The 47845-nt window shown below is 62.4% G+C and carries 43 protein-coding genes; 13 read left to right on the top strand and 30 right to left on the bottom strand.

Annotated features, from left to right (window positions below; all coding sequences use genetic code 11):
• Nucleotides 1–271 precede the first annotated feature (271 nt).
• From AC3ZU9_RS25675 to AC3ZU9_RS25620, 12 genes are all read right to left on the bottom strand, one after another.
• Entirely contained in the window at nt 272–1678 is a 1407-nt protein-coding gene (locus tag AC3ZU9_RS25675; protein ID WP_490091517.1) for an amidase, read from the bottom strand.
• The gene (locus AC3ZU9_RS25670; RefSeq protein ID WP_490091516.1) at nt 1675–2943 is read right to left on the bottom strand and encodes a Zn-dependent hydrolase; all 1269 of its coding nucleotides are present in this window, start codon (nt 2941–2943) and stop codon (nt 1675–1677) included. The genes AC3ZU9_RS25675 and AC3ZU9_RS25670 overlap by 4 nt, the downstream gene beginning before the upstream one ends.
• Before the next feature lie 13 nt (nt 2944–2956).
• On the bottom strand, nt 2957–3652 hold the full coding sequence (locus AC3ZU9_RS25665) for an ABC transporter ATP-binding protein (protein ID WP_015884779.1): 696 nt from the start codon (nt 3650–3652) through the stop codon (nt 2957–2959).
• Nucleotides 3652–4401: an ABC transporter ATP-binding protein gene (locus tag AC3ZU9_RS25660; protein WP_015884778.1), complete on the bottom strand. Its 750-nt coding sequence runs from the start codon at nt 4399–4401 to the stop codon at nt 3652–3654. Before AC3ZU9_RS25660 ends, AC3ZU9_RS25665 begins: the two co-directional genes overlap by 1 nt.
• Nucleotides 4398–5408, bottom strand: coding sequence for a branched-chain amino acid ABC transporter permease (locus AC3ZU9_RS25655; RefSeq protein WP_093541333.1), 1011 nt, complete (start codon nt 5406–5408; stop codon nt 4398–4400). Before AC3ZU9_RS25655 ends, AC3ZU9_RS25660 begins: the two co-directional genes overlap by 4 nt.
• A gap of 1 nt (nt 5409) precedes the next feature.
• On the bottom strand, nt 5410–6270 hold the full coding sequence (locus tag AC3ZU9_RS25650; RefSeq protein WP_015884776.1) for a branched-chain amino acid ABC transporter permease: 861 nt from the start codon (nt 6268–6270) through the stop codon (nt 5410–5412).
• Nucleotides 6271–6327: 57 nt separating this feature from the next.
• Nucleotides 6328–7530 carry an ABC transporter substrate-binding protein gene (locus tag AC3ZU9_RS25645; RefSeq protein ID WP_064055283.1) on the bottom strand — a complete coding sequence of 401 codons (1203 nt, stop codon included), beginning with the start codon at nt 7528–7530 and terminating at the stop codon, nt 6328–6330.
• 245 nt (nt 7531–7775) lie between these two features.
• The gene (locus AC3ZU9_RS25640; RefSeq protein WP_046036495.1) at nt 7776–8546 is read right to left on the bottom strand and encodes a FadR/GntR family transcriptional regulator; all 771 of its coding nucleotides are present in this window, start codon (nt 8544–8546) and stop codon (nt 7776–7778) included.
• A 107-nt stretch (nt 8547–8653) separates the two neighbouring features.
• Nucleotides 8654–9403, bottom strand: coding sequence for an alpha/beta fold hydrolase (locus tag AC3ZU9_RS25635; protein ID WP_490091515.1), 750 nt, complete (start codon nt 9401–9403; stop codon nt 8654–8656).
• Nucleotides 9404–9507: 104 nt separating this feature from the next.
• Complete coding sequence (locus AC3ZU9_RS25630; RefSeq protein WP_093541337.1) at nt 9508–10911, bottom strand: efflux transporter outer membrane subunit; 1404 nt, start codon at nt 10909–10911, stop codon at nt 9508–9510.
• Nucleotides 10904–12874 (bottom strand): MacB family efflux pump subunit, encoded by a 1971-nt coding sequence (locus tag AC3ZU9_RS25625; protein WP_490091514.1) that lies wholly within the window; start codon nt 12872–12874, stop codon nt 10904–10906. The genes AC3ZU9_RS25630 and AC3ZU9_RS25625 overlap by 8 nt, the downstream gene beginning before the upstream one ends.
• Nucleotide 12875: 1 nt before the next feature.
• Nucleotides 12876–14045 (bottom strand): efflux RND transporter periplasmic adaptor subunit, encoded by a 1170-nt coding sequence (locus AC3ZU9_RS25620; RefSeq protein ID WP_015884770.1) that lies wholly within the window; start codon nt 14043–14045, stop codon nt 12876–12878.
• Nucleotides 14046–14302: 257 nt separating this feature from the next.
• On the opposite strand from AC3ZU9_RS25620, the gene AC3ZU9_RS25615 reads away from it, so the two are divergent.
• The 4 genes from AC3ZU9_RS25615 to AC3ZU9_RS25600 all read left to right on the top strand — a co-directional run bounded on the left by AC3ZU9_RS25615 (nt 14303) and on the right by AC3ZU9_RS25600 (nt 18473).
• On the top strand, nt 14303–14785 hold the full coding sequence (locus tag AC3ZU9_RS25615) for a sigma-70 family RNA polymerase sigma factor (RefSeq protein ID WP_064055287.1): 483 nt from the start codon (nt 14303–14305) through the stop codon (nt 14783–14785).
• A gap of 119 nt (nt 14786–14904) precedes the next feature.
• A complete protein-coding gene (locus tag AC3ZU9_RS25610; RefSeq protein ID WP_015884768.1) occupies nt 14905–16242 on the top strand; it encodes a lysine N(6)-hydroxylase/L-ornithine N(5)-oxygenase family protein in 1338 nt (445 codons plus the stop codon).
• Between the two features lie 180 nt (nt 16243–16422).
• Complete coding sequence (locus AC3ZU9_RS25605) at nt 16423–17643, top strand: putative DNA modification/repair radical SAM protein (protein ID WP_015884767.1); 1221 nt, start codon at nt 16423–16425, stop codon at nt 17641–17643.
• On the top strand, nt 17640–18473 hold the full coding sequence (locus tag AC3ZU9_RS25600) for a TIGR03915 family putative DNA repair protein (protein ID WP_122811618.1): 834 nt from the start codon (nt 17640–17642) through the stop codon (nt 18471–18473). Before AC3ZU9_RS25605 ends, AC3ZU9_RS25600 begins: the two co-directional genes overlap by 4 nt.
• Before the next feature lie 76 nt (nt 18474–18549).
• Here the strand turns inward: AC3ZU9_RS25600 and AC3ZU9_RS25595 are convergent, their stop codons facing one another.
• Complete coding sequence (locus tag AC3ZU9_RS25595) at nt 18550–19047, bottom strand: Lrp/AsnC family transcriptional regulator (RefSeq protein WP_043205579.1); 498 nt, start codon at nt 19045–19047, stop codon at nt 18550–18552.
• A 121-nt stretch (nt 19048–19168) separates the two neighbouring features.
• Complete coding sequence (gene ocd / locus AC3ZU9_RS25590; protein ID WP_015884763.1) at nt 19169–20215, bottom strand: ornithine cyclodeaminase; 1047 nt, start codon at nt 20213–20215, stop codon at nt 19169–19171.
• Nucleotides 20216–20485: 270 nt separating this feature from the next.
• Here ocd and AC3ZU9_RS25585 point away from each other — a divergent pair, with 270 nt between their 5' ends.
• Complete coding sequence (locus AC3ZU9_RS25585) at nt 20486–21379, top strand: GNAT family acetyltransferase (protein ID WP_250947912.1); 894 nt, start codon at nt 20486–20488, stop codon at nt 21377–21379.
• A gap of 72 nt (nt 21380–21451) precedes the next feature.
• Here the strand turns inward: AC3ZU9_RS25585 and AC3ZU9_RS25580 are convergent, their stop codons facing one another.
• The 5 genes from AC3ZU9_RS25580 to AC3ZU9_RS25560 form a co-directional block, all read right to left on the bottom strand.
• Nucleotides 21452–22471 carry a branched-chain amino acid aminotransferase gene (locus AC3ZU9_RS25580; RefSeq protein WP_015884761.1) on the bottom strand — a complete coding sequence of 340 codons (1020 nt, stop codon included), beginning with the start codon at nt 22469–22471 and terminating at the stop codon, nt 21452–21454.
• A 204-nt stretch (nt 22472–22675) separates the two neighbouring features.
• On the bottom strand, nt 22676–24055 hold the full coding sequence (gene lpdA, locus AC3ZU9_RS25575) for a dihydrolipoyl dehydrogenase (RefSeq protein ID WP_122811617.1): 1380 nt from the start codon (nt 24053–24055) through the stop codon (nt 22676–22678).
• 3 nt (nt 24056–24058) lie between these two features.
• The gene (locus tag AC3ZU9_RS25570) at nt 24059–25318 is read right to left on the bottom strand and encodes a dihydrolipoamide acetyltransferase family protein (protein ID WP_490091513.1); all 1260 of its coding nucleotides are present in this window, start codon (nt 25316–25318) and stop codon (nt 24059–24061) included.
• A complete protein-coding gene (locus AC3ZU9_RS25565) occupies nt 25319–26377 on the bottom strand; it encodes an alpha-ketoacid dehydrogenase subunit beta (protein WP_043205577.1) in 1059 nt (352 codons plus the stop codon).
• Between the two features lies 1 nt (nt 26378).
• The gene (locus AC3ZU9_RS25560; protein WP_046035783.1) at nt 26379–27614 is read right to left on the bottom strand and encodes a 3-methyl-2-oxobutanoate dehydrogenase (2-methylpropanoyl-transferring) subunit alpha; all 1236 of its coding nucleotides are present in this window, start codon (nt 27612–27614) and stop codon (nt 26379–26381) included.
• Between the two features lie 194 nt (nt 27615–27808).
• Between AC3ZU9_RS25560 and AC3ZU9_RS25555 the strand changes: the two genes are divergently transcribed.
• Both AC3ZU9_RS25555 and AC3ZU9_RS25550 read left to right on the top strand, forming a co-directional pair.
• Nucleotides 27809–28291 carry an Lrp/AsnC family transcriptional regulator gene (locus AC3ZU9_RS25555; protein WP_015884756.1) on the top strand — a complete coding sequence of 161 codons (483 nt, stop codon included), beginning with the start codon at nt 27809–27811 and terminating at the stop codon, nt 28289–28291.
• 180 nt (nt 28292–28471) lie between these two features.
• Entirely contained in the window at nt 28472–30097 is a 1626-nt protein-coding gene (locus tag AC3ZU9_RS25550; protein WP_490091512.1) for a methyl-accepting chemotaxis protein, read from the top strand.
• Between the two features lie 48 nt (nt 30098–30145).
• On the opposite strand, the gene AC3ZU9_RS25545 is transcribed toward AC3ZU9_RS25550, so the two are convergent.
• Nucleotides 30146–31009, bottom strand: a complete 864-nt coding sequence (locus AC3ZU9_RS25545) for an MBL fold metallo-hydrolase (RefSeq protein WP_490091511.1) — start codon at nt 31007–31009, stop codon at nt 30146–30148.
• 167 nt (nt 31010–31176) lie between these two features.
• On the opposite strand from AC3ZU9_RS25545, the gene AC3ZU9_RS25540 reads away from it, so the two are divergent.
• From AC3ZU9_RS25540 to AC3ZU9_RS25520, 5 genes are all read left to right on the top strand, one after another.
• Nucleotides 31177–32421, top strand: coding sequence for an NAD(P)/FAD-dependent oxidoreductase (locus tag AC3ZU9_RS25540; RefSeq protein ID WP_015884753.1), 1245 nt, complete (start codon nt 31177–31179; stop codon nt 32419–32421).
• On the top strand, nt 32422–33228 hold the full coding sequence (locus AC3ZU9_RS25535; RefSeq protein ID WP_015884752.1) for a sulfite exporter TauE/SafE family protein: 807 nt from the start codon (nt 32422–32424) through the stop codon (nt 33226–33228).
• Between the two features lie 184 nt (nt 33229–33412).
• Nucleotides 33413–34891 (top strand): DASS family sodium-coupled anion symporter, encoded by a 1479-nt coding sequence (locus AC3ZU9_RS25530; protein WP_490091510.1) that lies wholly within the window; start codon nt 33413–33415, stop codon nt 34889–34891.
• 185 nt (nt 34892–35076) lie between these two features.
• Nucleotides 35077–36723 (top strand): MFS transporter, encoded by a 1647-nt coding sequence (locus AC3ZU9_RS25525; RefSeq protein WP_015884750.1) that lies wholly within the window; start codon nt 35077–35079, stop codon nt 36721–36723.
• A complete protein-coding gene (locus tag AC3ZU9_RS25520) occupies nt 36720–37871 on the top strand; it encodes an HlyD family secretion protein (RefSeq protein WP_046035780.1) in 1152 nt (383 codons plus the stop codon). Before AC3ZU9_RS25525 ends, AC3ZU9_RS25520 begins: the two co-directional genes overlap by 4 nt.
• Nucleotides 37872–37947: 76 nt before the next feature.
• Here the strand turns inward: AC3ZU9_RS25520 and AC3ZU9_RS25515 are convergent, their stop codons facing one another.
• The 9 genes from AC3ZU9_RS25515 to copC form a co-directional block, all read right to left on the bottom strand.
• Complete coding sequence (locus tag AC3ZU9_RS25515; RefSeq protein ID WP_102060169.1) at nt 37948–38841, bottom strand: aldose 1-epimerase; 894 nt, start codon at nt 38839–38841, stop codon at nt 37948–37950.
• Between the two features lie 2 nt (nt 38842–38843).
• On the bottom strand, nt 38844–40124 hold the full coding sequence (locus AC3ZU9_RS25510) for a TRAP transporter large permease (protein WP_015884747.1): 1281 nt from the start codon (nt 40122–40124) through the stop codon (nt 38844–38846).
• 1 nt (nt 40125) lies between these two features.
• Complete coding sequence (locus AC3ZU9_RS25505) at nt 40126–40653, bottom strand: TRAP transporter small permease (RefSeq protein WP_046035779.1); 528 nt, start codon at nt 40651–40653, stop codon at nt 40126–40128.
• 63 nt (nt 40654–40716) lie between these two features.
• Nucleotides 40717–41679, bottom strand: coding sequence for a TRAP transporter substrate-binding protein (locus AC3ZU9_RS25500; RefSeq protein ID WP_490091509.1), 963 nt, complete (start codon nt 41677–41679; stop codon nt 40717–40719).
• A 51-nt stretch (nt 41680–41730) separates the two neighbouring features.
• Nucleotides 41731–42606 carry an SMP-30/gluconolactonase/LRE family protein gene (locus AC3ZU9_RS25495; protein WP_490091508.1) on the bottom strand — a complete coding sequence of 292 codons (876 nt, stop codon included), beginning with the start codon at nt 42604–42606 and terminating at the stop codon, nt 41731–41733.
• A 30-nt stretch (nt 42607–42636) separates the two neighbouring features.
• Nucleotides 42637–43455: an NAD-dependent epimerase/dehydratase family protein gene (locus tag AC3ZU9_RS25490; protein WP_102060087.1), complete on the bottom strand. Its 819-nt coding sequence runs from the start codon at nt 43453–43455 to the stop codon at nt 42637–42639.
• A 230-nt stretch (nt 43456–43685) separates the two neighbouring features.
• Nucleotides 43686–44948 (bottom strand): OprD family porin, encoded by a 1263-nt coding sequence (locus AC3ZU9_RS25485; RefSeq protein WP_490091507.1) that lies wholly within the window; start codon nt 44946–44948, stop codon nt 43686–43688.
• A 163-nt stretch (nt 44949–45111) separates the two neighbouring features.
• Nucleotides 45112–45969 carry a copper homeostasis membrane protein CopD gene (gene copD / locus AC3ZU9_RS25480; protein ID WP_320399340.1) on the bottom strand — a complete coding sequence of 286 codons (858 nt, stop codon included), beginning with the start codon at nt 45967–45969 and terminating at the stop codon, nt 45112–45114.
• 3 nt (nt 45970–45972) lie between these two features.
• A complete protein-coding gene (copC, locus tag AC3ZU9_RS25475; protein WP_015884740.1) occupies nt 45973–46338 on the bottom strand; it encodes a copper homeostasis periplasmic binding protein CopC in 366 nt (121 codons plus the stop codon).
• A 116-nt stretch (nt 46339–46454) separates the two neighbouring features.
• On the opposite strand from copC, the gene AC3ZU9_RS25470 reads away from it, so the two are divergent.
• Nucleotides 46455–47075 (top strand): TetR/AcrR family transcriptional regulator, encoded by a 621-nt coding sequence (locus AC3ZU9_RS25470; RefSeq protein WP_043205574.1) that lies wholly within the window; start codon nt 46455–46457, stop codon nt 47073–47075.
• 120 nt (nt 47076–47195) lie between these two features.
• Here AC3ZU9_RS25470 and AC3ZU9_RS25465 read toward each other — a convergent pair.
• On the bottom strand, nt 47196–47845 hold a 650-nt coding region (locus AC3ZU9_RS25465), incomplete at its 5' end, for a 4Fe-4S dicluster-binding protein (protein ID WP_490091506.1).

Below are 47845 nucleotides of genomic sequence, written 5' to 3'. Positions count from 1 at the left end.
CGGGTTACCCACGGATTCAAGCCTGCGTTCGGCCAGCGTGTTTGACGGGGCGCCTAAGATCAAGATCAAAAGCCAGAGCACAGCGGCCTGACAGCCGGCTTGAGTGGTGTAGAGCAAAGGCAAACGCGGCGGCCTTAAAGCCGACCGGAGTTGCGTCTGTCGATCGCGGTCCAAATGTGGGAGGGGGCTTGCTCCCGATGGCGGTGGGTCAGTTACAGATGTATTAACTGACACACTGCTATTGGGAGCAAGCCCCCTCCCACATTGGGTTCTACCGTGTTCTGGTGATTGGGGCTTGCAAGTGCTCGGTGGGGAATGCCTTTGCATACACCTGGCACACCCTCAGCACCTGTTCATCGGCAAACCGCGCGCCCACTACATGCAGGCCCACCGGCAAGCCATTCGCCGCCAATCCACACGGCACCGAGGCCGCGGGCTGTTGGGTCAGGTTGAAGGGGTAGGTGAACGGCGTCCACTGTGTCCATTCCTGCAAGCCGGAACCCGGTGGCACGTCATGCCCGGCCTCGAACGCGGTGATCGGCATCATCGGTGACACCAGTACATCGTAGTGCTCATGGAACGCGGCCATGCGTGCCACCAGTGCGGCGCGGGCTTCGAGGGCTGAGTTGAAGTCATTCAGGCTCAGCCGCTCGCCGCGTTGGGCGATGCGCAGCAGGCCAGGGTCCAGCAGTTGTTTTTGCGCTTCGCTCATGGGCCCGGTCAGGCGGGCCGCGCCGGCTGCCCATAAAGTGCTGAACACCTCCAGGGGGTCGCTGAAGCCCGGGTCGATTTGCTCGACATGCGCGCCCAGCTGCTCCAGGCCTCGAACCGCTTGGGCGACCACCTTGGCCACCTGCGGGTCGACATCCACGTAACCGAAGTTGGGACTGTAGGCCACGCGCAACCCTTTCAAATCCGCTGCGCCCGACAACCACGGTGTGGTCCGTGGCGCACCGATCAAGCCATCCCGCGTGTCCGGCTGGGCGATGGTTTGCAGCATCAACACGCTGTCTTCCACCGTGCGGGTCATCGGCCCCAGGTGCGAGAGGAGGGTCATGGCGCTGGCCGGCCATTGGGGCACATAACCGAAGGTCGGCTTGATCCCGAAGGTGCCGGTAAACGCACAGGGAATCCGGATCGAACCGCCCGCATCGCTGCCCTGGTGCAACACGCCGAGGTTCAAGGCGGCCGCTGCCCCTGCGCCGCCGGAGGATCCGCCCGCCGTGGTGCGTGTGTCCCAGGGGTTGCGGGTGATGCCGTACAGCGGGTTGTCGGTAACGCCTTTCCAGCCGAATTCCGGTGTGGTGGTCTTGCCCAGCAGCACCGCGCCGGCCTTGCGCATAAAGGCGGTGAAGGGCGCGTCGATGTCCCATGGACCCTCGGCCGATGTGGTGTGCGAGCCCTTGCGGGTGGGCATGCCGACGGTCAGCGTCAGGTCTTTGATCGACGCCGGCACACCGTCCAGCGCGCCGCAGGGTTGGCCGTTGAGCCAGCGTTGCTCCGAGGCGCGCGCGGCCTTCAGCGCGCCTTCCGGGTCCACGTGGCAGTAGGCGTTCACCACCGGGTTATAGCGTTCGATACGCAGCAAGGCGTCTTCGGTGACGTCCACCGGCGACAAGGTCTTGTTGCGAAAATGCTGCAGCAGTTGCACTGCCGTCAGTTGCCCGATCTCGCTCATGCGATTTCCCCCTGGGCGGCATTGACCATGGCCCGCAGCAATACCGCGCAGCCCGCCGCCAGGTCGTCCGGCGCGGCGTTTTCGATTTCGTTATGGCTGATGCCGCCTTCGCACGGCACGAAGATCATCCCGGCGGGGCCCAGTTCGGCGACGAAAATCGCGTCGTGCCCGGCACCGCTGACGATGTCCATATGGCTCAAGCCCAAGGCCTCGGCGCCTTCACGCACGGCGTTGACGCAGGCCGGGGCGAAGTCCAGGGGTGGGAAGTCGGCGGTGGGGGTCAATTCAAACGTCAACCCGTGCCGGGTGGCAGTGGCTTCGATCACGCCGCGCACTTCATCGACCATGGCTTGCAGCGTGTCCGCATGCAGGTGACGCAGGTCGAGGGTCATGTGCACCTGACCGGGAATCACGTTGCGTGAGCCGGGGTGCAGGCTCAGGCAACCGACCGTGCCACACGCGTGGGGTTGTTGTTGATGGGCGATGCGGTTGACCGCGCTGACCACCTCGGCGGCGCCGACCAGGGCGTCCGTGCGCAGGTGCATCGGCGTCGGGCCGGCGTGGGCTTCGACGCCGGTGAACGTCAGGTCGAACCACTTCTGGCCCAGGCAACCCATCACCACGCCAATCGTCGTGGCCTGGTCTTCCAGAACGGGGCCCTGTTCGATATGCGCTTCGAAATACGCACCCACCGGGTGGCCGAGGACTGCGCGGGAGCCGGCATACCCGATGCGTTGCAATTCGGCGCCCACCGACAGGCCCTGGTCATCGACTTTGTCGAGGGTGTCCTGCAAGTCGAACTTACCGGCAAACACCCCGGAGCCCATCATGCAGGGCGGAAAACGCGAGCCCTCTTCGTTGGTCCACACCACCACTTCAATCGGCGCTTCGGTCTCGATGTTCAGGTCATTCAGGGTGCGGATCACTTCCAGACCGGCCATCACTCCGTAGCAACCGTCGAACTTACCGCCGGTGGGCTGGGTGTCGATATGGCTGCCGGTCATCACCGGGGGCAGGGCGGGGTTGCGCCCGGCACGGCGCGCAAAGATATTGCCGATGGCGTCGACACTGACGCTGCAGCCGGCGGCCTCGCACCATTGCACAAACAGGTCGCGGGCCTGGCGGTCGAGGTCGGTCAGCGCCAGGCGACACACGCCGCCCTTGGCGGTGGCGCCGAGTCGGGCCAGGTCCATCAGCGATTGCCACAGGCGGTCGCGGTTGATCAGCGGGGCGTTGCTCTTGAGCGGTTGCGCGAAACTATTCATCTGCAATCTCCGGTCAGGCACTCAGGGCCAGATAGCGGTTTTTGATGGTCGGGTCGGCGCGGAAGGCTTCGGCGCTGCCTTCGTACACCACGCGGCCTTGTTCGAGCACGTAGTGGCGGTCGGCAAGCTTGTCGCAGACCATCAGGTTCTGTTCCACCAGCAGCACGGGCAGGCCGTCGTCCTTGACCTTGCGCAGGATCTTCACCAGTTCGTCGACGATCACCGGGGCCAAGCCTTCAGTGGGTTCATCGAGGATCAGCAGCTTGGGGTCGTTGAGCAGGGCGCGGGCGATGGCGAGCATCTGTTGCTCGCCGCCGGACAGCGCGTGTCCGGCGTTTTTGCGCCGTTCCTTGAGGCGCGGGAACATCGTGTAGACGTCTTCAAGCTGCCAGCGGCTGGTTTTGCGCGCGGCGATGCGCAGGTTTTCCTCGACGGTGAGCAGGCGGAAAATGCCGCGATTCTCCGGCACCAATGCCAGGCCCTGGCGGGCGATTTCGAAGATCTTCTGGCCCACCAGCGCCTGGCCGTTGAAGTGGATCTGGCCCTGGCGCGGGCAGATGATGCCGAGGATGCTGCGCAGGGTGGTGGTCTTGCCGGCGCCGTTACGGCCGAGCAGCGTGACCAGTTCGCCGGGGTTGACGGTCAGCGACACGCCTTCCAGCACGTGGCTCTTGTCGTAGTAGGAGTGGATATTCTCGACGATCAGCATCAGGCAGCCTCCCCAAGGTATGCAGTGCGCACACGTTCATCGGCGCGCACGAATTCCGGCGTGCCTTCCACCAGGATCTGCCCGTGGCTCATCACCGTGATGCGTTGGCTGATGGACATGACAATGCTCATGTTGTGTTCGATCAGCAGCACCGTGTGGTCGCGGCCGAGGTCGCTGATCAGTTGGGTCATGATCGGGATGTCGTCGATGCCCATGCCCGAGGTGGGCTCGTCGAGCATCAACAGTTTCGGTTTGGAGCAGATCGACATGCCCACCTCCAGCACCCGTTGCTGGCCGTGGGACAACTCGCCGGCCAGGGTGTCGGCGCGGGCGCTGAGTTGCAGGCGCTCCAGCACTTGGTCGGCCATCTCCAGGTGTTCGCGCTTGCTGTCCACGCGGCGCCAGAAATTCAGTGCGCGGGCACCGTCACGGCCTTGGGCGGCCAGGCGCAGGTTCTCGCGTACGCTGAGGTTCTGGAACAGGCTGGTGAGTTGGAACGAGCGCGCCATGCCCAGGCCGACACGGCCGTGGGCCGGCTTGCGCATCAGGTTCTTGCCGTCGAAATGAATCGCCCCGGCGGTGGCCTGGCGTTCGCCGGTGAGGCAGTGGAACAGGCTGGTCTTGCCGGCGCCGTTGGGGCCGATGATGGTGTGGATGGTGCCAGCCTCGACCTTGAGGTTCACGCCATTCACCGCGTGGAACGCGCCATAGGCCAGTTCCAGGTCTTTGGTTTCCAGCAGGATGCTCATAGCCCTTCCTCCTTGGCGACGACGGCGGGTTTGCGGCTGCCGCGCACCTTTTCGAACAGCGACGCCAGGCCGCCCCACAAACCACCGCGCATGAAGATCACCACCAGGATCAGGATCACTCCCAGCAGCATCAGCCAGCGTGGCCACAGGTCGGAGAGGAAATCGCCGAGCAACACGATGGAACCAGCGCCCAGCAGCGAGCCGAACAGCGAGCCGGTGCCGCCGACGATGGTCATGATCAGGATGTTCTCGGACATCGCCAGGTCGATATTCGACAGCGGCACAAAGTGCAGCAGCATCGCGTACAACGCCCCAGCGATGCCGGTGACGGCGCCGGACAATACAAACACCAGGATCTTGAAGTGGCGTGTGTCGTAGCCGATGGCCGAAGCGCGGGTTTCGTTTTCGCGGATCGCCATCAAGGTACTGCCGAACGGCGAGGCGATGACCCGGCGGGCGCCGATGAAAATCAGCAGGAACAACACCGCGACAAAACCGTAGAAGACGCGGGCGTCGGCCAGGGACAGCAGCACCGTGTCACCCAGGCGAATCTCCGGGCGCGGCACGCTGAGCAGGCCGTTGTCGCCGCCGGTCCAGTCGCTGAGGGTGTAGGCGACGAAGTAAGCCATCTGGCTGAACGCCAGGGTCAACATCACGAAGTAGATGCCGGTGCGGCGGATCGCCAGGGCGCCGACCAGCAAGGCCAGGAAACCACCCGCGATGGCGGCGCCGAGCAACGCGGTGAACAGGCCCAGTTGCAGGTGGATCATCAGCAACGCCGCGCAGTAAGCGCCGGCCCCGAAGAAGATGCCTTGGCCGAACGATAGCAGCCCGGTGTAGCCCAGCAACAGGTTGCAGGCCAGGGCCGCCATGGCAAAGATCAGGATCTCGGTGGCCAGGGTCGCCGAGGGCAGTATCAACGGCAGGCCGATCAGCACCGCCAGCACCCACAGCAACATCGCGCGCGATTGCGTCTTGGCAAACGGCAGGGGATTTTTCTCGCTCATGTCAGGCTCTCCCAAACAGGCCGTAAGGACGTACCAGAATCACCACGGCCATGGCGCCATAGATCATCAGGCTCGCCCCCTGGGGCCAGAGTGTGGTCATCAGGCTTTGCACCACGCCCACCAGCAAACCGCCGACCAGCGCACCGCTGAACGAGCCCATGCCGCCGATTACCACCACCACGAAGGCCACGCCGAGAATCTCCGGGCCGACAAACGGCTGGGCGCCGCGCAACGGTGCAAACAGCACGCCCGCGACGCCGGCCAGGGCCACGCCGAGGGCGAAGGTCATGGAGAACAGGCGGAAAATATTGGTGCCCAGCAGCGACACGGTCTCGGTGCTTTCACTGCCGGCCCGCACCAGGGCGCCGAAGCGCGTGCGTTCCAGCAGCAACCACAGGCCCAGGCCGACCAGCCCGGAGAACACGATGAGGAACAGGCGGTAGTAGGGGTAGACGAAGTCACCCACCACCAGCACGCCGCGCAGCAGTTCCGGCACGGCCACGCTCTTGCCCACCGGGCCCCAGATCATCACGCTGGCTTCCTGGATGATCAGCGCGATGCCGAGGGTCACCAGGATCTGGAACATGTGCGGCAAGTGATAGATCCGCTGGATCAATAATCGCTCGATGACCCAGGCCAACGCAGCCACCACCAGCGGCGCGATCAGCAGCGCCAGCCAGAAGTTGCCGGTGAGGCTCACGGCGGTGTAGCAGATGTAGGCGCCGAGCAAAAAGAACGCGCCGTGGGCGAAGTTGACGAAGTTGAGCAGGCCGAAAATGATCGTCAGCCCGACCGCGATCAGAAAGTAGATCATCCCCAGCCCAAGGCCGTTGAGGATCTGGAACAGGTAAAGATTAAGCATGCAGGAACCCTCTGCAGGACGCCGCTCGCGCGGCCCTGCGCTACCTATTTCAGGGGATCAGCCGAGTGTGCAGCCCGTGGCTTCCACTGGCGGGAACGACTGGCCGGCGCTGAGCACTTTGGCCAGGTCATCCTTGTCGGCCATCTCGCTGCTGGCTTTGCCGATCAGCAGGTAGTAATCCTTGATCACCTGGTGGTCGCCGGCGCGGATCGATTCCTTGCCGGTGGGGCCTTCGAAACTCAGGCCCTGCATGGCCTTGGCCACGGTCGGCCCGTCGAAGCTGCCGGTGGCAATGATGGTGTCGAGCATGACCTTGGTGCTGATGTAATCGGCGGCCAGCGGGTAGGTCGGGTTGATGCCGTATTTGGCCTGGGTGAGCTTGACCAGCTCACGGTTGAGTGGGGTGTCGACCTGGTGCCAGTACTGTGCGCCGAGGTACACGCCCGCGAGAATGTCGCTGCCCAGTTCCTGGAACTGGTCGAGTCCGGCGGACCACACCAGCAGCACCTTCATGCGCTCCTTGATGCCGAAGTTGACCGCCTGGCGCAGGGTGTTGGACGACTGGCTGCCGAAGTTGAGCAGCACCAGCACATCGGGCTTGGCGGCGATGGCGTTGGTCAGGTAGCCGGAGAATTCCTGTTCCTGCAACGAGTGGTAGCTGTTGCCGATGTGTTCCAGGCCGTTGTCCTTGAGCACGGTCTTCGCACCTTCCAACAGCGCTTCGCCGAACACGTATTGCGGGGTGATGGTGTACCAGCGCTTGGCGTCCGGCAGCAACTTGATCAGCGGCACCAGGGTTTCGCGTATCGCGCCGTAGGTGGGCACCGACCAGCGGAAGGTCGCGGGGTTGCAGTCCTTGCCGGTGACTTCATCGGCGCCCACCGGGGTCATGAACACGCCACCGACCTTGTCCACTTCCTTGGCCACCGCCAATGCTGACGAAGACAAGGTGCAGCCCTGGAAGAACCGCGCGCCGTCCTGCTGGATAGCCTCCTGCACCTTGCGCACGGCCTTGCCGGCGTTGCCTTCGGTGTCGATGACCTTGTAGTTCAGCGGGCGGCCGAGCAGTTCGGGGTGTTGCTCCACCGCCAGGCGCGAACCCATGTCGGCAAACTTGCCATAGCTGGCAAAGGCGCCGGACATGGACTTGAGGCCGTAAAAGGTAAAGGGCTCGGCGGCGAATGCCGACCGTATGCTCAGCGGTAGGCTGAGGGCGGCGGCTGCGGTGAGGCTGGCTTTCAACAACGTACGACGCTGCATGGGGGTGACTCCCTGGTTTAGTTATTGGCAGGAGTGGCAATGGCGATACGATGGAGCAAGGGCCTGTGGGCAGGCCTGTTATTGAATTGGGTGAAACGGTCTGAGGGTTGGAACCCGGTCAACTGTGGGAGCTGGCTTGCCTGCGATGGCATCGACTCGGTGTAACGGGAATACCGAGGTGCCTGCATCGCAGGCAAGCCAGCTCCCACATTGATTGGGTTTCCACCTCCAGGTTTGGGGCGTCTTCAGGGGCGGTGATCGAACTCCAATAGAAAATGCGGGCTGACTTCACCTTCCAGCGCGGTCATGTGGTGCTCGGCATCGCACATGTGTTCGTGCATCAGGCTGCGCACGGCGCTTTCATCCCCGGCCCGAAAGGCGATCAGCAACTGCTTGTGATAGTCCAGGTTGGCGGCATCGAACTGCTTGCGCTTGGGCTTGTAGGCTTTTTTCAGCACCACCAGGTCGCGCAACAGGTCGTTGAGGAACTGCGCCATGAAACTCAGCAGCGGGTTGGGGCAGGCCTTGGCCAGCAGGTTATGGAACTCCAGTTCCGCCAGGCGTTGCTCGCGTTGGCCGGCTTCGCTGTCTTCCGGGGCGCTGCAAAAATCCACGTTGTCTTGCAGGGCCTGGTAGTCGTCCTCGCTGAGGCGCCCGAGCACCGACACCGCCAGTTCCACTTCGATGACTTTGCGCAGTTGGTACACCTGCTCGCCGTCCAGATGCTGGAAGTGCAGGTAGTTGCGCAAGGCGCGGCTGGCCGGCTCGGTGCCGGCCTGGTTCAGGTAGGCACCGCCGCTGGGGCCCGTGCGCGTGCTCACCAGGCCTTCTACTTCCAGCGCCTTGAGCGCTTCGCGGGCCGAGCCCTTGGAGCATTGGAAGCTTTCCATCAGCTCGCGTTCGGTGGGCAAGCGGTCGCCGGGCTTCAAGGCGTCGGTGACGATGGAGCGCTTGACCGACTCGACAATCACGTCGGACAGCTTCTGGCGTTTGCGTCGTAGCGGGCGGCTTAGCATGGGTTCGATTTATCGTATTAATGCGGATAAATAGCACTTAATAACGATCAAGGAGCAGCGTCAACGCCGGGTGTCGTTTTCGGGGGCAACAGGTCGCAAACGGCTCGCTACTGCGCGTTGACGGAATCCAGGCAGCGAGTGGACTGCGGTGGTTGTTTGCCGTAGACCAGGAAGTCACCGACCCAGCGGTTGATACACCCGCTGTCGTCCTGCTTGGCGGGGTCTTTGAGGCGCAGTTGTTCGACCTGGGGCGCGGCCGTCTCGGCCTGTTGCGCATTGACCAGCACCATGCGCGCCACCCGCTCGGGGAACAGCGCTGCGTAACGGTTGCCCAGGCGGGCTGCATCGGCGTTGCCCAGGTAGAGCAGTTGGGCATCGCCGAGTTGGGTGCGCACGTACTCCAGGTCTTGAGCGGCCTGTTCGACGCCGTTTTCATTGCTGAGGTCGCGGGGGCTGAGTTCGATGACGTCGTAACGGTTGATCAGCGTGCGATAGGCCGGGTTGGCGTAGGTTCCCCAGAGACTCGTGAGGTGAATGACGAAGGTGCCGCCCTGATCACTGCGGGGCGCATCGCCGGCCAGCGCAAACAGCACGCCTTCACGGTTCAGCGGATCGCGTGCGCCGACGCGGGTGAGGTAAAGGCGCAGGTTGCCTTGCCGGGGGGACGCGTAGTTGCGCGGTACGGTCACGATGCCGCATTGGGTGCGTTGCATCACCTCGGGGTCCAGGCGTTCAACGGTGGGGAGCGGGCAGTCCAGCAGCCAGTCGATGGCGGTGGGAGGGATCAGCGGTTGAGCGTGGGCCAGGCCCGCTATCAGCCACAGGCAGGCGCACGTCAGGTGTTTTGCAGCAGTCATCGAGAGATCCCGGGCAACCGTGTGATAACGGCTTTTTTACCAAGGACCTTGGGTCGAGGAATGTAGGGTGAAAAGACGGAATGTGTACGAATTCGGAGTTTTGTTTATCGGATCTCCGTATGCCAGCCGCCGCCCAGTGCTTTGTATAGCGCGATGCTGGCCTGCAGGCGCGCCAGCCGCAGTTGCACGTTCTGGTCCTGGGCCGCGTACAGGGTGCGCTGGGTTTCCAGGACCGTGAGCAAATCCTCGGCGCCTGCCTGGTAGCGGCTTTCAGCGATCTGGAACGCGCTCTGCGCCTGTTGCAGTTCTTCACTTTGCCATTGGCGCTGCTGGTCGAGGCGGGTGATGCTGCTGAGGGCTTTTTCCACGTCGGCAAAGCCGTTGATGATCGCGCCGCGATAGGTGTGCAGCAGTTCATCCTGGCGGGCGCGGGCCTTGTCGCGTTCAGCGCTTAAACGGCCGTTGTTGAAGATCGGGCCGACCAGGCCGGCGGTCAGTGTGTAGTAGGGGCTGCGCAGGATATCCATGGCCTTGTAGGCATCTGAGCCCAGGGTTGCGCCGAGGGTGACGGCGGGCAGCATGGCGGCGCGGGCCACGGTGACGTCGGCTTGCGCCGCGGCCAATTGCGCCTCGGCCTTGGCGATATCGGGCCTGCGGCTGAGCAATTGGCTGGGCATGCCGGCACCGATGGTTGGCCAGGTCAGCGCCTGGAAGGGCTCGGCCCGCAGATTCAGGGCCTGCACCGGCTGGCCGAGCAGGGCGGCCAGGGTGATGCGGGATTCTTCGGCCAGTTGCTGGATCAGGGGCAACTGGCGTTGCTGGCTGGCCACCAGGCTTTTTTGCTGGGCCAGTTCGAGGGCGGTGGCGGAGCCGGCATCGTAGCGGGTCTGCACCAGGTCGAGCACGTTGCGGGCGTTGGCCAGGTTAAGCGCGGCGATTTGCTCGCGCTGGTGGGCGGCGAGGGTCTGGGCGTAGCGGTCGGCCACGCTGCTGAGCAGGGTCAGTTCCACGGTAGCCTGGTCAAACTCGCTGGCGCGCAGGCTGTGCAGGGCGCTGTCACGGGCGGCGGCGCGGCCACCCCAGAAGTCCACTTCGTAACTGGCCGTGAGGTTGGCGCCGAAGTTGTCGACGGCGTCATCGCTTTGTGACACGTCCAGGTCCGGCCCGCCCTGGCCACGCAGCAATTTCTGATGGCTGGTGGCGAGGTTGAACTTCACCTCCGGCAACAACGGTGCCCCGGCGATCACTGCACTGGCCTGGGCCTGGCGCACGCGGGCTGTGGCGGCGGCCACGTCGAAACTGTCACGGCGGGCTTGCTCGACCAGACGGTTCAACTGCGCACTGCCGAACTGTGTCCACCAGTGCTGGTTGGTGGCCTGCGCCGCGTCACGCTCGGCATATTGCCAGCTGGCGGGCGCAGCGATGCCGCTGTCGAGGGCGGGAGGGTGGCCGGCGCAGGCGCTGAGTAACACGCACAGGCCGGGCATGCACAGGGATCGTTTATTCACTGGTCAACGCCTTAACCGGATCGAGCCGGGCAGCTTTACGGGCCGGCATGAAGCCGAATACGACACCGGTGACCAGCGCGCAACCAAATGCGCCCATTACGGCCACCAGGGAAAACTGCACCGCCACCTTGGCCAGCACCAGCACGCCACCCACCAGCAGCGCCAGGGCAATGCCGCACAGGCCGCCGACGACCGAGAGCATCACCGCTTCGGTGAGGAACTGGCGCAGGATGTCGCGCTGGCGTGCGCCGGTGGCCATGCGGATGCCGATTTCGCGGGTCCGCTCGCGCACGGTCATCAGCATGATATTCATTACGCCAATGCCGCCCACCAGCAGGGAAATCGCGGCAATCGAACCGAGCATCAGCGACAGGGTGTTCTGCGTGCGCGCCTCGGCCTGGATCATGGCGGCGTTGTTGGTCAGCTCGTAATCGCGCTTACCGTTGTGCAGCGTTTGCATCAACTGGTCGATCGCCAACTCGGCCTCGCGCACCTTGCGCGCATCGGCCGCGGCGATCACCACGTACTCGGGGTTGTAGCTGCCGAACAGGCGCACGCTGGCGGCGGTGTAAGGGATGGCGATACGGTCGTCACTGTCCTTGTTACCGGAGCTGGCGCCTTTTTCCGCGAGCACGCCGATGACCTGGAACGGCACGTTCTCAATCAGGATGTACTGGCCGATGGGGTCGACCTCGCCCTTGAACAGCTTTTCACGCACGCGATGACCGATCACCGCCACCGTGGCAGCGGCACGCTCGTCGGCGGCCGTGAAGTAATTGCCCTCGACCACCGGCCAATTGAAAATCGCCGGGAAATTGGTGTCGTTGCCGCCCACATAGGCCATGTAGTCGACGTTGCCGAAACGCACCCCGGCTTCGCTGCCGTTGACCGGCATGATGCGTTGCACCTGAGGCAAGGCCGCCAGTGCGTGGACATCGTTGAGGGTCACGATCCCCAGCGGCGTACGCGGGTTAGGCGAGGACCCGCTGAGGTAGATAATGTTGGAGCCGAACGCGCCCATCTGCGCCATGACCTGGCGCTTGCTGCCTTCACCCACCGCCAGCATCACCACCACCGACGCCACGCCGATGATGATGCCCAACAGGGTCAGCGCGGTGCGGAAACGGTTGATCCACATCACTCGCCAGGCGGCCTGTACCGCGTCCACCAGTTCGGCTTTCCACGCGCCATTGTGCTCGGCGCCGTCGGCCAGGCGTTGGCGCAGGTCCACGGCTTGCAGGGCGCCCGTTGAGGCGCCTGGGGCCGCGTCGCTGTCCTGGGCCGAGTCACTGATGATCAAGCCATCGCGAATCTCGATGATGCGGTTGGCCCGCGCCGCGACTTCGCGGTCGTGGGTGATCAGGATCACCACGTGGCCCTGGCTGGCCAGTTCGTCGAGCAGGGTCATGACCTCGGCGCCGCTGTGGCTGTCGAGGGCGCCGGTAGGTTCGTCGGCGAGGATGATGTGCCCGCCGTTCATCAACGCACGGGCGATGGACACCCGTTGTTGCTGGCCACCGGAGAGCTGGTGCGGGCGGTTGCCGGTGCGCTCGGCCAGGCCCAGGCGGGTGAGCAGGGCGCTGGCGCGGGCATGGCGCTCGGCGGCGCTGATACCGGCGTAGATCGCCGGCATCTCGACGTTTTCCTGGGCTGAACCCGAGGGAATCAAGTGGTAGCCCTGGAACACAAAACCAAAGGCTTCGCGGCGCAGCCAGGCGAGTTCGTCGCTGTCCAGGTGCGCGACGTTCTCGCCGGCGAACAGGTAGTCGCCGACGCTGGGACGGTCGAGGCAGCCGAGGATATTCATCAACGTGGACTTGCCGGAGCCGGAGGCGCCGACGATGGCGACGAATTCCCCCGCATGGATCGACAGGTCGATGCCGCGCAACACGTCGACCTGCGGGCTGTCGCCGCCGCCGTAGGATTTGCGGATGTTCTTGAGTTCGATCAGGGGCGTGGTCACCTCAACCCCCGTTGCCGTCGGCCGGACCGATCAGCAGGCGGTCGCCTTCGTTCAGGCCGTCGAGCACCTGTACGCGCAGGCGGTCGCTGATGCCCAGCCGCACGTGGCGCTCCTCGATACGACCGTTGTCGGTCACGACCCGGGCGATCTGCCTGTCGGCACTGGACGTGCCTTGCAGTGCGGCGACCGGTGCGGTGAGGGCATCCTTGACTTGGCCGGCGACGAAAAACACCTGGGTGGTCATTTCGGCCATCAACGCGTTGTCGCTGTTGTCCACGTCCAGCAGCACGGTGTACAGCACCACGCGGCCGCTGCCGCTTTTACTCGAGCTGTTGGGGCTGCCGCTGCCCTGGGTTTCATTCAATGGCTTGGGCGGGATCGGCAGGATTTGCCGCACCGTGCTGCTCCAGCGCCGGTTGCCGCCGCTGAGGGTGGTGAAATACGCGGTCATGCCAGGTTTGACGTGGCCGATATCGGCTTCCGAGACTTCCGCCCATACGGTCATCGGCGACAATTTGGCGATGCGCAGGATCAGCGGCGTCTGCTGCTGGGCGTTGAGGGTCTGGCCGACCCGCGCGTCCACCGCCACCACGGTGCCGGTCATCGGCGCGTAGATGCGCGTGTAGCCCAACTCGGCCTCATCGCTGCGCAGGCTGGCCTGGGCTTGCAGGATCTGCGCCTGGAACATGTCGACCCGGGCCTGGGTGGCGCTCAATTCAGCCTTGGCGGTTTGCACATCTTCTTCACGGGTGGCGTTGCCGGCGGCCAGGCGTTGCTGGCGCTGGTACTTCTGGCGTGCCAGTTCATGCTGGGCCTTTTGCTCCTGCAACTGGGCCTTGAGGTTTTCGATGGCGTAGCGGCTGGCGTCGAGCTTGGCTTTTTGCGTGGACGGGTCGATCTCCACCAGCAATTGGCCTTCCTGGACGTGGTCGCCGGCCTCGACGTGGATCTTGCGGATCTGCCCCGATGCCTGGGCCCCCACGTCCACGTAGCGGCGGGGTTGCAGGGTGCCCAGGGCGGTCACGCTGTTTTCGATATTGCCGCGGGTGACGGCGACGGTGGTGAGGGCGTCACGCCCGGGCGGCAGCACCTGCCAGGCCGCGACGGCGATGATGGGGATCAGGCACGCGATAGCGAGCAAGGCGCGTCGGGCAGGTCGAGGGCGTTTCATGCTTGGGTTTCCAGCCAGGAAAGTTCGGACCGCAGTTGCGGGGAGCTGACAAGTAAACGAGAGAAAGGCGCGGGGATTTAGGCGGTTACACAAGCAGTTACATCAGCCCTCGAAGAAAAAAAACCTCCGTTGATGCAAGTCTGCTTTAAAAGTAGATGAGAATTACTATAAATTGCACACATCCAAACTGCCATTACGTAAACGCCGTCTTTTTTTGTACTCAGGGACCTAATGCCGCCACCCGGCGGTCGGGAGTCATGTTGGAAAACTACTATCGCGAGCTGGTGTGTTTCCTCAACGCCAAGCTGGGCAACCGTCAGGTGGCCGAGGATGTGGTGCATGACGCTTATGTCCGGGTGCTGGAACGCTCCAGCGACACGCCGATCGAACAACCCCGCGCCTTTTTGTACCGCACCGCGCTCAATCTGGTGATCGATGGCCACCGGCGCAACGCCTTGCGCCAGGTTGAGCCCTTGGATGTGCTGGACAGCGAAGAGCGTTTCGCCGCCTGTTCGCCCCATACCACCCATGACCACAGCCAGCGCCTGGAACTGCTCGAGCGCGCCCTGGCCGAGCTGCCCCCTGCCTGTCGCGACAGCTTCCTGCTGCGCAAACTCGAGGGTTTGACCCATGTGCAAATTGCCGAACGCCTGTGCATTTCCCGCGCGCTGGTGGAAAAACACATCGTCAATGCCATGAAGCATTGCCGGGTGCGGATGCGCGAGTGGGAAGCCCACTGATCAATGATCAGTTAAATTTTATTTCATTGTCCTCGTTTCCTATCAACACATGACCTGTTGTGCAGGTCTTGAAGGTATTCCCGCCCCACCGCCAAGGGGCTTATCCAGAGGACACTGGAATGACACAGGCAATTGCTTCGCCCGCGGTTCACGACCTGATCGGTATCGGATTCGGCCCTTCGAACCTGGCGCTGGCCATCGCCCTGCAGGAGCGCGAAAAGGCCCAGGGCAAACTGGACGTGCTGTTTCTCGACAAACAGGCCGACTACCGCTGGCACGGCAATACCCTGGTGACCCAGAGCGAATTGCAGATTTCGTTCCTCAAGGACCTGGTGACCCTGCGCAACCCCACCAGCCCGTATTCGTTCGTTAATTACCTGAAAGCCCACGACCGCTTGGTGGACTTTATCAACCTCGGCACCTTTTACCCCTGCCGCATGGAGTACAACGACTACCTGCGCTGGGTCGCCGGGCAGTTCCAGGCCCAGGCGCGCTATGGCGAGGAAGTGCTGGCCATCGAGCCGATCCTGCATCAGCAGCAGGTCGAAGCCCTGCGCGTGATCTCCCGCGATGCCCTCGGCGAGCAGCATGTTCGCACCACCCGTTCGGTGGTGGTCAGCGCCGGCGGCACGCCGCGGATTCCCGAAGCGTTCAAGGCGCTCAAGGGTGACAGCCGGGTGTTCCACCACTCCCAGTACCTGGAGCGCATGGCCTCGCAGCCGTGTGTCGAGGGCAAGGCCATGCGCATCGCCATTATCGGCGGCGGCCAGAGTGCGGCCGAAGCCTTTATCGACCTGAACGACAGCTTCCCGTCGGTGCAGGTCGACATGATCCTGCGCGGCTCGGCACTCAAGCCCGCCGATGACAGCCCGTTCGTCAATGAAGTGTTTTCGCCGGCCTTTACCGACTTGGTGTTCCAGCAGGAGGGCGCCGAACGTGAACGCCTGGTGGCCGAGTACCAGAACACCAACTATTCGGTGGTCGACCTGGACCTGATCGAGCGCATCTACGGCATCTTCTACCGCCAGAAAGTCTCCGGCATCGCCCGCCAGGCGTTCCGCACCATGACCGTGGTCGAGAAGGCCACGCCAGGCCCGCTGGGCATTGAACTGGTGCTGCGCAACAACGCCAACGGGGAAACCAGCGTCAACCATTACGACGCGGTGATCCTGGCCACCGGCTACGAGCGCCAGACACACCGCGCCTTGTTGGCGCCGCTGGAAGGCTACCTGGGCGACTTTGACGTGGCGCGCGACTACCGCATCGTGACCGACGAGCGTTGCAACGCCGGCATCTACATCCAGGGTTTCAGCCAGGCCAGCCATGGGTTGAGCGACACCTTGCTGTCGGTGCTGCCGATTCGGGCGGATGAGATTGCGGCGTCGTTGTATGCGCTGGACCGTGGGCGCGGCAAGGGGCGGTCGGTGCAGGACTTGCTACTCGCTACCGCCAGCTGATCGTTGTGGCGAGGGAGCTTGCTCCCGCTCGACAGCGCAGCTGGAGCCGGCTTTTTTGGGGCCGCTCCGCAGCCCAGCGGGAGCAAGCTCCCTCGCCACAAACACGCGGTCCTACAGACGGCACTGGCGTGATGGTTGAGCTACTGGTACTGTACAAAAAACCAGTATCGGTAGCCCTCCATGCAGTTGATCGAAAAACTCAGCATCCTCGCCGACGCCGCCAAGTACGACGCGTCCTGCGCCAGCAGTGGCGCGCCCAAGCGCAGCTCCGAGGGCAAGGCGGGGCTGGGTTCCACCGATGGCATGGGCATCTGTCACAGCTACACCCCCGACGGGCGTTGTGTGTCGTTGCTCAAGGTGTTGCTCACCAATTTCTGTCTCTATGACTGCCAGTACTGCGTCAACCGCCGCTCCAGCGACGTGCCCCGCGCGCGTTTCAGCCCGGAGGAGGTGGTCACCCTGACCCTGGATTTCTACCGGCGCAATTGCGTCAGCGGGCTGTTTCTCAGCTCCGGTATCATCCGTTCGTCCGACTACACCATGGAGCAATTGGTGCGCGTGGCCAAACTGCTGCGCGAAGAACACGATTTTCGCGGCTATATCCACCTCAAGACCATCCCCGATGCAGATCCGGCGCTCATCGCCGAAGCGGGGCGGTATGCCGATCGGTTGAGCGTGAACATCGAACTGCCCACCGAGGCCAGCCTGCACACCCTGGCGCCGGAAAAACAGATCGTTTCGATCAAGCAGGCCATGCAGACCATCTACACCGGCGAGCAGACCGTGCTCAACGAACCGCGCGCCCCGCGCTTTGCCCCGGCCGGGCAGAGCACGCAGATGATCGTGGGCGCCGACGACACCGACGACAGCACCATTCTTCACGGAGCCGAGGCGTTGTACGGCAACTTCAAATTGCGCCGTGTGTATTACTCGGCCTTCAGTCCCATCCCCAACAGCCCGAAAAGCGTGCCCCTGGCCGCGCCGCCGCTGATGCGTGAACACCGTTTGTACCAGGCTGACTTCCTGCTGCGCAGCTACGGTTTCAGTGCGAACGAATTATTCGAAGGCCCCGGCCACCTGGCCCTGGACATCGACCCCAAGCTGGCCTGGGCCCTGGATAACCGCGACGTGTTCCCCCTGGACCTGAACCGCGCCGAACCGACCTTGATTGCGCGCATTCCGGGCATTGGCTTGCGTACCACCCAGCGCCTGGTGGACCTGCGTCGTGAACGCAAGATCCGCTTCGAAGACCTGGCGCGCATGCGCTGCGTGCTGGCGAAAGCCAAGCCGTTTTTCATCACCAGTGACTACCACCCGCAACAGGCCGACAGCACCAGCGTGTTGCTGCGCGAGCAATTGCGCGACCGCCCGCAACCGCAGCAAATGGGGCTGTGGGGATGATCAGCCTGGAATGCGACAACCTGTTCAGCACTTGGCGCGAACAGGCGCGCTGGCTGCTCAGCCATCAGGTCGACCCCAGCCAGGTGAGCTGGGGGGAGGCGGAGGTGGCGGACCTGTTTGCCACTGACCAGTCGATTCCCGAGGCACTGGGGCCTTTCCAGACGCGGGTGCCCAAGGCCCTGCTGCAGTTGCTGGAGTCGGCCGCCTGTTACCACGGCGACCAGCGCTGGAGCTTGTTGTATGAAGTGTTGTGGCGAGTCAGCCACGGCGACCGCACCGCAATGCTGGCCGGGGACAAGCTGGGCAGCGAGTTGCAGCGGCGGATCAAGCAGGTCAGTCGCGAGGCGCACCACCTGCATGCATTTGTGCGGTTTATCGCGTTGCCGGCCGGGGCAGGGCCGGAATTGCCCGAGTACGTGGCCTGGCATGAGCCGGCCCATGACATCCTGAAATCAGCCAGCCAGCACTTTATCGGGCGCATGGGTCGTCATCGCTGGATGATCGCCACGCCGTTGGATGGGGTTTACTACGATGGCGAACAGTTGATCCATCAGCGCGAGTGCCCCGAAGCGTGGCGGCAGCTGGCGCAGAATGTCGAGGATCCCCACAGTGCGATGTGGCTGACCTACTACAGCCATATCTTCAACCCGGCGCGGTTGAACCCCAAGGTCATGGAAGGGCATTTGCCGAGCCGGTTCTGGAAGAATCTGCCGGAGGGCAAGTTGATACCGGGGTTGATCAGTGAAGCGCGGACGGGGAAGCAGAAGGATGGGCAGGCCAGGCTGATCGGGGCCAGGCCCGGCAAGAAAATCTTAATCGGGCAAGGTTAAAAATGCAGGAGGGGCTGGTGTGGGAGGGGGCTTGCCCGCTCCCACATTAGATCTGCATCGTTTTGGAGCGATAGGTTCAGGCCAGCTCGGTGGCGGTGTTCTTGACCACCGCCAACTCCGGATGCGCCACCAGCTTATCAATGTGTAACTCATCATTGTTCAACCAAGTCTCCGTCAGCACCCGGTAGTGCTCCATGTCCCGGCAACGCATGCGCAGGCTGTAGTCAAACGGCCCGCTGATCAGTTGGCATTCGAATACCTGGGGGCAGGCCTTCACGCAGGCTTCGAAGGCCTTTTGCGCCGAGCGCCCGCTCTGGTTGGACAAGGCCACCAACACCAGCAGCGACAGCCCTGGCGAGACCATCTGCACATCGATGATCGCCCCATAGCCACGGATCACCCCGCGTCGCTCCAACTTGCGCACCCGCTCCAGGCAGGGCCTGGGGGTGAGGTGCACCAGCGACGAAAGCTTTTCGTAGGTGATACGGCCCTGGTGGCGCAGCACTTCGATGATGGCTTCATCAATGCGGTCCAGTACGGGGGCGGAATGGGGTCCGGAGGCCTTGGTATCCATGGGGTTCACTTCAAACGGTTGGAATAAATGGCGGCAAACCTTGCGTGTTTGCCTGACCCTTCACATGGTACGGCCTTCCTCCGTCAACGTCTGTATGCGCTCGGGGACGTGCCTGCACACCTCAGGCGCGCTTTTGCTGCTGCACGCGAGGCTGCTGGGCGAGTCGGGCAAACAAGTCTTTCGGGTCGGCGAGGTCCGGCACCAGCTCAAGTTCGCTGCCCACGTCCAGTGCCTTGGCCACATCCAATACATAACGCAGCGCCGAGTAGTCTTCGATGGCAAAGCCCACGGAGTCGAACAGGGTGATCTGGTGCGCGTTCTCACGGCCGGGCTGCTGGCCGTTGATCACTTGCCACAGTTCAGTCACCGGTGAGTCGTGCGGCATCTGCTGGATTTCACCTTCGATGCGGCTTTGTGGCTCGTACTCGACGATCACGCGGGCGCGCTCGACGATGCGTCGGTCCAGCTCGGTTTTGCCTGGACAATCGCCGCCCACCGCGTTGAGGTGCATGCCGGGTTCGATCATTTCGTCTGTGAGGATGGTGGCGTAGGCCTTGTCGGCCGTGACGGTGGTGACGATATCTGCGCCTTTGACCGCTTCGGCGACGCTGCCGGCCAGGATCACCTTGATGGCCGGAAAAGCCTTGAGGTTGTCGGCCAGTTTGGCGGTGGCTTTGGCATCGATGTCGAACAGACGGATTTCCGTGATGCCGAGCATGGCGTGGAAGGCCAGGGCTTGGAATTCACTCTGCGAGCCATTACCGATCAACGCCATGCTGCGGCTGTTCTCCCGCGCCAGGTAGCGGGCGACCAGGGCTGAGGTGGCGGCTGTACGAATGGCAGTGGTCAGGGTCATTTCCGCCAGCAGCACCGGCTTGCCTGTGTCGACATCGCCCAGCGCGCCAAAGGCCATCACGGTGAGCATGCCGGCCAGGGTGTTTTTCGGGTGACCGTTGACGTACTTAAAGGCATACAGCGACGCGTCGGACACCGGCATCAGCTCGATCACGCCATCCGGGGAGTGGTTGGCCAGGCGTGCGCATTTCTCGAAATCCTGCCAGCGCAGGTAGTCGGCGCGAATGTATTCGGCCATTTCGGTCAGGCAGGTTTGCAGGCCTTTTTGCGCGACCAGATAGCTGAGGTCATTGACGTCGATATAGCGGGTCATGGAAATGCTCCTTGTTATTGGAAGGCGGCCAGCGGTTTCTGCTGCGCACAGAGCGCCGTCATGGAGTGGGCCAGTGCGGTTATTGTGGCGGTTGTTGCGCAAGGATCTCGGCTGAAACTGGGGGGTGGCTCAGCCGGTAAAGCTGAAAAGTGGGGTCGGGCAGCCGAATCGGCTGTCGAGCCTGAGACGCGATCAAATAAGGGAGGGAGCGTGCTCCTTCCCACATTGCTACAGTGGCGACTCTGATAGCGCGGTCAGCCAGGAGGAGCCATGTCTACCGTTGTTCGTATTGCCCAGCCCGCCGATGCCGAGGGGATCAGCCAAGTGATTCTGGCGGCATTGCACAGCAGTAATGCGCGGGATTATCCGGCGGATGTGATTGCCCGGGTCGCCAGTAACTTCACGCCGGATGCGGTCCTGGCATTGCTTGAGCGCCGCGTGGTGCTGGTGGCGATTCAGGATCGGGTGATCGTGGCCACCGCCGCACTCGACGGCAGTGTGGTGCGCTCGGTGTTCGTCAATCCGGTGCTGCAAGGGCAGGGCATTGGGCGGCTGTTGATGATTGAAATCGAGTTACGCGCCCGCGAGGCCGGGGTCACGGTACTGAGCGTGCCGTCTTCGCTGACCGCCGAACCGTTCTATGCCAAGTTGGGGTTCCATACTGTGCGCGACGTCTACCACGGCAACGAGCGTACGTTGGTGATGGAAAAGGCGCTGCTGTCCAGGCATCCCATCGGGCCCTATCGCGACCGTCAGCATCGTGCGCAAGTGGTTGCGCTATGGCAGGAGGCTTTTGGCTACGAAACCGCCCATAACCTGCCGACCCTGGCGATTGATAAAAAGCTGGCCGTCAACGATGGGTTGTTTTTCGTGGCGACCGACAAAAAAACCGTGATCGGGACGATTCTGGCGGGCTACGACGGTCATCGTGGCTGGCTGTATTCGGTGGCGGTGCACGCTGACTATCGGCGTCATGGCCTGGGTTCGTCACTGGTACGGCATGCGGAACAGGCATTGACGGCGCTGGGCTGCATGAAGATCAACCTGCAGATCACCAGTGGCAATGAGGCGGTGGCGGGGTTTTACGAGGCGTTGGGGTATGGGGTGGAGCCGAGGATCAGTATGGGGAAGAAGATTGTTGGGAATATTCCGACTCGATCCTGAGAACACCTGAGCTCAAATGTGGGAGCTGGTAAGCCAGCTCCCACATGGGGTTGGGGCGTAGCTTGGTGTGGCTTAGACCTTGACGATCCAGCCCGCTGGCGCTTCAACGTCGCCGGTCTGCACGCCGGTCAGCTCTTTGTAGAGCTTCTGGGTGATCGGGCCGACTTCGGTCTCGCTGTGGAACACGTGCAGCTTGCCGTTGTACTGGATACCGCCGATCGGCGAGATCACCGCAGCGGTACCGCAGGCACCGGCTTCCTTGAATTGGTCCAGTTTGTCGATGAACACTTCGCCCTCGACCACTTCCAGGCCCAGGCGGGTCTTGGCCAGTTCGATCAGCGACAGGCGGGTGATGCCTGGCAGCACCGAAGGCGACTTCGGTGTGATGAACTTATTGTCGTGGGTGATCCCGAAGAAGTTGGCCGAGCCGACTTCTTCGATTTTCGAGTGAGTCATCGGGTCCAGGTAGATCGCATCGGCGAAACCGGATTTCTTCGCTTCGGCGCCCGGCATCAGGCTGGCGGCGTAGTTGCCACCGACCTTGGCGGCACCGGTGCCCTGGGGGGCGGCGCGGTCGAAGGTGGAGATCTGGAAGTTGTGTGGCACCAGGCCGCCTTTGAAGTAGGCGCCAACCGGGATGGCGAACACCGAGAAGATGAACTCCGGCGCGGTACGTACACCGATGTTGTCACCGGTGCCGATCACGAACGGGCGCAGGTACAGCGCGCCGCCACTGCCATACGGCGGGATGAAGCGCTCGTTGGCCTTGACCACTTGTTTGCAGGCGTCGATGAAGTCTTCGGTCGACACATGCGGCATCAGCAGGCGCGCGCAGCTGCGCTGCATGCGGGCGGCGTTCTGGTCCGGGCGGAACAGGTTGATCGAGCCGTCCTTGCAGCGGTAGGCCTTGAGGCCTTCAAAGCATTGCTGGCCATAGTGCAGGGCGGTGGAGCCCTCGCTGATGTGCAGCACGTTGTCGTCGGTCAGGGTGCCAGCTTGCCATTCGCCGTTTTTCCAGACCTGGAGAAACCGCTTGTCGGTCTTGATGTAGTCAAAACCCAGCTTGTCCCAATTGATGCTTTCGTTACCCATGACACCCTCTATCTTTGGTCAAGTCGGTTTTTTTTCTGAATGGGCGCAACAATACTGCATTCTTGGCTTGTGTGGGAGCCACTGGGTGGACGCCTTCAGCCTCTGTATTGACCGATCCACCGCTATCGGGGGCAAGCCCCCACCCCCATTTGGCATGCATTCCCCTGTGGGAGGGGGCTTGCCCCCGATGGCCTCCCCGCGGTTTTACAGGTGCAGCGCGTGGCCCAGCGCCCGCAGCGCAGCCTCCTGCACCGCCTCGCCGAGGGTCGGATGGGCGTGGATGGTGCCGGCCACGTCTTCCAGGCGCGCGCCCATTTCCAGGCTCAGGCCGAAGGCGGTGGACAGCTCGGACACGCCGGCGCCAACTGCTTGCCAGCCGACGATCAGATGATTGTCGCGGCGTGCCACCACCCGTACGAAGCCGGTTTTCGACTCCAGGGTCATTGCGCGGCCGTTGGCGGCGAACGGGAAACTCGACACGATGCAGTCCAGGCCGGCGGCCTTGGCTTCATCGGGTGTCTTGCCGACCACCACCAGTTCCGGGTCGGTAAAGCACACGGCCGGGATTGCCGCCGGGTTGAATTCGCGGGATTTACCGCTGATCAGTTCGGCAACCATTTCACCTTGGGCCATGGCCCGATGGGCCAGCATCGGCTCGCCGCTCAGGTCGCCGATGGCCCACACGTTGCGCATGCTGGTCTGGCAGCGGCTGTCGATTTTGACCGCCGCGCCGTTCATCTCCAGGTTCAGCGCCTCAAGGTTCCAGCCCTGGGTATTGGGGGTGCGACCCACGGCGACCAGCACCTGGTCGGTTTCCAGCGAGAGGGTGTCACCCTTCGGGTCACGTACCTGCAACTGGTTGTCGGCAAAACCGCTGACGCTGTGATTGAGGAACAGCTTCACCCCCAAGTGCTTGAGGGACTCGTTCACCGGTTGGGTCAATTCGGCGTCGTAGGCCGGCAGGATGCGATCCTGCGCCTCGACCACGCTGACCTCGGCGCCAAGCTTACGGTAGGCAATCCCCAGTTCCAGGCCGATATAGCCGCCACCCACCACGATCAGGCGCTTGGGCACCCGCGTTGGCGCCAGCGCCTCGGTGGACGAGATGATCGGCCCGCCAATCGGCAGCATCGGCAGGTTGACGCTTTTCGAACCAGTGGCCAGCAACAGGTGTTCGCACTGGATGCGCTGGTCGCCGACGTCGACGGTCTTGCCGTCCACCACCTTGGCCCAGCCGTGGATCACTTGCACCTTGTGCTTCTTCAGCAGCGCGGCGACGCCGGTGGTCAGGCGGTCAACGATGCCGTCTTTCCATTCCACGCTCTTGCGGATGTCCAGGGTCGGCACATCCACTTCGATGCCCAGGTGTGAACCCTGGCTGTGCTGGACTGTTTGCTGGAATTGCTCGGCCACATGGATCAACGCCTTGGACGGGATGCAGCCGATATTCAGGCAGGTGCCGCCCAGCGCCTGGCCTTCCACCAGGAGGGTCGGGATGCCCAGTTGGCCGGCACGGATCGCCGCCACATAACCGCCAGGGCCGCCGCCGATAATCAGCAGCGTGGTATTCAATGTCTGCGTCATGCCTTACTCCAGGAACAGGCTGGCGGGTTGTTCGAGCAGGCCGCGAATGGCCTGGATGAATTGCGCTGCATCCATGCCATCGACCACGCGGTGATCGAAGGAGCTGGAGAGGTTCATCATCTTGCGCACCACGATCTGGCCCTTGATCACCATCGGCCGCTCGACGATGCGGTTGACGCCGACGATGGCCACTTCCGGCAGGTTGAGCACCGGCGTGCTGACGATGCCGCCCAAGGCGCCGAGGCTGGTCAGGGTGATGGTCGAGCCGGACAGCTCGTCACGGCTGGCCTTGCCATTGCGCGCAGCAGTGGCCAAACGTGCGATTTCCTCGGCATTGCCCCACAGGCTGCGGGCCTCGGCGTGACGCACCACCGGTACCATCAGGCCCACGTCGCTTTGGGTGGCGACACCTACGTGAACCGCGCCAAGGCGGGTGATGACCTGGGCTTCGTCGTCGTAACGCGCATTGATCTGTGGAAAGTCCCGCAGCGCCACGACCATGGCTCGCACGATGAACGGCAGCAGGGTCAGCTTGCCACGCGTGGCGCCGTGCTTCTCATTGAGGTGCACGCGCAGTTCGTCGAGAGCGGTGACGTCGATTTCTTCCACGTAGCTGAAATGTGCGGCCCGCCGGGTGGCGTCCTGCATGCGCTGGGCGATCTTGCGGCGCATGCCGATCACCGGGATCTGTTCTTCGTCGTTGCGTTCGGCGTAGGGGTTGGCTGCGGTTTGGGTTTGCGTCGGACGCTGCTGCAAGTAAGCGTCCAGATCTTCGTGCAGAATCCGGCCCGCCGGGCCTGAGCCCTGGACCAGGCGCAGTTGAATCCCCGCATCCAGCGCATGTTTGCGCACGGCAGGGGAGGCCAATGGGCGTTCGTCGGCGGTACGGACCACCGGGGCCTGGGCTGCGACAACCGGAGCGGGTTGGCTTTCAACCACCACCGGTGCAGGCTTGGCTTGCACCACCGGGGCGGCCTTCGGCGCCTCCTTCACGACCGGCGCGTCCTTGGCGTTGCCCGCACCCTCCACTTCAATGCTGATCAAAATACTGCCCACGGCCATGACTTCACCCGGCTCGCCGCCGAGGGAAATCACCTTGCCATGCACCGGCGAGGGAATGTCCACCATCGCCTTGTCGGTCATCACATCCGCCAGCACCTGGTCTTCGACCACCATGTCGCCGACCTTCACATGCCACACCGACAGTTCAACTTCCGCGATGCCTTCGCCAATGTCCGGCATCTTGATAACGTGCGTGCCCATTCAGACCTCCATGACCCGTTTCAACGCCGCGCCCACTCGGGACGGGCCTGGGAAATACGCCCACTCCTGCGCGTGCGGGTAGGGGGTGTCCCAACCGGTGACGCGTTCGATCGGCGCTTCCAGGTGGTGGAAGCAATGCTCCTGCACCAGTGCGACCAGCTCGGCGCCAAAGCCGCAGGTGCGAGTGGCTTCGTGCACCACCACGCAGCGGCCGGTCTTCTTGACGGAGTTGACGATGGTTTCCAGGTCCAGCGGCCACAGGCTGCGCAGGTCGATGACTTCGGCGTCGATGCCGGTTTCTTCGGCGGCGACTTGCGACACATACACCGTGGTGCCGTAGGTCAGCACGGTCACGGCCGAGCCCGGACGCACGATGGCGGCCACGTCCAGCGGCACGGTGTAGTAACCGTCCGGCACTTGGGCTTGCGGGTGTTTCGACCATGGGGTGACGGGCCGGTCGTGATGGCCATCGAACGGGCCGTTGTACAGGCGTTTGGGCTCAAGGAAGATCACCGGGTCATCGTTTTCGATGGAGGCGATCAACAGGCCCTTGGCGTCATAGGGGTTGGACGGCATCACCGTGCGCAGGCCGCACACCTGAGTGAACACCGCTTCGATACTCTGGCTGTGGGTCTGGCCGCCGTAGATGCCGCCGCCGCAAGGCATGCGCATGGTCAGCGGCGCGGTGAACTGGCCGGCCGAGCGATAACGCAGGCGTGCCGCTTCGGAGATGATCTGGTCGGTGGCAGGGTAGACGTAGTCGGCGAACTGGATTTCGGCGACCGGGCGCAGGCCGTAGGCGCCCATGCCCACGGCCACGCCGATAATGCCGCTTTCGGAGATCGGCGCGTCAAACACCCGCGAACTGCCGTACTTGGTCTGCAAGCCTTCGGTGCAACGGAATACGCCGCCGAAATAGCCGACGTCCTGGCCGAATACCACCACGTTATCGTCACGTTCGAGCATCACATCCATGGCCGAGCGCAGGGCCTGGATCATGGTCATGGTGGTGGTGGTCATGGCGGTTTCCACTTCAATGCTGTTGTTGTGATCGTTCATGTCAGATCCCCAACGCTTGACGCTGGCGCTTCAAGTGCTCCGGCATCTCTTTGTAGACGTCTTCGAACATGGTCGCGGCGCTTGGAATCTGGCCGCCGGCAAGGGTGCCGTACTGTTCGGCTTGTTTTTGCGCCGCAATTACTTCGGCTTCAAGTTCGGCACTGACCGCCGCGTGTTCCTCTTCGGACCACTGGCCAATCTTGATCAGGTGCTGCTTGAGGCGGGCAATCGGGTCGCCGAGGGGGAAGTGGCTCCAGTCATCGGCGGGGCGGTATTTGGATGGATCGTCCGAGGTGGAGTGCGGGCCGGCACGGTAGGTGACCCATTCGATCAGCGTGGGTCCGAGGTTGCGGCGCGCACGTTCGGCAGCCCAGGCGGAAGCGGCGTATACCGCGATGAAGTCGTTGCCGTCCACACGCAGGGAGGCGATACCACAACCCACGCCGCGTCCGGCAAAGGTGGTGGCTTCGCCGCCGGCGATGGCTTGGAAGGTGGAGATGGCCCACTGGTTGTTGACCACGTTGAGGATCACCGGCGCGCGGTACACGTGGGCAAAGGTGAGGGCCGTGTGGAAGTCGGATTCGGCGGTGGCGCCGTCGCCGATCCAGGCGGAGGCGATCTTGGTATCGCCCTTGATCGCCGAGGCCATGCCCCAGCCCACGCCTTGTACGAATTGGGTGGCGAGGTTGCCGGAGATCGTGAAGAAGCCAGCGTCTTTCACCGAATACATGATCGGCAACTGGCGGCCCTTGAGCGGATCACGCTCGTTGGACAGCAACTGGCAGATCAGGTCCACCAAGGGCACGTCGCGAGCCATCAGGATGCTTTGCTGGCGGTAGGTGGGGAAGCACATGTCGTCGATGTTCAAGGCCAGGGCCTGGGCGCTGCCGATGGCTTCTTCGCCAAGGCTTTGCATGTAGAACGACATTTTTTTCTGACGCTGGGCGACGACCATGCGGTTATCGAAAATCCGCGTCTTGAGCATCGCGCGCATGCCTTTGCGCAGGATCTCGACGGGAACACCCTCAGCCCAGGGGCCGAGGGCCTGGCCCTGGTCGTCGAGCACGCGGATCAGGCCCTTGGCGAGGTCGGCGGTGTCGGCGGGTTCTACGTCGATGGCGGGTTTGCGCACCAGGCCGGCGTCGGTCAGGCGCAGGTAGGTGAAGTCGGTCTTGCAGCCTGGGCGTCCCGAGGGTTCAGGGACGTGCAGGCGCAGCGGTTCGTACGGCTGATTCATGGCTTCTACGCTCGATCTTGTGAATTTCTTGTAGTGGGCGCGCTAGCTGACAGTCAGTCTCCGGATAGGAGAAATCTTGTCCTACAACAATCATAGGCGGGGCGTAGAAGAATATTTATCTGTGTTTCATTGCGCTCACGATCATTTGCGGATAAAAAAACTGCATAAACATAATAAACAGGTGATTTTGTCTCATGCGCAAACTGGACCGTACCGATATCGGCATTCTCAACGCCCTGCAGGAGAACGCCCGCATCACCAACGCCGACCTGGCCCGCTCGGTCAACCTGTCGCCCACGCCGTGTTTCAACCGGGTGAAGGCAATGGAGGAATTGGGCCTGATTCGCGAGCAGGTCACCTTGCTGGACGCCGATCTGCTGGGGCTGCACGTCAATGTGTTCATCCACGTAAGCCTGGAAAAACAGAATGAGTTGGCGTTGCAGCAGTTCGAAGGCGCGATTTCCGACCGGCCCGAGGTCATGGAGTGCTACCTGATGGCTGGCGACCCGGACTACCTCATCCGGGTGCTGGTACCGACGATCCAGTCGCTTGAGCGTTTCATGATGGATTTTCTGACCAAGGTGCCGGGCGTGGCCAACATCCGCTCAAGCTTTGCCCTCAAGCAAGTGCGTTACAAAACCGCACTGCCACTGCCAAGGGACGGACTGATGGTTTGATAACGGCGCGCTATTACATTGGGTACTTTGATCGTTAGCTGGGTAACTAACTTCATCGTATTTTATTTTTTCGGCTAATAAAAAAAATGCGTAATCAGTCACGTATTTTTCACATGTGTTTTAACACATTAACCCCCATCAGGCCGTGAAGTTCGCGGTCCAGGAAAGGGGTGAGCCGCGATGTCCATGAGAGCCTTGAAGTTAAACTTTCGTACCACACTTTGTTTTGGTGTGGTGTGCCTCCTGCTGTTAGTACAAGGAGCCATGACGCTGATAAAAGTCGATAAAGTTTATTCGTCGACAGTTGAAATCGAAAACAATTGGCTCCCCAGTATCCGTTTGGCCGGTGAGATAGATTCTGCATTTTATAAACTTCGTCTTGACCTGCGTCGTTATGCCATGGAAACCACCCGCCAGGATCCGGCCTCCCTTGAAAAGCTTAAGGCGACGCGTACGGAAGTGCTCGACATTGCCGAGCGTTATGTGCCGTTTGTGTCGAGCCCCGAGGAGCAATCCACCTACAACGGGGCATTAGCCAGCATCAAGAACTACAGCCAGAAGATGGATGAGTTTCTCGCGCAGGCCTCCAGCCTGTCCGTTGAACAGATGTCGACCTACTTGCGTGATGTCAACGGACCTATCGCCCTGGATGTGCAACGTGCCATCCGTGAGCTGATCGCGTTGAATGAGAAGGGCTCCAAGGCGGCGGTACAAGTTGCCTCCGGCGAGTATGAAACAGCACGCTTGTTTACCTGGATACTGATGGTCGGCTCCTTGCTGATCACCGTCGTCATCGCACGCTTGTTTACCCGCAGCATCATTGCTCCGGTACGTGAATTGCTGGTGTCGACCGGCAAAATTGCCGACGGTGATTTACGTGTAGCCATTGCGATCAATGGCAATGACGAGCTGACGGCGTTGCAACGGTCTACCGCGTCCATGCAAATGAATCTGAAAAGTACCCTGCAGCACATCTCGGAAGCGTCCGGGCAGTTGGCGTCGGCGGCGGAGGAGATGAGTGCCATTACCCGCGAATCCAGTGCGGGGATCGAGCGCCAAAGCCTGGAGACGGACCAGGCCGCCACAGCCGTAAACGAGATGACGGCGGCAGTGGAGGAGGTCGCCCGCAATGCGGTGTCGGCGTCCCAATCGACGCAAGATTCCCAGCGCTCGGCCAAAATGGGTCAGGAGCGTGTGACGCAAACCATCGCCTCAATCGAGAAACTCAGCGCCACGGTGCAACAGACCGGCGTGGAAGTTGAAGGCCTGGCCAAGCAGGCTCAGGATATTGCACGGGTGGTTGAAGTGATCCGCTCGATTGCCGAGCAAACCAACCTGCTGGCGTTGAACGCCGCCATTGAGGCGGCCAGGGCAGGAGAACAGGGCAGGGGGTTTGCGGTGGTGGCCGACGAAGTGAGGGCACTGGCGCATAGAACGCAGACATCGACGCAGGAAATCGAGCAGATGATTGCCAAAATCCAGAGCTGCTCCAGCGAAGCGGTGTCCTCCATGGCGCTTAACCGCAACGAGGCGGTGGATTCCTTGAAGATCGCCCATGAAGCGGGCCTGGCCATTACACAGATCACCGAAGCCATCACGGATATCAATGAACGCAACCTGTTGATTGCGACAGCGTCCGAGGAGCAGGCCCATGTAGCCCGCTCCGTGGACCAGAACCTGATCAGTATCCGTGACCTGTCCATCCAGAGTTCTTCGGCGGCCGGCCAGACTTCGATTGCCAGTCAAGAGCTGTCAAGGCTGGCGGTGGACCTCAAGCAGATCGTGTCGAAGTTCTCCGTCGCCTGATAAAACCCGCGCAACATGGCGCGGCACGTAGGCCGCGCCTGCCCGCTTTCACAGTTGGTTCAAGGGGATCTTCAGGTAAGTCACCCCATTTTCCTCTGCAGGCGGCATATTCCCCGCCCGCACATTCACCTGGATCGCCGGCAGCAACAGCGTCGGCATCCCCAGCCCGGCATCACGCTGGGTGCGCATCGCGACAAACGCCGCTTCATCCACTCCGTCATGCACATGGATATTCCCCGCGCGCTGCTCGGCCACCGTGGTCAGGCACTTTGCTTCACGGCCTTCGGGCGGGTAGTCATGGCACACGTACAGCTCGGTCTCCAAAGGAAACGCCAGCAGCTTGCGCATCGATGCATACAACTGCCGCGCATCACCGCCGGGGAAGTCGCAGCGCGCCGTGCCAACGTCGGGCATGAACAGCGTATCGCCCACCAGGATCAGCCGGTCGTCGATCAGGTAGGCCATGTCCGCCGGGGTATGCCCGGGTACATGCAGGGCCTGGGCCTTGATAGAGCCAATATGAAACACCTCATCCGGCGCAAACAAGTGATCGAACTGCGAGCCGTCCACGCGAAATTCCGGTTCCAGGTTGAACAGGTTCTTGAACACGTCCTGCACTTTGCTGATGGACTGGCCAATCGCGATCTTGCCGCCCAGCGTCCGGCGCAGGTAAGGCGCGGCGGAGAGGTGGTCGGCATGGGCGTGGGTTTCGAGCAACCATTGCACCTGCAGGCGATGTTCGCGCACGTAGGCGATCACCTTGTCGGCCTGGCGGGTGTCGGTGCGCCCGGAGGCCGGGTCGTAGTTGAGCACCGAGTCGATGATGGCACAGGGGCCATCATCTGCCTCGTGTAGGACGTAGGTGTAGGTCGACGACGCCTCGTCCAGAAAGGCTTGTATCAACGCGGGCATGGCGGCGGTCCTTGTAGTGGATTGCGGCTTACATTCGAGATGTTTTCCACATAGGCTTGCGAGCTTAAGGGAAAAAAACGGTCCGAGGCAAAGGATCGACCTGTAACGGGACGTGACGCCATACGGCAACGCTCCTTGTGTGCATCGAATTAAAAAGGCGATAGACCATGACCGAACAACACTGGGGCCCTACCATCAGTGGCGATATCGTAGTCATCGGCGGCGGCTCGGCGGGGATCGGCCTGCTGGCCAGCCTGCTCAAGCGCGACCCCCACCTGAATATCACCCTGATCGAGCCGAGCGACCACCACTGCTACCAGCCCGCCTGGACCCTGGTGGGCGGCGGCGCATACGATCTGGAAAAGACCCGCCGCCCGCTGGCCGACGTACTGCCCAATGGCGTCACCTGGGTACAGGCCGCCGTCACCGAACTGCTGCCGGACGAGCAGACGCTGGTCCTCGACAGCGGCCAACGCGTCACCTGGAACAACCTCATCGTGTGCCCTGGCCTGCGCCTGGCCTGGGAGAAGATCGAAGGGCTGCAAGACACCCTTGGCCAGCATGGCGTCACCTCCAACTATAGTTACCAGCACGCGGCCTATACGTGGCAGTTGGTGCAGCAACTCAAGGGCGGCAAGGCGATCTTTACCCAGCCGGCCATGCCGATCAAATGCGCGGGGGCGCCGCAAAAAGCCCTGTACCTGTCCTGCGACCACTGGCTCAAGCAGGGCGCTCTGAAAAACATCGACGTCGAATTCAACCTGGCCGGCGCCGCGCTGTTCGGCGTGGCGACGTTTGTGCCGCCGCTGATGAAGTACATCGAAAAATACGCTGCCCGCCTGGCGTTCAATTCCAACCTGGTGAAGGTTGATGGCCCCGCACGCAAGGCCTGGTTCGAAGTGAAGGACGCCGCAGGCAATGCGACGGTTGAAGAGAAATCCTTCGATATGCTTCACGTGGTCCCACCCCAAGTCTCCCCGGAGTTCATCCGCCAGAGCCCGTTGGCTGACGCCGCCGGCTGGTGCGAAGTAAACCCCCACAGCCTGCAACACCTGCGTTACCCGCACATCTTCGGCCTGGGCGACGTGTGCGGCACCACCAATGCCAAGACCGCCGCTGCGGCGCGCAAGCAAATCGTGGTGGTCGCCGAAAACCTGCTGGCCCTGCGCAAACAGGCGCCGCTGCCGCTCAAGTACGACGGCTACGGTTCCTGCCCGCTGACGGTGGAGAAGGGCAAGGTGGTGCTGGCCGAGTTCGGCTATGGCGGCAAATTGCTGCCGACCTTTCCCCTGGACCCGACCCAGGCGCGCCGCTCAATGTGGTTCCTCAAGGCCACCTTGCTGCCGTGGTTCTACTGGAACGGCATGCTCAAGGGCCGCGAATGGCTGACCCGCCTGAGCAAGGTGGACTGAATGCTGCTGGCCAGTGTGTTGGGATTATTGATGGGCCTGGTCATGGGCCTGACCGGCGCGGGTGGCGGCATCCTCGGGGTGCCGGCGCTGGTGCTGGGCCTGGGGTTGAGCATGACCCAGGCGGCGCCGGTGTCGCTGCTCGCCGTGGGCGCGGCGGCAGCGGTGGGGGCGATTGACGGTTTGCGCCATGGCCTGGTGCGTTACCGTGCTGCGTTGCTGATCGCGTTGCTGGGCGCGTTGTTTTCGCCGGTGGGCGTGTTTTTTGCCCACCAGTTGCCGGAGCCCGTGCTGATGGGCCTGTTCAGCGCGCTGATGGTGCTGGTGGCCTGGCGCATGTTGCAGCGCGAAAAACGCGAGGCTGGGCCGAGTGACCATGGCACCGCCTCCTGGGCCCAGAAAAACTGCATGCTCGACCAGCAAACCGGGCGCTTCGCCTGGACCGCCAAGTGCAGCGCAACCCTGGCCGCCCTCGGTGCGGTGACGGGAGCGGTGTCCGGCCTGCTGGGCGTCGGCGGCGGGTTCCTGATCGTGCCGGCGTTCAAGCAGCTCACCGATGTGCAGATGCGCGGCATCGTCGCCACCTCCTTGATGGTGATCAGCCTGCTCTCGCTGATCGGTGTGGCCGGTGCGTTCCATGCCGGTGTCCGCATTGAGCCGATAGGCTGGGTATTTATCGGTGCGAGCATCGTCGGCATGCTGGCCGGCCGACGCCTGTGCTCGGTGATTCCCGCGCGTATCTTGCAGGTGGGTTTTGCCAGTTTGTGTGTACTGGTTGCTATTGGCATGGTGGTTAAAGCGGCCATCTGATCGGCTCATCCTCTCGTGTCCTCCACCCAGTGCCCAGCACCGTTGTTGAACAAACCGGTCAAGCCCGGCGAGTGGCGGGCCGTATTGAGCCCGCTTTTGGCTTGAGGCGTTGATACCTGTCAACGCAGCCTGTGGCAATCCAGGGCATGCTTGCGGCCTGATTTGAAGGCTGATGGAGCCCGCCATGAACGCCCCCGCCACAACCGCCGCATCATTCAAGTTTCCCCTGGGCCTGGTAGTCGCCGTGCTGGTGATGGCCGGGGTGCTGCTGTTGCCGCTGCCCGCTGACTTACCGGTGGCTGGGCACCGCATGCTGGCGATCCTCGCGTTTGCCGTGGTGGTGTGGATCACCGAGGCGGTGTCCTATGAGGCCAGTGCGATCATGATCACCTCGCTGATGGCTTTTCTGCTCGGCACGGCGCCGTCGGTGCAAGACCCTGTCCATCTGATCGGCACCAGCCCGGCCATCAGCATGGCGCTTACCGGTTTTTCCAACCCGGCATTGGCGCTGGTGGCGGGCGCGTTGTTCATCGCCGCCGCGATGACGCATACCGGTCTGGACCGGCGCATCGCCCTGGTGACGCTGAGCCGGATCGGCACGAGTACCCGGCGCATCCTGCTCGGAGCGATTGCGGTGACCATTCTGCTCAGCCTCGTTGTGCCCAGCGCCACGGCGCGCAGTGCCTGCGTGGTGCCGATCATGATGGGCGTGATCGCCGCGTTTGGCGTGGACAGACGCTCGAACATCGCGGCCGGCATCATGATCGTGGTGGCCCAGGGCACCAGCATCTGGAACGTCGGCATCCAGACCGCCGCCGCGCAGAACCTGCTGACCGTCGGCTTCATGGACAAGATGCTCGGCCAGCGCGTGTCGTGGATCGACTGGCTGATTGCGGGGGCACCGTGGGCGGTGATCATGTCGGCGGTGTTGCTGTTCCTGGTGCTCAAGTTGTTGCCGCCGGAGACCGACAGCATCCCGGGCGGTAAAGAGGCGGTGGCGCAATCGCTAGTGGACATCGGGCCGATGACGGGGCCGCAGAAGCGCCTGTTGACGGTGTCGGTGTTGTTGCTGCTGGCCTGGGCCACGGAAGGGCGTTTGCACAGTTTTGACACCACCTCGACCACGTACGCGGGGTTGGTGTTTCTGTTGCTGCCAGGCATCGGCGTGATGACGTGGAAGGATGTGCAGTCGCGGATTCCTTGGGGCACGGTGATTGTGTTTGGAGTGGGCATCAGCCTCGGGACGGCGCTGCTGACCACCCAGGCGGGGCAGTGGTTGGGGGCTGCCGTGGTGGCTCACACGGGGTTGGATCAGGTTGGGCCGCTGGGGGTGTTTGCGATTCTTGGGGCGTTTTTGATCGTGATTCATTTGGGGTTTGCCAGTGCCACGGCGTTGACCTCGGCGTTGCTGCCGATCCTGATTGCGGTGTTGCAGACGTTGCCGGGGGAGTTCAGTCGGTTGGGGATGACGATGCTGCTGGGGTTTGTGATGAGTTATGGGTTTATTCTGCCGATCAATGCGCCGCAGAATATGGTGTGCCTGGGAACGGGGACGTTTACGGCGCGGCAATTTGCCAAGGTGGGGGTTCTGGTGACGGTGATCGGCTATGCGCTGATGCTGGTGTTTGCCGCCACTTACTGGAGCTGGCTCGGCTGGGTCTGACAGTGTGAAGGTTGTCCCCAACACACTGCAGATGCCATGTGGGAGGGGGCTTGCCCCCGATGGCGGTGTGTCTGCTTCGATGACCCGTTGTTCCTTCGAAATGACAAGATGAACTCCCCTCAGGTTTACTACTCCCTGAGTAATGGTTTTACCGACATCCTGCGTCGGGTCATCTAGGTCATCGAATGAACACATACACCCCCCACACCTGGGAGCCCCACGAGCGGCCAAGCCTGCCCGGTTCGCCGTCGACGCCGTTGCACCCCACCTATAAGCGTTGGTTGTTCGCGATGGTGGGGGTGCTGGTGGCAATTACCGGCGGGCTGGGTAACGCGCTGGTGATCGCCAACCTGCAATACCTGCAAGGTGCACTGGGCGCGACCACCGCTGAAATGGCCTGGCTTCCCGCCGCCTATGTGATGACCAACGTGTGCATGAACCTGCTGCTGGTGAAGTTTCGCCAGCAGTTCGGCCTGCGCGCATTCACCGAAGTGTTCCTGGTGCTGTATGCGCTGGTGACCTTCGGCCACTTGTTCGTCAACGACCTCAACTCCGCCATTGCGGTGCGGGCGGCCCACGGCATGGTGGGGGCGGCGCTGAGTTCATTGGGCTTGTACTACATGATCCAGGCCTTCCCGGCCAAGTGGCGCTTGAAGTCGCTGGTGCTGGGGTTGGGCACGGCGCAGTTGGCCTTGCCGCTGGCGCGGTTGTTCTCCGAAGATTTGCTGCAAATCGCCGAATGGCGCGGGCTGTACCTGTTCGAACTGGGCATGGCGCTGATCTGCCTGGGCTGTGTATTCCTGCTCAAGTTACCGCCCGGTGACCGCTTCAAGACCTTTGAAAAACTCGACTTCCTGACCTTCGCCATCCTGGCTACCGGTGTCGCGTTGCTCTGCGCCGTGCTGTCCCTGGGCCGCATCGACTGGTGGCTGGAGGCACCGTGGATCGGCGTGGCCTCGGCCTGCTCCCTGGTGCTGATCATGGCTGGCCTGGCCATCGAGCATAACCGCGCCAACCCGATGCTCATGACCCGCTGGCTGGGCAGCGGCGTGATGATTCGCCTGGCACTGGCGGTGATCCTGATTCGCATGGTGCTGTCCGAGCAGTCCACCGGTGCCGTGGGGTTCATGCAGATGTTGAACATGAGCTACCAGCAGATGCACACGCTCTATGTGGTGATGCTCGCCGGGGCGATTGCGGGGCTGGCGGTCAGCGCCCTGACCATCAACCCGGCGCATTTGTTGATGCCGCTGGTGATTTCCCTGGCGCTGATGGCCACGGGGTCGGTGATGGACAGCTTTTCCAGCAACCTCACCCGGCCGCAGAACCTGTATATCAGCCAGTTCCTGCTAGGCTTCGGCGGTACGTTCTTCCTGGGGCCGACCATGGTGCTGGGCACCAAGAACGTGCTGGCCAACCCGCGCAACCTGGTGAGTTTTTCGGTGATGTTCGGCATTTGCCAGAACCTCGGCGGCCTGATCGGCGCGGCGTTGTTGGGGACGTTCCAGATCGTGCGCGAGAAATATCACTCGAGCATGATCGTCGAACACCTGACCCTGCTCGACCCGCGTGTGGCCGCGCGGGTGCAGAGTGGCGGCTCGGCCTACGGCGGCATTGTCGCCGACCCCGAGCTGCGCAACTTGATGGGCATTCGCAGCCTGGCCACGGCGGCGACCCGTGAAGCGAACGTGATGGCCTACAACGATGTCTTCATGCTGATCGCGATCATCGCGATACTGACCATGATCTGGATCTTTATCCGCAGTCTGTGGCTGATGAGCACCACCCAGGCAGCAGCCCCTTCCGTTCAACCCAGCGGCGCTTCTTCATGACCGAACCGACTTCCACCACCACGACCACCAACGCCATCGCTTCCACGCCGGAAGGCAGCACGCCTCCCGGGGCCACGGTGACCGAGCCGCGCTCCTTGCGGGTGCGCATCGTCTCGTCCCTGGGCTTTGCCGCGATTGCCATCGTTGGTGTGTTGATTGTGCTGTATGCCTGGCAATTGCCGCCGTTCAGCAGCGCGGTGGAAACCACCGAAAACGCGCTGGTGCGTGGGCAAGTCACGATTATCGGTCCGCAGCTCAGCGGCTATGTGTTCGACGTGCCGGTGCAGGATTTCCAGTACGTGAAGGCAGGCGATCTGCTGGTGCGCCTGGATGATCGCATCTATAAGCAGCGCCTCGACCAGGCGCTGGCGCAACTGGCGGTGCAGAAGGCGTCGTTGGCGAATGTGGTGCAGCAGCGCAACAGCGCCGAAGCCACCATCCAGTTACGCCAGGCGGCCTTGGTGGACAGCCAGGCGCAGGCGCGCAAAAGCACGGCCGACTTGCGCCGCAATGAAGCGTTGATCAGTGACGGTTCGGTGTCCAAGCGCGAGTTGGACGTGACCCGTGCCGCCAACGCGCAGACCGTCGCGGCGGTGGCCCAGGCCCAGGCCAGCCTGGAAATCGCGCGTCAGGACCTGCAGACGGTGATCGTCAACCGCGGTTCCCTGGAAGCGGCCGTGGCGAGTGCCGAGGCGGCGGTGGAGCTGGCGCGTATAGACCTGTCCAACACCCGCATCACCGCACCGCGTGACGGTCAGTTGGGGCAGATTGGCGTGCGCCTGGGGGCCTACGTCAACTCTGGCGCGCAGTTGATGGCGCTGGTGCCCAAGCAGCTGTGGGTGATCGCCAATATGAAAGAAACCCAGATGGACAATGTGCAGGTCGGCCAGCCGGTGACCTTCACGGTCGACGCCCTGAACCACCGCAAATTCCACGGCACGGTGCAGCATATTTCCCCGGCCACCGGCTCGGAGTTCAGCCTGTTGCAGGCAGACAACGCCACCGGCAACTTCGTGAAGATCGCCCAGCGAGTGCCGGTGAGGATTACGGTGGATCCCGACCAGGCCGAGAGCGAGCGGTTGCGGCCGGGGTTGTCGGTTGTCGTCAGCATCGACACCGCTGGCCGCCTGAAAAACAGCCCACCCTGACATCACTGACACAACACAAATCAAAACTGTGGGAGGGGGCTTGCCCCCGATAGCGGTGTCTCAGCCACCCAATGTATTACTGATTCACCGCCATCGGGGGCAAGCCCCCTCCCACATTTTGAATGTATTTCAGGTTGAAGGTGAGGTGGGTTGACTGGCCCTGTTCCAGCAGTTTCAAACCGGGCCGCCCCGGCAGGTGATGGGCATTCACCGGATGGCTCACCGGCTCGATGCAAAAGAACCCCAACCCCGGCGGGCAATACAGCAGGAAGTAATCCGCGCCGCTCGCCTGGCATTCCAGCGCATAACCCAGCTCCGGTTGCTCGATCCGGCACTGCCCATCCCACTGGCAAAACCCATTGTCCACCAGGCCTTCGGGCAGGTTTTTCAATCCTTGGAAATCCCACTCGCCCGGCACCGGCGCCAACCCCGTCGGCAGCTTGGACGCATCACTCATCCACACCTGTGCGGCCTTGGCCCGCAACCGGGTACCCGGCCGACGCGGAAAGTACGGGTGCAAGCCCACGCCATGCCATGCGGCTGTTTCGGCCAGATGAGTCACCCGCAGTTCGATACGCAAGGCCCCATCGCTCAAGCGAATACGCTGCTCGGCGCGATAGGCAAACGGCGTGTCACATCGCACTTCCAGCACGGCTTCATCCGCCGACTGGCTAACCACCTGCCACGCTTGCTGCCAGGCCGAACCGTGAATCGGCAGCGGATCGGTCAGGCTGTTGGGCGTGAGTGCCAGCCAACCCTCGGGGTTATCGAAACCGCCGTGGGCAATGCGGTTGGACCAAGGCACCAACGGATAGCACCCCAGCTTGCCCGGCAAACCGGTGAGGATCGCCTGCTCATCGTTATGGCGCAGCAACGGCTGCCCGGTGGCGCGCACCGTCCAATTGACGAGGCTGCCGCCCACGGCCGGATTCACCGTGAGGTGGGTCAGGTTGTCTTCAAGTTCAATCATCATCACAGCACCACGCTGGGCAGCCACAGCGACAGCGCCGGAATGTAGGTCACGGCCATCAGGATCAGGAACAGCACCCCATAGAACGGCAGCAGCGCCTTCACGGTTTTCTCGATACTGACCTTGCCCACTGCCGCCCCCACGAACAACACGGCACCCACCGGCGGCGTAATCAAGCCAATGCCGAGGTTGACCAGCATGATCATGCCGAAGTGCACCGGGTCGACGCCGAGGCCGAGCACCACCGGCAGCAGGATCGGCGTGAGGATCAAGATCAATGGCGCCATGTCCATCACCGTGCCGAGCAACAACAACATGACGTTGATGCACATCAGGATCACGTAGCGGTTGTCCGACAGGGTCAGGAACATCGTGGTGATCTTCGCCGGGATCTGCATCAGGGTCATGATGTAGCCGAAGCTGGCGGCAAAGGCGATCAGGATCATCACGATGGAAATGGTGCGCACCGTGCGGTGCATCAGCTTGGGCAGCTCGCGCCACTTATAGTCACGGTAGATGAACATGGTCACGAAGAACGCCCAGAGCACGGCAATCGCGGCGGACTCGGTGGCGGTGAAGATGCCCGAGAGGATGCCGCCGAGGATGATCACCATGGCCATCAGGCCCCAGAGTGCGTCGGCGGCGATCTTCAGCGCTTGCTTCAAGGGGATGACGTCGCCCTTAGGGTAATTGCGCTTCTTCGCGAAGATCAGGCACAGCACCATCAGGCAGGCGCTCATCAGCAGGCCCGGTACCACGCCGGCCATGAACAGCGACGCGATCGACACCGTACCGCCCGCCGCGAGGGAGTAAAGCACCGAGTTATGGCTGGGCGGGGTCAGCAGCGCCTGCACCGAACCGCTGACGGTCACGGCCGTGGCGAACTCACGGGGATACCCGCGGCGTTCCATTTCCGGAATCAGCACCGAACCGACCGAGGCGGTGTCCGCCACCGACGACCCGGAAATCGCGCCAAAAAACGTCGAGGCCATGATATTCACCAAGGACAGGCCGCCCCGCACAAAGCCCACCAGCACCCCGGCAAACGCCACCAGCCGCCGCGACATGCCGCCTTCGGCCATGATCGCCCCGGCCAGCACAAAGAACGGAATCGCCATCAGCGAAAACTTGTTCACCCCGCCGGCCACCTGAATCATCAGGGCCTGGAACGGAATGTCGATCCACCACGCGCCGATCAGCGCCGACAGCCCGAGGGCATAGGCCACGGGCATGCCGATCAGGATCAAGGCGATAAAACTGCCCAACAGAATCAATGCGTCCATATCAGGCGGCCCCTTCGCTTTCTTCAACCAGATCGAAACGCACGACCCGACGGTTGCTCTGGTCACCGAGCAGGAGTTTTTCCACGACAAAGATCAGCGTCAGCAGGCCGCCAATGGGAATCGGCATATAGGTGATGCCCACGCGCAGGGTGGGGATGGCGCTCATGAACTGGTTCCAGGTGGACAGGCACAGCTTGGTACCCCAGACGGTCATGAACAGGCAGATGATGGCCATCAACAGTTGTGAGACGACGCCGACCACTTGGCGTTGGCGCGGTGCCAGGCGGTCGGTCACTACCGCCACCGACATGTGGGCCCCCGCGCGGTAACTGGCGGCCGCGCCGACAAAGGTGAACACCAGCATCAGCAGGATGGCGGTGGGTTCCGGCCAACTCGAGCCGGTGCCGAGGATATAGCGAGCGAAGATGCCCCAGGGGATGATCAGTGCGACCCCGAGTACCGAGAGGCCGGCGACCCAGATGCAGGTCATGTAAATGCGGTCGTTGATGCGCAGCAGTAAATTCTTCATGGCGTTCACCGTAACCGGGCGCGTCCGCATGGGCCGCGCCGGGCCTTGCTAAGGGAAGGGAGGTTACCGAACGGCGTCGATACGCTTGATGATGTCGGCGTAGGGTGCGCCGTACTTCGCCCGTACCGCTGCGGTGGCGTCATAGAAGGGTTTTTTGTCGACGGTGATGAACTCGACGCCAGCCTTTTTGAGTTTTTCCTCACTGCTGGCGGACTTGGCGTCCCACAGCACGCGCTCGTCAGCCTGCGCGGCCTTGGCGGCTTTTTTCACCATGTCCTGTTGCGCGGGGGTGAGTTTGTTCCAGGTGATTTTCGACATCACGATGGGTTCCGGCAGGATCAAGTGCTCGGTGAGGGTGTAGTACTTGGCATTCTGGAAGTGGTTGTGTTCCAGCAGGGTGGGTGGGTTGTTTTCCGCACCGTCGATCACGCCGGTCTGCAGGGCGCTGAAGATCTCGCCGGTGTCCATGGCGATGCCGTTGGCACCCATCGCATTAAAGGCGTCGATGAACAGCGGGTTGCCTTGCACGCGGATCTTCATGCCCTTCAGGTCTTCGATCTTGCGCACCGGCTTCTTGGTGTAGAGGTTGCGCGTGCCGCCGTCCATCCAGGCCAGGGCGACCAGGCCGAATTCGGAGTTGGTGATCTTGGCGAGGATCTCGTCGCCGATCTCGCCGTCGATGACCTTGCGCATATGGGCCTGGTCACGGAACACGAACGGCAAGTTGAAGACGTTCACATCCGGGACCACCGGGCCGACGATACCGAGGCTGACGCGGGTCATCTGCACGGCGCCGACCTGGGCCTGCTCGACCACTTCTTTCTCGGAGCCCAGCACACCGCCAGGGAAGTATTTGAAGGTCAGTTCGCCGTTGCTTTCCTTGGTCAGGGCCTTGCCCATGTTTTCTTCGGCCACGACGGTGGGGTAGCCGGCGGGGTGGATGTCGGCGAATTTGATTTCCAGCGCGTGGGCGGCGCTGCTCAGGGCGAAGCATGCAGCGGCGAGCAAGGTGCGTTTGAAGTCCATGGGGTACGTCTCCAGTCTTGTTATTGTTGTATTCAAGGCACAGCGATGCAGCTAGAGGGTGAACGTGGGCTCGGGTAAACCGGTGATGCCAGGATTGAGGGCGAATACGCCGCCGGCTAGCGACTGCTCACTCTGGTCGTCACGGATCGAGGTGACGTACAGGGTGTCCAGGCGACTGCCGCCAAAGGCGCACATGGTGGGTTTTTTCACCGGTACGGTGAGGGAGCGGTCGAGACGCCCCCCGGGGGTGAAGCGGTGGATGAGCCCGGCGTCGTTGGCGCAGATCCAGTAGCAGCCATCGGCATCCACGGCGGCGCCGTCGGGTCGGCCGAGGTGCTTATGCATGTCCACGAACACGCGGCGATTGGACGGCGTGCCGGTCTCGATGTCGTAATCGAAGGCCCAGATCTGTTGCACCAGCGGGTGTGAATCCGAGGCGTACATCGTGCGGCCATCGGGGCTGAAGGCCAGGCCGTTGAGGGTGATGAAACCGTTCAACTGGGCATGGGGCAATGAACCCGATGCATAGCGATAGAGGATGCCTTCGGCTGCGTTCGCGCCCATGTTCAGCACCATGCTACCGGCCCAGAAACGGCCTTGGCGATCACAGCGGCCGTCGTTGAGGCGCATGTCCGGGCGTGGGTGTTTGACGCTCGCCAGAGACGTGGTGTCGAGGCTGCCGTCGTTGTGCGGTGTGAGTTGGAAGAAGCCGGTTTCCATCCCCGCGACCCAGTTGCCCGCGTCGGTGCGGGCGATACAGGCGAGCATCTGCGGGGCAGTCCAGGCGGCAACGTGGCCGGTGTCGGCGCTCCAGCGTTGCAGGCCACCGTTGGGAATATCCACCCAGTACAGGGCGTTTTCCTCCGGCACCCACACCGGGCATTCGCCCACGGCATTGCGGGCGTCGACAATCAATTCAGCGTTCATGGCAACTCATTCCCTTGGGTTGTTGTGCGCTCAGTCACCGAATGGCCCAGCGGCGCAGAACGCACCGCCCTGATAAACCTTGGCCGGGTCGTCGGCGGCGACCGGTGGCTGGGTTTCGACCTGTGAGCGGAAGACTTCGGAGCTGTCTTTGGGGGCATAGCCCAGGTGTGCGGCGTAGCGGTTGTCCCACCAGGTGTCGAGGTTATCCGACATGCCGTAGACCACGGTGTGGCCGACGTTTGGCGTGTACAGCGCGCGCTCGAGCAGTTGAGTGAGGTCGTCGAAGCTCAGCCAGGTGTGCATCATCCGACGGTTCTGCGGTTCCGGGAACGAGGAGCCGATGCGGATACTGACGGTCTCGATGCCATAGCGGTCGAAGTAGAAGCTCGCCATGTCTTCGCCGTAGGACTTGGACAGGCCGTAGTAGCTGTCCGGACGGCGAGGGGAGTGGGCGTCGATTTTCTCGCCTTGTTTATAGAAGCCGATGACATGGTTGGAGCTGGCGAAAATCACGCGCTTCACACCGTGGCGGCGGGCGGCCTCGTAGATATGGAAAATGCCGCTGATATTGGCGCCGAGGACTTCTTCGAACGAACGCTCAACCGAAACGCCGCCAAAGTGCAGGATCGCATCGACACCTTCCACCAACTGGTGCACGGCGTGTTTGTCGGCGAGGTCGCAGGTGTGCACTTCTTCGGACGCGTCCGCAGCCGGAGCCATGTTGGCGATGTCGGACAGGCGCAGCACGTGGGCGTAAGGACGCAGGCGTTCACGCAGGACTTTACCCAGGCCGCCGGCGGCGCCGGTGAGCAGTAGGCGGTTGAAGGGAGCAGGGGTGGTCGTGGTCATGGGGATTCCAAATTTTTGTTGTAGGTTGTCGTATGACTATGCCGAAGTATTGTGAGTGATCCCCTAGGTTGTCAACGTTCTTCCTGTAGTGAGCGGGCTTGCCCCGCGCTGGGCTGCGAAGCAGCCCTAAAACCAGACGCCGAGAACGACCTGATAAAACGCATAGACCTATTGGGGCTGCTTCGCAGCCCAGCGCGGGGCAAGCCCGCTCACTACAAGTATTCCAGGGGCTAGAGCAACGAGATCGGATAGCTGATAAAGATCCGGTTCTCATCAAACTCGTTGTTGCTGAAATCCCGACGCATGGTCGAGTTGCGCCACTTCACGTTGAGGTTCTTCAGTGCACCGCTCTGCACCGTGTAGGCCAGTTCCGACTCACGGCCCCATTCCTTGCCATCGGTGATCGCGCCGGTGTGCACATTGCTGCCGCTGATATAGCGGTTCATCAGGGTCAGCCCCGGCACGCCGAGCACCACGAAGTTGAAGTCGTGACGCAACTGCCAGGATTTTTCCTTGGCGTTGTCGTAGCTGGCGTTGTAGCTGTCGTTGGCCAGGGTACCGCCGCTGGTGCCGTTGACGCGCATCCAGGCGCTGTCGCCGGTGAGTTTCTGCAAGCCCACGTAGAAGGTGTGACCGTTGTATTTGGCCGAAAGCAGGGCGAAGGCGGTCTTGTTATCGAGGTCGCCGGCCAGGGCGCTGCCGTCTTCCTTGCCGTTGAAGAAACCGAGATTGGCGCCCAGGGTCCAGTCACCCACCGGCTGGCTGTGGGTGAGGTTGAAGTATTGCTGCTGGTAGATATCGGTCAATTCGGCGTACCACAGGCCGACCTGGGTGCGCTTGTCGTTGAAGGTGTATTCGCCGCCGCCGAAGTTGAAGCGGTCGGAGGTAAACGCGGCCCTGCCGTTCATGAACATGTCTTCCATGCTCGCGTCGTTGCGCGGGCTGTTGCCGCGAAACTGGCCGCCATAGAGCGTCAGGCCAGCGATCTCGTTGGAGGTGACCTGGCCGCCACGAAAGGTCTGGGGCAGTGAGCGGCCATCGTCGGAGCGCAGGATCGGCAGTACCGGCATCCATTCGCCGACCTTCAATTCGGTCTTCGACAGTTTTGTCTTCAGCGCCACGCCCAGGCGCCCGAAGTTATCGGCAGGGCGGCCGTCGTCGTGGATCGGCAGCAGTTGCGTACCGCCAGTGCCTTTGCCGCCATCCAGCTTTTGCGAATACAGGCCCAGCACATCAATCCCGAAACCTACGGTGCCCTGGGTGAAGCCGGACTTCGCATCGAGAATGAAGCTCTGCGTCCACTCTTCGGCCTTGCCCTGGGGGTTGGTCGGGTTGGTGAAGTTGCGGTTGAAGTAGGCGTTGCGCAGGTTGAGCGTGGCCTTGGCGTCGTCGATAAAACCTTCGGCGTGGGCGCTGGGGGGGAGGGTGAACGCCAGGCTGCCGAGCGCGATGAGGCCGATACACGAGGACGAATTGCGGGCGAATTGACTCACGGTGGAGCTCCCTTTCGTTTGTTGTTTTTATTATTTGTTATACGTCGTCGTACAACATCGAGCGGGATATTTGCGGGGTTTTCAGGGCTTGTCAACTGGAAGTTATAGGATGACTGGCTCGACGTTGGCCAAAAGTGGGCTGGGTCAATGTGGTCGGGGGGAATCAGCCGGCCAGAACCATGGGCGGCAACGTACCCAGCAGGGAAACGGCCGCCACCGCTGAAACACCTAGTAACCATTCCAGCATCACGCTGGACTTCAAACTGCCCAGTCGCTCGTCGCAACGCTCCAGGCGCAAACGATTCAGCAACGCCAGCGCCAGCATGCCCAGCACCAACATCACCTTGATCAGCAAGATCAACGCAAACCCATCGAACAGCGGTGTGGGCCACAGCTGCCCGGTGAGCACGCGCACATTGATCAGCCCGGTCATCAGCAAGCCCGTCACCAGCCCATAACCCACACCGCTGAAGCGCCGCAGGATCGGTTCCAGCGCGAAGCGTTTCGGCTGCCGGAGGATCAGCACCAGCACCAACAACCCGCCCAGCCAGGCGCCGACGCAGACCAAATGCACCACCTGGTTGAGGATCAGCAATTGCCCGCTCAGGCCATCGAGCATCGCGCCATGGCCGACGGGAGCGAGGGTTGCCAGCAGCAGCGCGATTAAGGGCAGGCGCAGCGCCGCCCAGGGTCTGATCAGCACCATCACCAGCAACAGGTTGAGCAACAAATGCCAGGCCCAGACCTGGCCAAAAAACGTCTTGCCCAACACCAATTGCACGGTGGCCGGTTGCAGCGCCGCGTCCCAACTGCCGGCCATGCTGGCGGTGATCAGTATCAACCACGCCACGCCAGAGATCAGCCCGAGCCAGGCCAAGGCGCGCGTGATGCGCAGCAACTGCCGGTCCAGCGCCGGCTGCGGTTCAGCGCCCAGCAGCCAGGGCCTGAATACGCAGGCCCCGAACATCAGCAACACGACGATGAAATGCAGGAAACGGCACAGCACCAGCAGCGTCGCCATGGGTTATTGGCCGACCTTGAAGCTGTATTCGCCGTTGCTCTTATGGGTGTCGACCGACACCGCGTTCCACACCACTTTGTAGTTCCCGGCGGCAAGAGGGGCGGCCGGCGTGACCACCAGGGTTTTCTTGTCGGCGTCCGGGGTTTCCAGTCCCTTGATGGCGACTTCGGTACCGTCCTTGCTCAGGGACACCTTGGTGAACGTGGCTTCGACGCCCTCGCTGAAGGTCAGGCGCAGGTCGGCAGGGGCGGCGACGGTGCTGTCGGCGGCAGGGGTAGCGCTTTTCAAGTGGGCATGGGCAAATGCGGCCGAGGCGCCCAGCAGGGAGGCAAGCAGGGCGACGGCAGTCAGGGCTTTCTTGATCAACATTGGGCAATACCAATCAATGGATAGGAGCCGGGAGTGTACGAAGTTTCGACTTCGCTTGTCGCCCCGATCTAGAGCGGATGGTAGTCTTTGGGGCATGTCGTCGTCAGGGAGCCCTTATGGGCAATCACAAGATCGGAATTCGTCGGGTCAACGTCGAGAAAATCCTTTTGGCGGCGGAGAAAATCTTCGCCGAAAAGGGCTATGGCAGCACCGCCATGGCCGATATTGCGCAAGAAGTGCAACTGCCGCGCTCCAACCTGCATTACTACTTCACCACCAAGAGCGAGCTGTACAGCGCCGTGCTGTTCGACCTGCTGGAAGTGTGGAAACAGGACGCCCTGAGCTTCGAAACCTTCGATGACCCACGGGTGGTGCTCAGCAGTTATATCCGCGCCAAAATGCAGCGCTCGCGTACGCGGCCCTATGGCTCGAAAGTCTGGGCCAACGAAATCATCCATGGCGCGCCGACGCTCGGCGAGGCGCTGGATGAAAGCCTGTACGACTGGGCCAAGATGAAGGAAGCGAAAATTCGCCAGTGGGTGGAAGACAAACGCATCCTCCCGGTGGAGCCGTCGAGCCTGCTGTACATGATCTGGGCCTCGACGCAGCACTACGCCGACTTTGATCATCAGGTGAAGATCCTGAATGATCACCAGCCGTTGTCGGACATGCAGTTCGAGAGGGCAATACAGACGGTGACGGGTGTGATTTTGCGCGGGATTGGGTTGGAGCCTTGATCTTTGTTGGGGCTGAGGGCCTCATCGGGGGCAAGCCCCCTCCCACACCTGACTGCATTTCACCTGAAAGAATGCGGTCGAATGTGGGAGGGGGCTTGCCCCCGATGGCGGTCTAAAGGCCTACACAGCCTCCCGGTAAGGATTCCTCGGATCCTGCGTCCAATTCAAGAACGGCTTGCCCGTGTCGATGGGCACCATCTCGATACAGTCCGCCACCGGACAGGTGATCTGGCACAGGTTGCAGCCCACACACTCATCATCAATCACTTCGTATTGATGCGTGCCATCCGCCTGCTTCAAGCTTGCGATCGCCTGGTGCGACGTATCCTCGCAGGCGATATGGCAACGCCCACAACCAATGCAGGCTTCCTGATCAATCTTCGCAATCACCTGATAGTTGATATCCAGGTACTTCCAATCCGTCGTATTGCCCACCGCACGGCCGGAAAATTCCTGCAGGCTGGTGTAACCCTGACTGTCCATCCACCGCGACAGCCCGTCCTTCATCTCGTCCACGATCCGAAACCCATGCAGCATCGCCGCCGTGCACACCTGCACCGCGCCGCAGCCCAGGGCGACGAATTCAGCCGCGTCGCGCCAGTTGCCGATACCGCCGATGCCGCAGATCGGCAGGCCTTGTGTTTGCGGGTCACGGGCGATTTCGGCGACCATGTTCAGCGCAATCGGCTTCACCGCTGAACCGCAGTAGCCGCCGTGGGTGCTCTGAGTGCCGACCATCGGCAGGGCGACCATGCGTTCCAGGTCCACGC

The sequence above is a fragment of the Pseudomonas sp. A39 genome (assembly GCF_058145955.1).
Note: the sequence above shows the minus strand (reverse complement) of the source record. Positions and strands in the feature narration are given on the sequence as shown.

What these genes read in the sequence shown, in the direction of transcription:
- AC3ZU9_RS25675 (WP_490091517.1), bottom strand. Translation starts at nt 1,678, where the DNA reads ATGAGCGAGATCGGGCAACTGACGGCAGTGCAACTGCTGCAGCATTTT.
- AC3ZU9_RS25670 (WP_490091516.1), bottom strand. Translation starts at nt 2,943, where the DNA reads ATGAATAGTTTCGCGCAACCGCTCAAGAGCAACGCCCCGCTGATCAAC.
- AC3ZU9_RS25665 (WP_015884779.1), bottom strand. Translation starts at nt 3,652, where the DNA reads ATGCTGATCGTCGAGAATATCCACTCCTACTACGACAAGAGCCACGTG.
- AC3ZU9_RS25660 (WP_015884778.1), bottom strand. Translation starts at nt 4,401, where the DNA reads ATGAGCATCCTGCTGGAAACCAAAGACCTGGAACTGGCCTATGGCGCG.
- AC3ZU9_RS25655 (WP_093541333.1), bottom strand. Translation starts at nt 5,408, where the DNA reads ATGAGCGAGAAAAATCCCCTGCCGTTTGCCAAGACGCAATCGCGCGCG.
- AC3ZU9_RS25650 (WP_015884776.1), bottom strand. Translation starts at nt 6,270, where the DNA reads ATGCTTAATCTTTACCTGTTCCAGATCCTCAACGGCCTTGGGCTGGGG.
- AC3ZU9_RS25645 (WP_064055283.1), bottom strand. Translation starts at nt 7,530, where the DNA reads ATGCAGCGTCGTACGTTGTTGAAAGCCAGCCTCACCGCAGCCGCCGCC.
- AC3ZU9_RS25640 (WP_046036495.1), bottom strand. Translation starts at nt 8,546, where the DNA reads ATGCTAAGCCGCCCGCTACGACGCAAACGCCAGAAGCTGTCCGACGTG.
- AC3ZU9_RS25635 (WP_490091515.1), bottom strand. Translation starts at nt 9,403, where the DNA reads ATGACTGCTGCAAAACACCTGACGTGCGCCTGCCTGTGGCTGATAGCG.
- AC3ZU9_RS25620 (WP_015884770.1), bottom strand. Translation starts at nt 14,045, where the DNA reads ATGAAACGCCCTCGACCTGCCCGACGCGCCTTGCTCGCTATCGCGTGC.
- AC3ZU9_RS25615 (WP_064055287.1), top strand. Translation starts at nt 14,303, where the DNA reads ATGTTGGAAAACTACTATCGCGAGCTGGTGTGTTTCCTCAACGCCAAG.
- AC3ZU9_RS25610 (WP_015884768.1), top strand. Translation starts at nt 14,905, where the DNA reads ATGACACAGGCAATTGCTTCGCCCGCGGTTCACGACCTGATCGGTATC.
- AC3ZU9_RS25605 (WP_015884767.1), top strand. Translation starts at nt 16,423, where the DNA reads ATGCAGTTGATCGAAAAACTCAGCATCCTCGCCGACGCCGCCAAGTAC.
- AC3ZU9_RS25600 (WP_122811618.1), top strand. Translation starts at nt 17,640, where the DNA reads ATGATCAGCCTGGAATGCGACAACCTGTTCAGCACTTGGCGCGAACAG.
- AC3ZU9_RS25595 (WP_043205579.1), bottom strand. Translation starts at nt 19,047, where the DNA reads ATGGATACCAAGGCCTCCGGACCCCATTCCGCCCCCGTACTGGACCGC.
- ocd (WP_015884763.1), bottom strand. Translation starts at nt 20,215, where the DNA reads ATGACCCGCTATATCGACGTCAATGACCTCAGCTATCTGGTCGCGCAA.
- AC3ZU9_RS25585 (WP_250947912.1), top strand. Translation starts at nt 20,486, where the DNA reads ATGTCTACCGTTGTTCGTATTGCCCAGCCCGCCGATGCCGAGGGGATC.
- AC3ZU9_RS25580 (WP_015884761.1), bottom strand. Translation starts at nt 22,471, where the DNA reads ATGGGTAACGAAAGCATCAATTGGGACAAGCTGGGTTTTGACTACATC.
- lpdA (WP_122811617.1), bottom strand. Translation starts at nt 24,055, where the DNA reads ATGACGCAGACATTGAATACCACGCTGCTGATTATCGGCGGCGGCCCT.
- AC3ZU9_RS25570 (WP_490091513.1), bottom strand. Translation starts at nt 25,318, where the DNA reads ATGGGCACGCACGTTATCAAGATGCCGGACATTGGCGAAGGCATCGCG.
- AC3ZU9_RS25565 (WP_043205577.1), bottom strand. Translation starts at nt 26,377, where the DNA reads ATGAACGATCACAACAACAGCATTGAAGTGGAAACCGCCATGACCACC.
- AC3ZU9_RS25560 (WP_046035783.1), bottom strand. Translation starts at nt 27,614, where the DNA reads ATGAATCAGCCGTACGAACCGCTGCGCCTGCACGTCCCTGAACCCTCG.
- AC3ZU9_RS25555 (WP_015884756.1), top strand. Translation starts at nt 27,809, where the DNA reads ATGCGCAAACTGGACCGTACCGATATCGGCATTCTCAACGCCCTGCAG.
- AC3ZU9_RS25550 (WP_490091512.1), top strand. Translation starts at nt 28,472, where the DNA reads ATGTCCATGAGAGCCTTGAAGTTAAACTTTCGTACCACACTTTGTTTT.
- AC3ZU9_RS25545 (WP_490091511.1), bottom strand. Translation starts at nt 31,009, where the DNA reads ATGCCCGCGTTGATACAAGCCTTTCTGGACGAGGCGTCGTCGACCTAC.
- AC3ZU9_RS25540 (WP_015884753.1), top strand. Translation starts at nt 31,177, where the DNA reads ATGACCGAACAACACTGGGGCCCTACCATCAGTGGCGATATCGTAGTC.
- AC3ZU9_RS25535 (WP_015884752.1), top strand. Translation starts at nt 32,422, where the DNA reads ATGCTGCTGGCCAGTGTGTTGGGATTATTGATGGGCCTGGTCATGGGC.
- AC3ZU9_RS25530 (WP_490091510.1), top strand. Translation starts at nt 33,413, where the DNA reads ATGAACGCCCCCGCCACAACCGCCGCATCATTCAAGTTTCCCCTGGGC.
- AC3ZU9_RS25525 (WP_015884750.1), top strand. Translation starts at nt 35,077, where the DNA reads ATGAACACATACACCCCCCACACCTGGGAGCCCCACGAGCGGCCAAGC.
- AC3ZU9_RS25520 (WP_046035780.1), top strand. Translation starts at nt 36,720, where the DNA reads ATGACCGAACCGACTTCCACCACCACGACCACCAACGCCATCGCTTCC.
- AC3ZU9_RS25515 (WP_102060169.1), bottom strand. Translation starts at nt 38,841, where the DNA reads ATGATTGAACTTGAAGACAACCTGACCCACCTCACGGTGAATCCGGCC.
- AC3ZU9_RS25510 (WP_015884747.1), bottom strand. Translation starts at nt 40,124, where the DNA reads ATGGACGCATTGATTCTGTTGGGCAGTTTTATCGCCTTGATCCTGATC.
- AC3ZU9_RS25505 (WP_046035779.1), bottom strand. Translation starts at nt 40,653, where the DNA reads ATGAAGAATTTACTGCTGCGCATCAACGACCGCATTTACATGACCTGC.
- AC3ZU9_RS25500 (WP_490091509.1), bottom strand. Translation starts at nt 41,679, where the DNA reads ATGGACTTCAAACGCACCTTGCTCGCCGCTGCATGCTTCGCCCTGAGC.
- AC3ZU9_RS25495 (WP_490091508.1), bottom strand. Translation starts at nt 42,606, where the DNA reads ATGAACGCTGAATTGATTGTCGACGCCCGCAATGCCGTGGGCGAATGC.
- AC3ZU9_RS25490 (WP_102060087.1), bottom strand. Translation starts at nt 43,455, where the DNA reads ATGACCACGACCACCCCTGCTCCCTTCAACCGCCTACTGCTCACCGGC.
- copD (WP_320399340.1), bottom strand. Translation starts at nt 45,969, where the DNA reads ATGGCGACGCTGCTGGTGCTGTGCCGTTTCCTGCATTTCATCGTCGTG.
- copC (WP_015884740.1), bottom strand. Translation starts at nt 46,338, where the DNA reads ATGTTGATCAAGAAAGCCCTGACTGCCGTCGCCCTGCTTGCCTCCCTG.
- AC3ZU9_RS25470 (WP_043205574.1), top strand. Translation starts at nt 46,455, where the DNA reads ATGGGCAATCACAAGATCGGAATTCGTCGGGTCAACGTCGAGAAAATC.